Origin of the sequence: Bradyrhizobium sp. KB893862 SZCCT0404, assembly GCF_018130885.1 — a bacterium.
GTDB lineage: Bacteria > Pseudomonadota > Alphaproteobacteria > Rhizobiales > Xanthobacteraceae > Bradyrhizobium > Bradyrhizobium stylosanthis.
Genome location: NZ_JAFCLT010000019.1, coordinates 57,672 through 102,334, shown reverse-complemented (window position 1 = coordinate 102,334; position 44,663 = coordinate 57,672). Strand labels below are relative to the sequence as shown.

Annotated in this window: 44 protein-coding genes (1 of these 44 only partly in view); 19 read left to right on the top strand and 25 right to left on the bottom strand. The window is 65.4% G+C overall.

What is annotated here, in order from left to right; translation table 11 throughout:
• Positions 1–139: 139 nt before the first annotated feature.
• From JQ617_RS39090 to JQ617_RS39060, 7 genes are all read right to left on the bottom strand, one after another.
• Positions 140–835 (bottom strand): branched-chain amino acid ABC transporter ATP-binding protein, encoded by a 696-nt coding sequence (locus tag JQ617_RS39090; protein ID WP_212030993.1) that lies wholly within the window; start codon positions 833–835, stop codon positions 140–142.
• Positions 828–1,559, bottom strand: coding sequence for an ABC transporter ATP-binding protein (locus JQ617_RS39085; RefSeq protein ID WP_212030992.1), 732 nt, complete (start codon positions 1,557–1,559; stop codon positions 828–830). The genes JQ617_RS39090 and JQ617_RS39085 overlap by 8 nt, the downstream gene beginning before the upstream one ends.
• Positions 1,549–2,643 (bottom strand): branched-chain amino acid ABC transporter permease, encoded by a 1,095-nt coding sequence (locus JQ617_RS39080; protein ID WP_212030991.1) that lies wholly within the window; start codon positions 2,641–2,643, stop codon positions 1,549–1,551. Before JQ617_RS39080 ends, JQ617_RS39085 begins: the two co-directional genes overlap by 11 nt.
• Before the next feature lie 6 nt (positions 2,644–2,649).
• Complete coding sequence (locus tag JQ617_RS39075; protein WP_212030990.1) at positions 2,650–3,867, bottom strand: substrate-binding protein; 1,218 nt, start codon at positions 3,865–3,867, stop codon at positions 2,650–2,652.
• Between the two features lie 4 nt (positions 3,868–3,871).
• A complete protein-coding gene (locus tag JQ617_RS39070) occupies positions 3,872–4,729 on the bottom strand; it encodes a branched-chain amino acid ABC transporter permease (RefSeq protein ID WP_063692866.1) in 858 nt (285 codons plus the stop codon).
• Between the two features lie 30 nt (positions 4,730–4,759).
• Positions 4,760–6,274 carry an amidase gene (locus tag JQ617_RS39065; protein ID WP_212030989.1) on the bottom strand — a complete coding sequence of 505 codons (1,515 nt, stop codon included), beginning with the start codon at positions 6,272–6,274 and terminating at the stop codon, positions 4,760–4,762.
• Positions 6,275–6,427: 153 nt separating this feature from the next.
• Positions 6,428–7,612 (bottom strand): substrate-binding domain-containing protein, encoded by a 1,185-nt coding sequence (locus JQ617_RS39060; protein ID WP_212030988.1) that lies wholly within the window; start codon positions 7,610–7,612, stop codon positions 6,428–6,430.
• Between the two features lie 179 nt (positions 7,613–7,791).
• Between JQ617_RS39060 and JQ617_RS39055 the strand changes: the two genes are divergently transcribed.
• Positions 7,792–8,226: a MarR family winged helix-turn-helix transcriptional regulator gene (locus tag JQ617_RS39055; protein WP_063692863.1), complete on the top strand. Its 435-nt coding sequence runs from the start codon at positions 7,792–7,794 to the stop codon at positions 8,224–8,226.
• 179 nt (positions 8,227–8,405) lie between these two features.
• The gene (locus tag JQ617_RS39050) at positions 8,406–9,305 is read left to right on the top strand and encodes an EamA family transporter (protein WP_212030987.1); all 900 of its coding nucleotides are present in this window, start codon (positions 8,406–8,408) and stop codon (positions 9,303–9,305) included.
• Positions 9,306–9,476: 171 nt separating this feature from the next.
• On the opposite strand, the gene JQ617_RS39045 is transcribed toward JQ617_RS39050, so the two are convergent.
• From JQ617_RS39045 to JQ617_RS39025, 5 genes are read right to left on the bottom strand one after another with little or no spacing between them, the layout of a single operon-like run.
• Complete coding sequence (locus JQ617_RS39045) at positions 9,477–9,959, bottom strand: DUF1178 family protein (RefSeq protein WP_063692857.1); 483 nt, start codon at positions 9,957–9,959, stop codon at positions 9,477–9,479.
• Positions 9,956–10,834 carry a carbon-nitrogen hydrolase family protein gene (locus JQ617_RS39040; protein WP_212030986.1) on the bottom strand — a complete coding sequence of 293 codons (879 nt, stop codon included), beginning with the start codon at positions 10,832–10,834 and terminating at the stop codon, positions 9,956–9,958. Before JQ617_RS39040 ends, JQ617_RS39045 begins: the two co-directional genes overlap by 4 nt.
• Positions 10,831–11,106: a glutaredoxin 3 gene (gene grxC / locus JQ617_RS39035; protein ID WP_145669322.1), complete on the bottom strand. Its 276-nt coding sequence runs from the start codon at positions 11,104–11,106 to the stop codon at positions 10,831–10,833. The genes JQ617_RS39040 and grxC overlap by 4 nt, the downstream gene beginning before the upstream one ends.
• 47 nt (positions 11,107–11,153) lie before the next feature.
• Entirely contained in the window at positions 11,154–11,951 is a 798-nt protein-coding gene (locus JQ617_RS39030; protein ID WP_212030985.1) for a ComF family protein, read from the bottom strand.
• A gap of 59 nt (positions 11,952–12,010) precedes the next feature.
• Positions 12,011–12,598, bottom strand: a complete 588-nt coding sequence (locus tag JQ617_RS39025) for a macro domain-containing protein (RefSeq protein ID WP_212030984.1) — start codon at positions 12,596–12,598, stop codon at positions 12,011–12,013.
• A gap of 108 nt (positions 12,599–12,706) precedes the next feature.
• On the opposite strand from JQ617_RS39025, the gene JQ617_RS39020 reads away from it, so the two are divergent.
• The gene (locus tag JQ617_RS39020) at positions 12,707–13,561 is read left to right on the top strand and encodes a methyltransferase domain-containing protein (protein WP_212031002.1); all 855 of its coding nucleotides are present in this window, start codon (positions 12,707–12,709) and stop codon (positions 13,559–13,561) included.
• Between the two features lie 99 nt (positions 13,562–13,660).
• On the opposite strand, the gene JQ617_RS39015 is transcribed toward JQ617_RS39020, so the two are convergent.
• Positions 13,661–14,071 (bottom strand): (deoxy)nucleoside triphosphate pyrophosphohydrolase, encoded by a 411-nt coding sequence (locus JQ617_RS39015; protein WP_212030983.1) that lies wholly within the window; start codon positions 14,069–14,071, stop codon positions 13,661–13,663.
• A 138-nt stretch (positions 14,072–14,209) separates the two neighbouring features.
• On the opposite strand from JQ617_RS39015, the gene JQ617_RS39010 reads away from it, so the two are divergent.
• The gene (locus JQ617_RS39010) at positions 14,210–15,535 is read left to right on the top strand and encodes a TadE/TadG family type IV pilus assembly protein (RefSeq protein WP_212030982.1); all 1,326 of its coding nucleotides are present in this window, start codon (positions 14,210–14,212) and stop codon (positions 15,533–15,535) included.
• Between the two features lie 311 nt (positions 15,536–15,846).
• On the opposite strand, the gene argJ is transcribed toward JQ617_RS39010, so the two are convergent.
• A complete protein-coding gene (gene argJ / locus JQ617_RS39005) occupies positions 15,847–17,088 on the bottom strand; it encodes a bifunctional glutamate N-acetyltransferase/amino-acid acetyltransferase ArgJ (protein ID WP_212030981.1) in 1,242 nt (413 codons plus the stop codon).
• Between the two features lie 130 nt (positions 17,089–17,218).
• Complete coding sequence (locus JQ617_RS39000) at positions 17,219–18,145, bottom strand: peptidylprolyl isomerase (RefSeq protein WP_212030980.1); 927 nt, start codon at positions 18,143–18,145, stop codon at positions 17,219–17,221.
• Positions 18,146–18,498: 353 nt separating this feature from the next.
• Here JQ617_RS39000 and secA point away from each other — a divergent pair, with 353 nt between their 5' ends.
• Entirely contained in the window at positions 18,499–21,339 is a 2,841-nt protein-coding gene (secA, locus tag JQ617_RS38995) for a preprotein translocase subunit SecA (RefSeq protein WP_212030979.1), read from the top strand.
• A 195-nt stretch (positions 21,340–21,534) separates the two neighbouring features.
• Here the strand turns inward: secA and ubiG are convergent, their stop codons facing one another.
• Positions 21,535–22,308 (bottom strand): bifunctional 2-polyprenyl-6-hydroxyphenol methylase/3-demethylubiquinol 3-O-methyltransferase UbiG, encoded by a 774-nt coding sequence (ubiG, locus tag JQ617_RS38990; RefSeq protein WP_212030978.1) that lies wholly within the window; start codon positions 22,306–22,308, stop codon positions 21,535–21,537.
• 14 nt (positions 22,309–22,322) lie between these two features.
• Positions 22,323–22,790, bottom strand: coding sequence for a PH domain-containing protein (locus JQ617_RS38985; protein WP_145669330.1), 468 nt, complete (start codon positions 22,788–22,790; stop codon positions 22,323–22,325).
• A 184-nt stretch (positions 22,791–22,974) separates the two neighbouring features.
• On the opposite strand from JQ617_RS38985, the gene JQ617_RS38980 reads away from it, so the two are divergent.
• From JQ617_RS38980 to prfA, 3 genes are all read left to right on the top strand, one after another.
• Complete coding sequence (locus tag JQ617_RS38980) at positions 22,975–24,231, top strand: aspartate kinase (protein WP_063692838.1); 1,257 nt, start codon at positions 22,975–22,977, stop codon at positions 24,229–24,231.
• A gap of 332 nt (positions 24,232–24,563) precedes the next feature.
• Positions 24,564–26,831 carry a phosphoenolpyruvate--protein phosphotransferase gene (ptsP, locus tag JQ617_RS38975; protein ID WP_063692836.1) on the top strand — a complete coding sequence of 756 codons (2,268 nt, stop codon included), beginning with the start codon at positions 24,564–24,566 and terminating at the stop codon, positions 26,829–26,831.
• 58 nt (positions 26,832–26,889) lie between these two features.
• On the top strand, positions 26,890–27,975 hold the full coding sequence (gene prfA, locus JQ617_RS38970; RefSeq protein WP_212030977.1) for a peptide chain release factor 1: 1,086 nt from the start codon (positions 26,890–26,892) through the stop codon (positions 27,973–27,975).
• Between the two features lie 9 nt (positions 27,976–27,984).
• Here the strand turns inward: prfA and JQ617_RS38965 are convergent, their stop codons facing one another.
• Both JQ617_RS38965 and JQ617_RS38960 read right to left on the bottom strand, forming a co-directional pair.
• Positions 27,985–28,452 carry a MarR family winged helix-turn-helix transcriptional regulator gene (locus JQ617_RS38965; protein ID WP_212030976.1) on the bottom strand — a complete coding sequence of 156 codons (468 nt, stop codon included), beginning with the start codon at positions 28,450–28,452 and terminating at the stop codon, positions 27,985–27,987.
• A gap of 120 nt (positions 28,453–28,572) precedes the next feature.
• Positions 28,573–29,142 carry a hypothetical protein gene (locus tag JQ617_RS38960; RefSeq protein ID WP_249157862.1) on the bottom strand — a complete coding sequence of 190 codons (570 nt, stop codon included), beginning with the start codon at positions 29,140–29,142 and terminating at the stop codon, positions 28,573–28,575.
• A gap of 278 nt (positions 29,143–29,420) precedes the next feature.
• Between JQ617_RS38960 and JQ617_RS38955 the strand changes: the two genes are divergently transcribed.
• The 4 genes from JQ617_RS38955 (at position 29,421) to JQ617_RS38940 (ending at position 34,272) form a co-directional block, all read left to right on the top strand.
• Complete coding sequence (locus JQ617_RS38955; RefSeq protein ID WP_212030974.1) at positions 29,421–30,752, top strand: substrate-binding protein; 1,332 nt, start codon at positions 29,421–29,423, stop codon at positions 30,750–30,752.
• Between the two features lie 99 nt (positions 30,753–30,851).
• Positions 30,852–31,727 (top strand): branched-chain amino acid ABC transporter permease, encoded by an 876-nt coding sequence (locus tag JQ617_RS38950; RefSeq protein WP_212030973.1) that lies wholly within the window; start codon positions 30,852–30,854, stop codon positions 31,725–31,727.
• A gap of 11 nt (positions 31,728–31,738) precedes the next feature.
• The gene (locus tag JQ617_RS38945) at positions 31,739–33,577 is read left to right on the top strand and encodes a branched-chain amino acid ABC transporter ATP-binding protein/permease (RefSeq protein ID WP_212030972.1); all 1,839 of its coding nucleotides are present in this window, start codon (positions 31,739–31,741) and stop codon (positions 33,575–33,577) included.
• A complete protein-coding gene (locus tag JQ617_RS38940; RefSeq protein WP_212030971.1) occupies positions 33,574–34,272 on the top strand; it encodes an ABC transporter ATP-binding protein in 699 nt (232 codons plus the stop codon). Before JQ617_RS38945 ends, JQ617_RS38940 begins: the two co-directional genes overlap by 4 nt.
• A gap of 9 nt (positions 34,273–34,281) precedes the next feature.
• Here JQ617_RS38940 and JQ617_RS38935 read toward each other — a convergent pair whose 3' ends face one another.
• Positions 34,282–34,707, bottom strand: coding sequence for an HIT domain-containing protein (locus JQ617_RS38935; RefSeq protein ID WP_212030970.1), 426 nt, complete (start codon positions 34,705–34,707; stop codon positions 34,282–34,284).
• A gap of 90 nt (positions 34,708–34,797) precedes the next feature.
• On the opposite strand from JQ617_RS38935, the gene prmC reads away from it, so the two are divergent.
• Both prmC and JQ617_RS38925 read left to right on the top strand, forming a co-directional pair.
• The gene (gene prmC, locus JQ617_RS38930) at positions 34,798–35,688 is read left to right on the top strand and encodes a peptide chain release factor N(5)-glutamine methyltransferase (protein WP_212030969.1); all 891 of its coding nucleotides are present in this window, start codon (positions 34,798–34,800) and stop codon (positions 35,686–35,688) included.
• 463 nt (positions 35,689–36,151) lie between these two features.
• Positions 36,152–36,946, top strand: coding sequence for a DUF4167 domain-containing protein (locus JQ617_RS38925; RefSeq protein ID WP_212030968.1), 795 nt, complete (start codon positions 36,152–36,154; stop codon positions 36,944–36,946).
• A 57-nt stretch (positions 36,947–37,003) separates the two neighbouring features.
• Here JQ617_RS38925 and JQ617_RS38920 read toward each other — a convergent pair whose 3' ends face one another.
• The gene (locus JQ617_RS38920; protein ID WP_212030967.1) at positions 37,004–37,750 is read right to left on the bottom strand and encodes a methyltransferase domain-containing protein; all 747 of its coding nucleotides are present in this window, start codon (positions 37,748–37,750) and stop codon (positions 37,004–37,006) included.
• Positions 37,751–37,858: 108 nt separating this feature from the next.
• Here JQ617_RS38920 and gloB point away from each other — a divergent pair, with 108 nt between their 5' ends.
• The 3 genes from gloB to JQ617_RS38905 all read left to right on the top strand — a co-directional run bounded on the left by gloB (position 37,859) and on the right by JQ617_RS38905 (position 39,929).
• Positions 37,859–38,626, top strand: coding sequence for a hydroxyacylglutathione hydrolase (gene gloB, locus JQ617_RS38915; protein ID WP_212030966.1), 768 nt, complete (start codon positions 37,859–37,861; stop codon positions 38,624–38,626).
• A gap of 22 nt (positions 38,627–38,648) precedes the next feature.
• Complete coding sequence (locus JQ617_RS38910; RefSeq protein ID WP_212030965.1) at positions 38,649–39,071, top strand: cupin domain-containing protein; 423 nt, start codon at positions 38,649–38,651, stop codon at positions 39,069–39,071.
• A gap of 177 nt (positions 39,072–39,248) precedes the next feature.
• A complete protein-coding gene (locus tag JQ617_RS38905) occupies positions 39,249–39,929 on the top strand; it encodes a flavin reductase family protein (protein WP_212031001.1) in 681 nt (226 codons plus the stop codon).
• A gap of 7 nt (positions 39,930–39,936) precedes the next feature.
• Here JQ617_RS38905 and JQ617_RS38900 read toward each other — a convergent pair whose 3' ends face one another.
• The 4 genes from JQ617_RS38900 to JQ617_RS38885 form a co-directional block, all read right to left on the bottom strand.
• Positions 39,937–40,209, bottom strand: coding sequence for a hypothetical protein (locus tag JQ617_RS38900; RefSeq protein WP_212030964.1), 273 nt, complete (start codon positions 40,207–40,209; stop codon positions 39,937–39,939).
• Between the two features lie 8 nt (positions 40,210–40,217).
• Positions 40,218–41,087 (bottom strand): aromatic amino acid exporter YddG, encoded by an 870-nt coding sequence (gene yddG / locus JQ617_RS38895; RefSeq protein ID WP_212030963.1) that lies wholly within the window; start codon positions 41,085–41,087, stop codon positions 40,218–40,220.
• Between the two features lie 139 nt (positions 41,088–41,226).
• On the bottom strand, positions 41,227–41,952 hold the full coding sequence (phbB, locus tag JQ617_RS38890; RefSeq protein ID WP_212030962.1) for an acetoacetyl-CoA reductase: 726 nt from the start codon (positions 41,950–41,952) through the stop codon (positions 41,227–41,229).
• 251 nt (positions 41,953–42,203) lie between these two features.
• Positions 42,204–43,382 (bottom strand): acetyl-CoA C-acetyltransferase, encoded by a 1,179-nt coding sequence (locus tag JQ617_RS38885; RefSeq protein WP_212030961.1) that lies wholly within the window; start codon positions 43,380–43,382, stop codon positions 42,204–42,206.
• A 294-nt stretch (positions 43,383–43,676) separates the two neighbouring features.
• Here JQ617_RS38885 and phaR point away from each other — a divergent pair, with 294 nt between their 5' ends.
• Both phaR and JQ617_RS38875 read left to right on the top strand, forming a co-directional pair.
• Complete coding sequence (gene phaR, locus JQ617_RS38880; RefSeq protein WP_212030960.1) at positions 43,677–44,267, top strand: polyhydroxyalkanoate synthesis repressor PhaR; 591 nt, start codon at positions 43,677–43,679, stop codon at positions 44,265–44,267.
• 108 nt (positions 44,268–44,375) lie between these two features.
• A protein-coding gene (locus tag JQ617_RS38875) for a class I SAM-dependent methyltransferase (RefSeq protein ID WP_212030959.1) crosses the window boundary here: on the top strand, positions 44,376–44,663 show its 5' end (the start). It continues 330 nt past the right edge of the window; 288 of the gene's 618 nt are visible here — the first part of the coding sequence; it begins with the start codon at positions 44,376–44,378; its stop codon lies off the right edge, out of view.

Genomic DNA, 44,663 nt, shown 5'->3' with positions numbered 1-44,663 from the left:
TCGCCTTGACCGGCGAGCACGATGCCGCACTCTTGCCCCTGATCGACCTCTTGACGAACATCACGGTAGATGCCCCGCCTTCGCGGGGCATGACAGTTGAGTTCGGAGTGAGAGTACCGCGCCTCGGCCGCACCCCCGCCTACGGCGCCAGGTACCGCATCAGCTCCGGATTGCCGCGCACATCTCCCGCCTGCCCCTGCAGCGCGACGCGGCCGCGATCGAGCACGTAGGCGTAGTCGGCGACACGCAGGGCGAGGTCGAGGTGCTGCTCGACGATGATCACCGCGATGCTCTTCGCGAGCTCGATCAGGCGCTCGGTGATCTCTTCGATGACGCCGATCCAGACGCCTTCGGTCGGCTCGTCCAGCAGCAACAGTTTGGGATCGCCCAGCATGGCGCGGCCGATAGCGAGCATCTTGCGCTCGCCGCCGGAGAGCGTGCCGGCGGGCTGATCGAGACGCTGGCCGAGCTTTGGGAAGATGGCGAGCACGCGATCGACGGCGTTGGCATCCTTGTTGGCGAGCGAGCCGACGGCGAGATTGTCGCGCACCGACAGGCGCGCGAACACCGAATGCTCCTGCGGGACGTAACCGATGCCGGCGCGGACGCGTTCCTGGGTGGCGCGGCGGCTGATGTCGCGGCCGTCGAAGCCGACCTCGCCCTTCCACGCCGGCAGCTCGCCGACGATGGTCTTCATCAGCGTGGTCTTGCCGGCGCCGTTGCGCCCGAGCACGGCGACGCCCCCCCGCCAGGGGATGCCGAGGGTGACGTCGAACAGGACCTGGCTGCGGCCATAGCCGGCGTCGAGATGCTTGATGTCCAAAAATTCAGGCACGGCGCAGATAGATCTCCTGAACGGATGTGTTGGCCTGGATCTCGGACACCGTGCCGGAGGCCAGCACCTTGCCCTGGTCGAGCACGGTGAGGCGGTCGCAGATGTCACGGATGAAATCGAGATCGTGCTCGACGATCACCAGCGAGCAGTGCTTTTTGATCGGCTGCAGCAATTCGCCGGTGACGCGGCGCTCCTCCAGGCTCATGCCGCCGGTCGGCTCGTCGAGCAGCAGCAGCTTCGGCTTGCCCGCCAGCGCCATCGCGATCTCCAGCCATTGCTGCTGGCCGTGCGACAGCGCGGCAGCCGGGTCGAAGGCACGGTCGGCGAGGCGGAATTGCCTCAGCATGGCCATGACCTGGTCGTGCAGCGCACGTCGCGTGCGCGAGAACACCAGGTCGAACAGCGAGGACTGCGCCTGCAGCGCCAGCAGGATGTTGTCGTAGAGCGTCAGCGACGGCAGCACGCTGGTGATCTGGAATTTCAGGCTCATGCCGGCCCGGGCACGCTCGGTCGGCGTGAACGCGGTGATGTCGGTGTTGATGAAGCTCACCCTGCCCTGCGTCGGCACCTCGGCGCCGGCGATGCACTTCATCAGCGTGCTCTTGCCGGAGCCGTTCGGGCCGATCAGGCCGTGAAACTCGTTCTCGCGGACAGCGAGCGCGGCGCCGTCGAGCGCGGTGAGCTTGCCGAAGACCTTCTTGATGCCGGCAGCTTCAAGGAGCATTGCGCTTCTCCTTGACCCTGGCACCGAAGCTTCCGACCCGCTCGCGTTCGCCCAGGACAAAACTGATCAGGCCCAGCGGCCGGAACAGGATCACCAGCAACAGCAGCAATCCCAGAATGATCGGCCAGATGTCGCGATAATTGTCCGACAGCCAGAAGCTGACGCCCTCGACGATCACGGTGCCGATGACGGCGCCGATCAGCGTGCCGGAACCACCAAACAAAACGTAGAGCACCACTTGGGTGGAGACCACGACGCCCACCATGTTGGGCCATACAAAACCTTCGTGGAACGCATAGAGACTGCCGGCGAGGCCCGCGATGGCGCCGCCGATGGCGAAGATGATCGCCTTGAGGTGCTGCGCCTTGTAGCCGAAGAAGGCGATGCGCTGCTCGTTCTCGCGCAGCCCGGCCAGCGCAAGGCCGAACTGCGAGCGCACCAGGAAGCGGCAGAGCAGGTAGACCGCGACGAGGATGCCGAGCACGAGATAGTAGAAGGCAGGCCCTTCCGTGAACTCGTAGCCGCCGAGCGACATCGGCGCGATCGAGGGAATGCCGTTCTGGCCGCCGAGATAATACCAGCCGCGCGCGAGGCGATCGGCGGCGTAGGAGCCGGTGAGCGTGCCGAGAGAGACGAAGATCACGCTGGAGGGATGCCGCCCCAGCAGCAGGAAGCCGCCGAGCAGAAGCGCGAAGGTGAGGCCGATCAGCGTGCCCGCCGGCAGCACCAGGAAGATGTTGGTGATGTCGAGGTCGCGCGCGAGCAGCGCGACGCCGTAGCCGGCCGAGCCGAAGAACAGGGCCTGGCCGAAGCTCATAATGCCGGCATAGCCCCAGACCAGATCGAACGACAGCGCGAACAGCGCGAGGATGATCACGCGCGTCGCGAACACCGTCAGATAATCCTGCAACACCAGCGGCGCGAACAGCGCGGCGATGAGCACCACGCCCTCGACAATCGGCAGGACCTTTCGTCCTGCCTTGACTTGTTCCCTGGCCTGTCCCGCTGCCACGCGTTCAGCCATCGCGTCGTCCGCTTCGTCGCCGGCGATGGCCTCTCTTACCACACTCATCGACTTCGGCATTCTGCCTCAGCATTCCTTGGGATCGACGAGGCCATTGCTTCGCGCGACGATCTCGTAATTCCCACCCTTGGCGACGGCGGTGTACATCTTCATCTTGCAGTGTCGCTTGCCCGGTACCATCTCGGCCGGTCCCCCGGGACCTTCGGCGATCTTGGCATGGTCGAGCGCGGCCGCGACCGACTCGCGGTCGATCTTGCCGGCTTCCTTGACCGCGGCTTCCCACAGCTTCAGGCCACGATAGGTGCCGGTGGCGGCGCTGCCGGCGGCGAACAGGAAGTTGCCCGGAAAGTCCTTCTCGTAGGCCGCCTGGATTTTTGCGTCGAACGAGTTCTCCTTGGTCAGCACCTTGAAATAGTCGAGGCAGCTCGCGAGCCCCTCGATCTCGGCGGCCTGGTTGATGTTGAGCGTGTTCTCGTCATAGTAGACGCAGGCGAGACGGCCGCCGTTCTTGAGGAAGCCGGCTTCATAAAGCTGCTTGAAGAACGGGCCGACACCGGGCGGGATGACCGTGTTGAAAACGACGTCGACCTTGTTGGAGATGATGCGGTTGACGGTCGCGGAGAAGTCGACCTGGTCGAGCGGATAGTATTCCTCGAACACGACCTCGCCACCGTTCGCCTCGATCACCTTGCGCGCATAGACGTTGAGCGTGTGCGGCCAGACGTAGTTGGCGCTCGGCAGCGCGAACTTCTTGCCGCCGTTCTTGATCAGCCAGGGAATGAACTCGTCGCATTGCTGCGCCGGCGTCGGGCCGGTGCAGAACAGATAGGGCGTGCACTCCTTGCCCTCGTAGAGCTGCGGATAGATGTAGAGCGTCTTGCCGCGCGCCACGATCGGATCCTTGATCGCATTGCGCATCGAGGAGGTGATGCCGCCCAGCACCATGTCCACCTTGTCGCGCTGGATCAGCTTGCGCACGTTGCCGACCGCGACCGATTCGTTCGACGCGGTGTCCTCGATGTACAACTCGAGCGGACGGCCGAGCAGGCCGCCGGAATTGTTGATCTCCTTGATCACCATCTTGGCGACATTGGCATCGGCATTGCCGGCATAGGCGATCGGGCCGGTGAGGTCGGTGGCGATGCCGACCTTGATCGGCCCCTCGGCCGCATTCGCCCAGGGTGCCGGGACGACCCAGCTTCCGACGCCGGTTGCGACCGCACCGGACGCGAAGGCCAGATTGGAGAGAAAGCGGCGGCGTGAAAGCTGAGTGCGATCGAACATGTGACTAAACCCCTTTTCCAGCGATGAGGCCCTGCGGGCGGAATTTGATGAAGACAATGGCGAGCACGAAGACGAGGACGTCGGCGACGACAGGCGCCATGACCCAGGGCAAAGCGGCGCTGAGCGTGCCGATGACGCCGGCGCCCGCGACCGGCCCGATGAAGGAGCCGACGCCGCCGACCATGACCGCGACGAAACCCTGGATCAGGAAGCGCAGGCCGAGATCGGCATAGAGGCTGAACACCGGCACGATCAGCGCACCGGCAAGGCCGGCGAGCGCGGAGCCGAAAGCAAAAGTGGCGCCGTACATCAGGGGCGTCGAGATGCCCGAGGCGCGCGCCAGCGCGGGATTTTCCAGCGTGGCGCGCATGCGCAGGCCGAAGCTCGTGCGCGACAGCAGCAGATAGCAGCCCGCCATCACCAGCAGCGTGATGACGATGATGGTGAAGCGCCAGGCCGAGATGTGGATGGTGCCGAAATCGATGGAGCCGCCGATCGGCTCGGGCACGGTGAGATAGAAGCCGCCGATCAGCCCGCGCACGGCCTCGCGAATGATGAGACCGAGCGCGTAGGTGCCGAGCATGGCGACGATCGGCGCGGCATAGAAGCGGCGGATGATCAGCGCCTCCAGCACGAAGCCGAGCGCGCCGACGACGAAGGGCGCCGCGACCATGCCGGCCCAGATCGGCAGGCCCTTGGCGTAGGCGAGATAGGTGATGTAGGCCCCGAGCAGGACGAACTCGCCCTGCGCGAAGTTGAAGATGCCCATCATGCTGGCGATGATCCCGAGCCCCAGCACGATCAGGACGATGATCGCGCCGAAGCTCAGGATCTCGAACGCCGCGACGAACGCGTTAGCCATGCGATAGAGCCGCCTGCATCAATGCCACGTTCACATCTTCTTCCAGTCGCCGATCTGCTCGAACGCATGGGCGGCGCGGTAGATGGTGGATTCCTCGAACATGCGGCCGACCAGCATCAGGCCGACCGGCAGGCCGTCCACCATGCCGCAGGGCAGCGACATCGCGGGATGGTGGGTGATGTCGAACGGCGCGGTGTTGGAGATCATTTCGAGCGCTCGGGCGACGTATTCCTCGCGGCTGGCATTGGGCTCCGGCAGCTTGGTCGCCTTCATCGGCGTGGTCGGCATCAGCAACAGGTCGTAGTCGCCGAACGCCTTGTCGTAGGCCGCAGTCAGCCGGCGGGAGATGTTGAGCGCCTTTCCGTAGAAGCGTGGACCGAAATTGTTGTTGATGTAGGTGCCGAGCATCATGAACAGCTTCGTGGTCTCGGACAGCGAGTCGGCCTGCCGGCGCCAGCCGCGATGAAAATCCATCAGCGAGGTCGAATAGAGATCGCCGCGGCTGAGGCCGTAACCGTCGCCGAACATCATGGTCTGGGTCAGGCCTTCGGTGCCGATGGGGGTCCAGATCGCGCCGCCCAGCAGATGCATCGGGATCGACACCGTCTCGACGCTGGCTCCAAGATCCTTGAAGCGCTTTGCCGCCTCGCGCACGCTTTCGTTCACCGCCGCCTCTGCGGTCGGCTGCTCGAAACCCTCCTTGACGATGCCGATCCTCATGCCGTTGACGCCCTGACCGAGCGCCTTGGTGTATTCCTCGACCTTCGGGGCCTTGATCCGCGGATCGTAGCCGTCGTCGCCGGCGAGCACTTCGAGCAGGAGCGCGTTGTCGGCAACCGTCGCGGTCATCGGGCCGGTGTGGTCGACATAGATCTCGATCGGCATGATCCCGGTATAGGGCACGAGTCCCCAGGTCGGCTTCATGCCGTAGATGCCGCAGAACGAGGACGGCATGCGGATCGAGCCGCCCTGATCGCCGCCGATTGCCATGTCGACCTCGCCGAGCGCGACCACGACGCCCGAGCCCGACGACGAGCCGCCGGCCGAGTACCCCATCTTGTGTGGATTGTGCACCGGCCCGAAGGAGCCGGTATGGCTGCCGCCGGACAGGCAGAAATGCTCGCAATGCACCTTGCCCTTGATCTCGGCGCCGGCATCCAGCATGCGCGTGACGATGGTGGCATCGAAATCGGGCACGTAGCCTTCCAGCGTCGACGAGCCGTTGGTCATGGGCACGCCGGCCAGCATGATGTTGTCTTTCAGCGCGATGGTCTTGCCCTTGAGCTTGCCGCTCGCCGCGCCCTTCACGGTGGACTTGCGATACCAGGCGTTGCGCGGGTTCTCTTCGGCCGAAGGCCGATAGCCCGGCGTGCGCGGATATTTCACTTCGGGCAGCTCGTCCGGCATCGCGCCGACGAGATTGTAGGCCTCGATCGAGCCCTGCATCAGGCCGCGAAACGAGGCGACGTCGTCGTCGGTGAGCGAAAGGCCGCACTGCTCGGCGACACTGCGAAGCTGGGCGGGCGTGGGAAGGACAACTGTCACGGCGCTCTCCTGAAGTTTCTTGAGACAAGCATTGGGCGCGGCCGCCCGTGCACGACGCGCACGATCGGCCTCGCTGAAACATTCAAAACGGAAATATTTTCCTTTTCAAGTATTATTTTGAATCGAGGGCGTGCGCGGATCGTCGCGCGCGCGTCAGATCGGCTTGATCAGCTTGAAGTCGAGACCGTCGGCCACGGCGAGATGCATCGGCATCCGCGCGTGCCCGTTGCGGACGGTGACCTGACCGCGGGCGCCGCTATAGGAAATGTTGCGGCCGGCCGCGAGCATCGGCCCCATCGCGAGCGAGCCGGCCTTGTTCGCGACGGCTTCGAGAAAGCGCATGCCTTCATAGCTGGACTGCCCGACCGAGCCGATCGGCGGAGCATTCGGTCCGAACATCGCGCGATAGCGGCTCTGGAAATCGTCATTGGCGCGCGCCCCGGTGCCGGTGAAATAGCCCGAGGCGCAGTACATGTTCTCGCTGTTGTCGGCGCCGATGCCGAGCAGCACGGTGTCGTCCATCGCGCCGGCCAGCCGCAGCGTAGTGGCGCCGAGGCCCCATTCGCCGAAGGCGCGATTGAAGGTGCTGCTGTCGGTGCCGATCAGCGAGATCAGCACGACGTCGGGCCGCGCGGCGCGGATGCGCGCCAGATGCGGCTCGTGATTGTCCTCGCCGAGCGGAACGAACTCCTCGCCGACGACATGACCGCCGGTTTCCCTGATGTAGTTCTTCACCGCACGGTGCGACTGCCAGGGCCAGACATAGTCGCTTCCGATCAGGTACCAGCGCTTTGCCTTCTTGACGTCGGCCAGCCAGTGGATCGCCGGTCGGCTCTGCCAGCGCGGCGTCTCGCCGATCGCCATCACGCCGGGCGTCCGCTCGCCGCCCTCATAGACCGGCGTGTAGATGTAGGGGATGCGATGACGCCTTGTGACGTCGCGGAGGCCGACACGGACCGCGCTGGTATGGAGGCCCACGATGAGATCGACCTCGTCGAAGGCGATGGCCTGCTCGGCCCGGTTCAGAACCTCGTCGAGCGGCCCGCCCGCGTCGTAGATCGACAGCTCGATCTCGCGGCCGAGGATGCCGCCGCGCTTGTTGATCTCGGCAACGGCAAGCTGGGCGCTGTTGGTGGCGCAGGGGCCCCAGACCCCGGGCGATCCGCTGCAGCAGATGAATCCGCCGACGCGGAGCTTGTTGGTGCCGCGCCGCCTGAACAAGGCGTGGTCGCTCGGCGACAGCGCGCCGTCAGCCGCCGATGACGACAGATTCCTGAACAGCAAGGACGGCGGCAATGCCGGACCGCCGTGAGCCGGGAAATTTACCGTCGCGCGCACGCCAACTCCTGTCTGATGCCAGACTTGAAAGCCCATTGAGCAGGCGGCCGCGGCTTCCGCCCTTTTGTTGGGCAATCATCCTATTTTGAAAATATTGAATATTCAACAATTGAAGTGCATATAGATGCAGCATTGATTGCAAGACATTCACTCATTTGGGTCAAGACGAAGTCTTAGCCGTGGCAAAATCCAACGCTCCAATCACCGAACACCTCGCTTATCTGCTCGCGCAAGCCAACCGGGAGATCAACCGGCAGCTGGAACTCCGGTTGAGCAAGGAGGGCGTTCCGGTCGAGCAATGGCGCATCCTGAAAGTGCTGTCGGACGGCGACGGCCATTCGATGGGCGAGCTTGCGGACGCGGTGCTGCTCAACCATCCGACGCTGACCAAGATGATCGACCGCATGGTCTCGGACACGCTGGTCTATCGCGTGCAGGACCCCAACGACCGCCGCAAGGTTTTGATGTTCATCTCCGACCGCGGCAAGGTGCTGTGCAAGAGGCTCAACTCGCTCGCGGTGGACCAGGAGGAGCACATCCTGGAAAGCTACGGCGACAAGTCGACGAGCGAGCTGAAGCGCCTGCTGGAGAGCCTGATCGACAGCTCGAATTGAGCGGCGGTCCGGCGCGCGCCCTCGCAGATCCTCGTTAGATTTCGCGGCATGTGCCCGCCGTTGCAGGGGTGGCCCCGCAGCTTGTGGTGCGGGCATCGCTCCCATGACATCCCCGCGGTTGACCGCGCGGTCGGCAGCTTGCAGGTTGGACCGACCTTATCCCGCCAGCCTCCCCGCCCATGCTCAGCGTCACCAGCCTCTGGATTCCCTTCACGATCGTTGCCGCGCTCGGACAGGTCGCGCGCAATGCAATGCAGCGCTCCCTGACGAAGCCGCTGGGGACCTGGGGCGCGACCAATATCCGCTTCCTGTTCGGCTTCCCGTTCTCGCTGCTGTTCCTGGGGGTGGTGCTGGTCGCGACCGGCGATCATATCGGCATGCCGCCGTCGGTGTTCTGGCCGTGGCTGCTGCTCGGCGCGCTCAGCCAGATCGTCGCGACCGGCCTGATGCTGCTGGCGATGAACGACCGCTCCTTCGTGGTGACGACGGCGTATCTGAAGACCGAGGCGATCCAGACCGCGATCTTCGGCTTCGTCTTCCTCGGCGATCACCTGACCTGGCTGAAGGTGCTGGCGATCGTGATCGCGACCGTCGGCGTCGTCATCACGGCGCTGCGGCCCGGCGGCCAGAAGAGCTTTGCCGAGCTGAAGCCGACCATCACCGGCCTCGTTGCGGCCGCGGCCTTCGCGCTGTCCGCCGTCGGTTTCCGCGGCGCCATCATCACCGTGCCTGATGTGTCGTTCGTGACGGCGTCGTCGTTCACGCTGGTGCTCGGCCTGTTCGTGCAGACGCTGGTGCTGACGATCTATCTGCTTCTGCGCGCGCCGGACGTGCTGCGGGGCATCCTCGGGATGTGGCGGCCCTCGATGCTGGCGGGCTTCACGGGCGCCTTCGCCTCGCAGTTCTGGTTTCTGGCGTTTGCGCTGACGGCGGCCGCCAATGTCCGCACGCTCGCGCTGATCGAGGTGCTGTTCGCGCAAGGCGTCGCCTACTACTCGTTCAAGCAGCCGATCGCGCCGCGCGAAATTCTTGGCATCGCGCTGATCGTGGTCGGCGTGGCGGTGCTGGTGGGGGCCTGAACTCTAGCCGTCATGCCCGGGCGAAAGCGCGAAGCGCGTCTTCGCGATAGATGTCCCGGGCATCCACGTTCTTCGTGCTGGGAGAAAGGCGTGGATGACCGGGTCATAGGCGAGCGGAAGCGACGCCGTCCTTCGGACGGCTATGCCCGGCCATGACGAAGAAGCGAGCTGTCAGTTCCGGTCTTCCGGCAGGGTCGGCAGCGGCGAGACCTCGATGCCCTCGTCGATCAGCGACTTCGCCTCTTCCGGCGAAGCCTCGCCGTAGATCGGGCGGTGCTCCTTGTCGCCGTAATGCATGGCGCGGGCTTCGTTGGCGAAGCGCTCGCCGACATTGTCGGCGTTCTTGACGATGTGATCGCGCAGCTCCTTGAGCTTGGTGCGGAGCTCGCGCTCCTGCGCCATCAAGAGCGAGGTCGGTCCTGACGGCGCAGCCTCGGGCGCCGGCGTCGAAGCCGGCTCCGGCGGCGGCGTCGCGCGGCCGCGGCCCTTCTTGCCGACGATGCGCGGGGCCATGATCGCCTTGTCGACCTTGGCCGAGCCGCAGATCGGACAGGTCACCAGCTTGCGCTTCACCTGCGACTCATAGGCCGACGAGCTCTGGAACCAGCTTTCGAACTCGTGGCTGCGGTCGCAGTGAAGTGCGTAGCGGATCATGCCGAGCCCCGCACGAGATGCAGATGGTCCGGCCCCGCCTTGGGGTCGGCGACGCCGAAGCGGCGGCCGTGCTGGAGCGAGGGGATGGCGCGGCGCGCGGTCTCCACCTTGGCCGGGTCGATCTTGGCCATGATGATGCCGGGCTCGACATCGCCCTCGGCGAGAATTTCGCCCCAGGGATCGATGATCAGCGAATGACCATAGGTCTCGCGCTTGTTCTCGTGGGTGCCGGCCTGGGCGGCCGCGAAGATGAAGCAGCCGGTCTCGATCGCGCGCGCGCGCAGCAGCACGTGCCAATGCGCTTCGCCGGTCTTGCGGGTGAAGGCGGAGGGCACGGTGATGAAATAGGCCCCGCTCTCGGCCAGCGCGCGGTAGAGCGCGGGGAAGCGCACGTCGTAGCAGATCGTGAGGCCCACCCGGCCCCAGGGCAGGTCGGAGATCACGGCGGTCTCGCCCGGCTGGTAATTGGCGGATTCGCGATAGCTCTCGCCGTCCGGCAGCTCAATGTCGAACATGTGGATCTTGTCGTAGCTCGCGAGCACGTTGCCCTCGGGCCCGATCAGGAAGGAGCGGTTGACCGCCTTCTCCTCGGAGAAGCGCAGCGCCAGCGAGCCGACATGGATGTGGATCTTCAGCTCCGCGGCGAGCGCGCGATACGCCTTCAGAGAGGCGTCGTCCTCTTCGCTCTGCAGATGCTCGAACAGCGCCTTGCGGTTCAGCTGCATCATGTTGCTGACTTCGGGCGTCTGCACGTAGTCGGCGCCGTTGGCGGCGGCCTGGCGGATCAGCCTGGTGGCCAGCGCAAGGCTCGGCTCCGGCAGCAGGCCGGTGCGCATCTGCACCATGGCGGCGGTGAAGGTCCTGTTCTCGCTCATGAGACTGCCTTGACGCTTTCGAGCATGCCGTCGAGCTTGCCCTCGCGATCGAGCGCGTAGAGGTCGTCGCAGCCGCCGATATGGGTTCCGCCGATCCAGATCTGCGGGAAGGTCGAGCCTTCGCCGGCGCGGTCGTACATTTCGTCGCGCCAGGACGGGTCCTTGGCAACGTCGAACTCGGTGAAGGTCGCCTTCTTGCGGGTCAGCAGCGATTTGGCGGCGGAACAATAGCCGCACCCGGGCCTGGTGTAGATCTCGACGGCAGTGGTCATGTCGTCCAACGCTCTCATGTCATGAATTCATTGAATTATATGGGACTTCACCTGACCTCCACAACCCGGGCGAAGACCAGCACGTCGACCTGGGCCGCCTTGGCGCGCAGCAGGGCCCGCGCGCAGGCATCCAGCGTCGCGCCCGAGGTCAGGACGTCGTCGACGAGGACGATGCGGCGGCCCTGGACCTCGGCCTGACGGTCGGGGGATACCTGGAATGCGCCCTGCACATTGGTGGCGCGCTGCGCCCGCGACAGGCCGATCTGCTGCTCGGTGGCGCGCACCCGCCGCAGCACCTCGCCCCGGACCCTGACGCCGCTCTGGCGCTCGATCACGCGCGCCAGTGCGCCGGACTGGTTGTAGCGGCGGCGCCAGGCCCGCCGCCAGTGCAGCGGCACCGGCACCAGCATGTCGGCCCCATTGAGCAGCTCGCCGCCCGCCCGCGCCATCCAGCGGCCCATGGCGGGCGCAAGATCAGTGCGGTCCTGGTATTTCAGCGCATGCACCAGCGTGCGCGCGACATCGTCGTAACGCACCGCCGCCCGTGCGCGCTGGTAGGCCGGCGGGCTTGCGATCGCCTCCATCGACAGCATGTCGGGGCCGGGGTCATAGACAAAGGGAATGCCGAGCCGCGGGCAATAGGGCCGCTCGATGAACGACAGCCGCGCCCAGCACGAAGCGCAAACGCCCTCCCCGTCCACCGGCTCGCGGCACGACACGCACAGCGTCGGCAGCGCGATGTCCAGCGCCAGCCGTGCCGCGCGTGCCAGCACGTGACGGCCGGCCGTCCACGCCGCGCGCAGCGGTGCGGCGATCGAGCGGGTCGGGGCGGCGTCGGCTTCCATGGGGGGAGGCTAGCGGTCCGCGATGGTCCGCTCAAGCGGCCGTGGTCCGAAAGCGGACATCAGGAAAGTAGGTCGTGGTGCTCCCTCAGGATCGCACGAGCGCTCCGCTGCTCTGCGGCCGATGCGAAAATCGAATCATGGGCAAGCCGCATCTGGCGGGCGGCCCGCGCAGCGGGCATTGCACCGACGCCCGTCCCCAGGCCGGGCACGAGCAACGACTGAATGACCTCATCGCCGTCGGCATTATGCGTGAGGACGGCGATCAGAGCTGCCCGGAACGCGAGATACACATTCACGGTCTGATCGATGCGCGCCGGCACCCGCATCGTTGGCGCACTCACCAGAAACGGGAAGCGCGCGTGCGCTGTGGCAAGCACGACCGCCTGGCCGACCGGGAGCTCTCCATAATGGTGCTCTGCCAATAGAGCCTGCAGACTGGTCTGGAGCTCCCAGCCGAAATAGCGCGAATAGAGCAAGTCGATCCCGCCATCCATGTACCCGAAGCTGTTGGCTGGGCTCAGGATCGCGTCGGCCTGCTGCGCAAAAATATCGCCGAGCGAAACTTCGACATTTGCCACGTCTGCAAACGCTTCCCTCCACGCATCGACAACGTCGGCGTTGATGTCGCGAAGATGAATGTTGAGCATGGCCGGGGCCTCGGTGGGATCTCACTATATGATGGCGCGTTTGGCCATTCCACCAGCCTCGCTGTTGTTTGGGTTGCCAGAGTGGCGGTCATCGGCGTAACCAGCGGCATGGCCCAGCCCCCGCAGACCCCGCCTGCCCTGTTCGATCGTGCCTTGCTGCATGCGCGGCAGCGGCGTGCGCAGGGGCAAGATGCCGTGAGCTTCCTGCTTGAACGGGTCGCCGAGGACATGTCCGACCGGCTGGCCGCGGTGATGCGCGAGTTTCACGCGCCGGCCGATCTCTGGACGCCCGGCGATGGGCTCGCCGGCTTGCGCGCGCGGCTTCCTTCCATCTCGCACATCGCACTCGATGGGGCCGGCGCGGAAAAACTGCCCGTCGCACCCGAGAGCCTCGATCTCGTCGTCTCGGCGCTGGCGCTGCAGTTCGTCAACGATTTGCCGGGCGTGTTCGCGCAAATCCGGCGTGCGCTGAAGCCGGACGGCCTGCTGCTGGCCGCGATGATCGGCGGCGACAGCCTGACCGAGCTGCGGCAGGCCTTTGCCGCGGCGGAAGCCGAATGCGAGGGCGGCGTGTCGCCGCGCGTGGCGCCGTTCGCCGATTTGCGCGACATCGGCGCGCTGCTGCAGCGGGCGGGCTTTGCGCTGCCGGTGACCGACGTCGACCGCGTCGTGGTGCGCTATGGCAATGCGTTCGCGCTGATGCAGGATCTCCGCCGCATGGGCGCGTCCAACATGCTGATCGAGCGGCGCCGCACGCCGACGCGACGGGCGACGATGCTGCGCATGGCCGAGATCTATGCCGAGCGCTTTGCCGATGCCGACGGCCGCATCCGCGCGACCTTCGACATCATCTGGCTGTCCGGCTGGGCGCCGCATGCGAGCCAGCAGCAGCCGCTCAAGCCGGGGTCGGCGAAAGCAAGCCTGGCGGAGGCGGTGAAGAAGGCGGGGAAGACGGAATCCTAGCACCGTCATTCCGGGGCGATGCGCAGCATCGAACCCGGAATCTCGAGATTCCGGGTTCGGTCCTACGGACCGCCCCGGAATGACGACGCAAGCGCATCCTCACATCAGCAAATCGATCAGATGCGGGATCAGCGGGATGTCCGCGGGCGGCATCGGGTAGTCGCGCAGCTTGTTGGCGCGGACCCAGGCGAGGATCTGGCCTTCGCGCGGCATCACCTGCCCCTCCCAGCGCCGGCAGATGTAGAGCGGCATCAGGAGGTGAAACGTCTCGTAGCCGTAGCTGGCGAAGGTCAGCGGCGCCAGGCACGGCTCGGCGACGGTGATGCCGAGCTCCTCATGCAGCTCGCGGATCAGGCTCTGCTCCGGCCGCTCGCCCGGCTCGAGCTTGCCGCCGGGAAATTCCCACAGGCCCGCCAGCGTCTTGCCCGGGGGGCGCTGCGCGATCAGGACGCGCTTGTCGGCGTCGACCAGCGCGCAAGCCACCACCAGTGTCAGTTTGAGATCGGCCATGCCTGGAATGTCGCTCGCTGAGGATGGACCGCAACGGTTTGTTAACCCCGTGACGGCCCGCGTTTCGATACCTCCATAAGTCATATTTAATCGAAGGTTCCTAGAGTGGAAACGATTCAACCATTCCGGGCCCGATCCATGCACGCCGCGATTTACGCCACGATGCGCCGCTTTGTCCGCGAGAAGCGCGGCAACGTCGCCGTGATCTTCGCATTGTGCTGCGTCCCCCTGATCACGGTGGTCGGCTGCGCGGTCGATTATTCCCGGGCGACGCAGGTCCGGTCCAAGCTCCAGGCCGCCGCCGATGCGGCCAGCGTCGGCTCGGTCGCCAAGGCATCGCCGGCCTTTATCGCCGCGGGCTCGATGACCGCGGACGGTGCGATCCCGGCCGGCGTCACCGACGCCAAGAACATCTTCAATGCCAACATCGCCAACCTGACCGGCTATACGCTCACGGCAATCACGCCGACCGTGGTCAAGAGCGGTTCGGCCGTGACCTCGACGGTGACGTTCAGCGCCAGCATCAACACCATGTTCCTCGGCGTGATCGGCAGGACCACGCTGAACATGAGCGGGACCTCGACCGCGACGGCGACCATGCCGCTCTACATCGACTTCTACCTGCTGCTGGACAATTCGCCGTCGATGGGCGTCGGTGCGACGCCGACCGACGTGCAGACGATGGTCAACAACACATCGGACAAATGCGCATTTGCCTGTCACGACCTCAAGGACAAGAACAACTATTACGACCTCGCCAAGAAGCTCGGCGTGACCACCCGGATCGACGTGCTCCGTACCGCGACGCAATCGTTGATGGATACGGCGAGCGTGACCGCGACCTATTCAAACCAGTTCAGAATGGCGATCTACGATTTCGGCGGGGCCGCAAGCACGCTCGGCCTGCGCAACCTGTTCTCGTTGTCGGCTTCGCTCTCCAGCGCCAAGTCGGCGGCCGGCAATATCGACCTGATGTCGGTCAACGGTCAGAACGAGAACGGCGATCAGGACACGGCATTCACCGCGATCTTCCCCGCGATGAACAGCGAGATCAGCTCGCCCGGCCCCGGCACGTCGTCCAGCCCGCTGAAATACCTGCTCTTCGTCTCCGACGGGGTCGCCGACGAAAGCAACACCGCGTGCCTGAAGCCGCTTTCGGGCAGCACGCGCTGCCAGTCGCCGCTCAATGCTGCGCTCTGCAAGACGATCCGGGATCGGGGCGTCAAGGTTGCGGTGCTGTACACGACCTATCTCGCGTTGCCCACCAACAGCTGGTACATGAAGTGGGTCGATCCTTTCAACGTAGGCCCCTACGGCCCCTCGCCCAACAGCGAGATCGCGCAGAACATGCAGAGCTGCGCCTCGCCGGGATTGTATTTCGAGGTGAGCCCGACGCAGGGCATCTCGGACGCCATGAACGCGCTGTTCAAGAAGGCGGTGGCGGACGCGCGGATCTCGGGGTGAGCTGAAGCAAGGTACCATCACCGTTACCCTGAGGCGGCCGCTCCTTCAGCGGCCCTCGAAGGGCGACTGCCCGGCTCTTTCCGAGCGGACGCAGGTGGGCCGATTCATCCTTCGAGGCTCCCCGCGCAATGCTTGGCATCGCGCGCCTCGCAACTCAGGATGACGGAGTGAGAATGATTAGCGCGTCATTCCGGGGCGATGCGCCAGCGTCGAACTATGGTGCGCGATTGCGAACCTGAGTATTTCGAGCCGCGCACACTTCTGGATTCCGGGTTCTCGCTTCGCGAGCCCCGGAATGACAGCCGTGGAGCTTACGACCTGTAATCCCCGTTGATCGCGACATACTCCTTGGTGAGGTCACAGGTCATGACGCGGTCGCGGCCCTTGCCGAGGCCGAGCGAGACCTTGATCGCGATCTCCGGCGCCTTCATCGCTTCCGACACCTGCGCCTCGTCATAGGACGGATCGCGCGCGCCGCTCTTGGCGACGCGGATGCCGTTGAAGGAGATCGAGAGCTTGTCGCGGTCGGCCGGCTCGCCGGCCTTGCCGACGGCCATCACCACGCGGCCCCAATTGGCGTCCTCGCCGGCGATCGCGGTCTTCACCAGCGGAGAGTTGGCAATCGACATCGCGATCTTGCGCGCCGAGGCCTTGGTCTTGGCGCCCTCCACGGTGATCTCGACCAGCTTGCGCGCGCCTTCGCCGTCGCGGGCGACCTGCTCGGCGAGGTTGGCGAGCACCTGGTTGAAGGCCTTCACGAAGGCCTTCAGGCGCGGATCGCTGGCCCGGCTGATCTTCGGTGCGCCGTGCGCGGCGGCGGCGCCGGTGGCGAAGGCCAGCAGCGTGTCCGAGGTCGAGGTGTCGCCGTCGATCGTCACCGCGTTGAAGGTGTCCTCGACGCCGGCCTTGAGCAGCGCCTGCAGCGCGGCCGGCGCGATCGGGGCGTCGGTGAAGATGAAGGACAGCATCGTCGCCATGTCGGGCGCGATCATGCCGGCACCCTTGGCCATGCCGTTGATGGTGACCTTGGCCCTGCCGAGCTTGACGGTCGCGGTCGCGACCTTCGGGAAGGTGTCGGTGGTCATGATCGCCTTGGCGGCGGCGAGGTAGTCGCCTGCTTCCGCGGTCTCGGCGAGGCGGCCCAGCACGCCGTCGAACTTGGTCGCGTCCAGCGGCTCGCCGATCACGCCGGTCGAGGCCAGGAAGATCTCGCTCTCGCTGCAGCCGACGGCCTTGGCCGCGATCTTGGCGGTCAGCGCCGTGGAGGCGCGGCCGGTCTTGCCGGTGAAGGCGTTGGCATTGCCGGAATTGACCACCAGCGCGCGCGCCTTGCCGCCCTTCAGTTTTGCACGGCACCATTCGACCGGGGCGGACGGGCACTTCGACTTGGTGAAGACGCCGGCGACTGCGGTGCCCTTGTCCATCACCGCCAGCAGCACGTCGGTGCGGTTCTTGTAGCGGATGCCGGCCTCGGCGGTCGCAAGACGGATGCCCGCGATGACGGGCATGTCGGGAACGTTCTTCGGGGCGAGCGGGGAGACGGTTGAGGACATCGCGGGTGCCTTGATGAGGTCTGGATATGCAGATGGCCGGGACATCCAGTGCGAAGACGTGCTTCGCACTTTCGGCCCGGCCATTGCGATGCTTAGATACTCTTGGCGTCACCGAAGTGACAGCAAATTCTTACTTCTTGGCGGGGGGCGCCATCTTGCTGTCGGAGGGCTTCGCCGCGTCGGCCGGCTTGGCATCCGACTTGGCGTCCGCCGCCGGCTGGTCCAGCCGCTCGACCTTGGCCTCGGCGCGCAGCTTGGCGACATAGTCGGCCTGGGCCTTGCGGGTGACGTAGTTCTCGATCTGGGCCTTGACCTGCTCGAAGTCCGGCGCCTTGCGGCTGCGCTTTTCCTCGACCTTGATGATGTGCCAGCCGAACTGCGACTTCACGGGGTCGGAGATCTTGCCCGGCTCCAGCGCGAAGGCCACGGCCGAGAATTCCGGCACCATCTGCTCCTTGGTGAAGAAGCCGAGATCGCCGCCGTCGGCGGAGCCCGGATCCTTGGACTTCTTCTTGGCGAGCTCGGCGAAATCGGCGCCCTTGTCGAGCTCGGCCTTCACCGCCTTGGCCTCGTCCTCGGTCTCGACCAGGATGTGGCGGGCGCGCACTTCCTGCTCGCCGGTGATCTGCTTGGAGGCCTCCTCGTAGACCTTCTTCATGGCGTCCGGGGTGGTGGCGGCCTTGCCTTCCTGGGCCAGCAGGCTGTCCATCAGCAGGCGGGTACGGGCGAACGCCAGGCGCTTCTTGAACTCCTCGCTGTCGGCGACCTTCTTGTCCTCGGCGGCCTTGCCGACGATCTTCATGTCGATCAGGAACGACAGGACGTTCTCATCCTTGGTCGCGGGGTCCATCTGGGCGAGGCTCGGCCCGAGTTCCTCCTCGGCCAGGGCCACATCGCTCTTCTTGATCTCGACGCCATTGACCTTCGCCAGGACCGGATCGTCGGCGGCCCGGAGCGGCCCGGCAAACGCCAGGGTCAGCGCCAGAGCGAGGCTGCCAGCCAGGGCGGAGGCATGGCGGAAACGCTGGCCGGTGGTTACCGGGAACGAGGTGGTCATGGAAAATCCTTTTGTTGAAGCAGGGGGCTGCTCGAGCGGGGCGGACACTCGCCCAATTCAGGGGGGCTTGGCAACGCGAAAAGTCTGTCAAAATGATGAATTAGCCGCAATGCGCCCGCCGTTGACAAGGCCCTGACCGGGCCATATCTCTGCCCGGTCGCGACCATGGCGATGGCGTTTATTTTGCTGCGTTTTTGGCCGTTGAACCCAGACTTGCCCAATTCCCACCCATATGGCGGACGACCCCCGCAGTCCGGGCTCTGGCGCCATCAGGCGTCACGGTGAGTTGATAGGCAGGGGGGTGACAACTTCTTGGCTGCAACGCGGTTAATTCGCGAACACAGGAACTAGGCATGATCGGCGCGCTCGCCCGCAAGTTTTTCGGCTCCGCCAACGACCGGCGGGTGAAGGGATACCAGTCCCGCGTCAACGCGATCAACGCGCTGGAGGCAGAGGTCTCGAAGCTCTCCGACGAGGCGCTCAAGGCCCGCACCGCCGAGTTCAAGAAACAGCTCGCCGAGGGCAAGACGCTCGACGACCTCCTGGTCCCCGCCTTCGCCACGGTGCGCGAGGCCGCCAAGCGCACGCTTGGCCAGCGCCATTTCGACGTCCAGCTGATCGGCGGCATCGTGCTGCACGAGGGCGACATCGCCGAGATGAAGACCGGCGAAGGCAAGACGCTGGTCGCAACCCTCGCGGTCTACCTCAACGCGCTCGCCGGCAAGGGCGTCCACGTCGTCACCGTCAACGACTACCTCGCCCGCCGCGACTCCGGCTGGATGGGCCAGATCTACGGCTTCCTCGGCCTGACCACCGGCGTGATCGTCCATGGCCTCGACGATGCCGAGCGCAAGGCGGCCTATGCCTGCGACATCACCTACGGCACCAACAACGAATACGGCTTCGACTATCTGCGCGACAACATGAAGTACCGGCTCGAGGACATGGTCCAGCGGCCGCACTTCTACGCCATCGTCGACGAGGTCGACTCGATCCTGATCGACGAAGCGCGCACGCCGCTGATCATCTCCGGCCCGCTCGACGACCGCTCGGACTTCTACAACACCATCGACGGCTTCCTGCCCAAGCTCGACAAGACCGATTACGAGGTCGACGAGAAGCAGCGCACGGTGACGCTCACCGAAGCCGGCATGGAGAAGATCGAGGGGCTGCTGCGCGATGCCGGCCAGCTCAAGGGCGAGTCGCTCTACGACGTCGAGAACGTCTCCGTCGTGCACCACATCAACCAGGCCCTGCGCGCCCACACGCTGTTCACGCGCGACAAGGACTACATCGTCCGCGACGACGAGGTCGTGATCATCGACGAGTTCACCGGCCGCATGATGGCCGGCCGGCGTTATTCGGAAGGCCTGCACCAGGCGCTGGAAGCCAAGGAGCACGTGACGGTTCAGCCCGAGAACCAGACGCTGGCCTCGATCACCTTCCAGAACTATTTCCGCATGTACGAGAAGCTCGCCGGTATGACCGGTACGGCGCTGACGGAAGCGGACGAACTGTTCGACATCTACAAGCTCGAGGTCGTGGAGATCCCGACCAATCTGTCGATCGCGCGCCTCGACGAGGACGACGAGGTCTATCGCACCCAGAACGAGAAATACGCCGCGATCCTCGCCGAGATCGAGCGCGCCAATGCGCGGCTCCAGCCGGTGCTGGTCGGCACCGCCTCGATCGAGAAGTCGGAAGTGATCGCCGAATATCTCAAGAAGCACGGCTACCGGCAGATCGATTTCGGCAACGAGAATTCGATGCAGAAGCTGTACGCCGCGGCCCGCGCCGGCAAGCCGGCAAAGCTGTTCGCGGTGCTGAACGCGCGCTTCCACGAGCAGGAAGCCTATATCGTCGCCGAAGCCGGCGTCCCCGGCGCGATCACGATCGCGACCAACATGGCCGGCCGCGGTACCGACATCAAGCTCGGCGGCTCGCTGGAGATGCGCATCCAGCAGGAGACCGCCGGCATCGAGGACGAGGCCGAGAAGGCGAAGAAGATCGAGCAGATCAAGGCCGACATCGCGCATTTCCGCGACATCGTGCTGAAGGCCGAGGAAGAGGTCGAAATCGAGCCGGCGAAGGGTAGCAAGCCCGCCAAGACCGTGAAGAAGCCCGGCGGCCTCTACATCATGGGCTCCGAGCGCCACGAATCCCGCCGCATCGACAACCAGCTGCGCGGCCGTTCAGGCCGTCAGGGCGACCCCGGCCGCTCGAAGTTCTTCCTGTCGCTGGAAGACGATCTGATGCGCATCTTCGGCTCGGACCGTCTCGACAGCATGCTGCAGCGTCTCGGCCTGCAGGAAGGCGAGGCGATCATCCATCCCTGGATCAACAAGGCGCTCGAGAAGGCGCAGCAGAAGGTCGAGGCGCGCAACTTCGACATCCGCAAGAACCTGCTCAAGTTCGACAACGTCCAGAACGACCAGCGCAAGGTGATCTTCGACCAGCGCGTCGACCTGATGAAGGACGAGAGCGTCGCCGAAACCGTCACCGACATGCGCCACGCCTTCATCGACGACCTCGTCGCCAAGCACGTGCCCGAGCATGCCTATGCCGAGCAGTGGGACGTCGCCGGCCTGAAGGAAGAGCTCAAGCGCGTGCTCGACCTCGACCTGCCGGTCGAGGACTGGGCCAAGGAAGAGGGCATCGCCGACGAGGAGCTGCTCACGCGCATCGAGACCAAGGCCGACGAGCACATGGCGGCCAAGGTCGCGCAATGGGGTCCCGACGTGATGCGTTACGTCGAGAAGACCATCCTGCTGCAGACGCTCGACCATCTCTGGCGCGAGCATCTGATCATGCTCGACCATCTGCGCCAGGTCATCGGCCTGCGCGGTTACGGCCAGCGCGATCCCTTGCAGGAGTACAAGACCGAGGCCTTCAATCTCTTCCAGGAGATGAGCGCGCATCTGCGCGAGGCCGTCACGGCGCAGCTGATGCGCGTCGAGATCGTTCCGCCGGAGCAGGAAGCCCCCGTGCTGCCGCCGATGGAGGCGCACAAGTTCGACCCGAACACCGGCGAGGACGAGATGGCGATCTCCAGCGTCTCGCTGGGGGCGCAGCCCACCGATGCGGCGCTGCGCGATCCCAAGAACCCGGCGAGCTGGGGCAAGATCGGCCGCAACGAGGACTGCCCCTGCGGCTCGGGCAAGAAGTACAAGCACTGCCACGGGCGGTACGCCTAGCGGCTAGCTGATGCCGCCGTGCCCCGCCTCGTGCGCAAGCGCGCACCGGAGCGGGGCGACCGGCAGGTTGCAGGCTTTCCATTTAATCAGAAGCGACCACCACGCCGGACAGGCGCGTTGCTTTGCGTGGTTCTTGGCGCGTTCGCGGGCACGATGGCGCCCGGGATGTGAAGGCTCACACGTTGTGCCGGAGCCTCACACCATCCCTTCGGCGACCACCATGTAGTTCACGTCCATGTCGGACGAGAGAGCCCATCTGTCGGCGAAGGGGCTGTAGACGACGCCGGTCTGCTCGGTAATGACGAGGCGGTTGTCGAGCAGGTATTTGGTCAGCTCGTCGGGGGTGACGAACTTGTTCCACTCGTGGGTGCCGCGCGGCAGCCAGCGCAGCACGTATTCGGCGCCGACGATGGCGAGCGCAAAGCTCTTCCAGTTCCGGTTCAGGGTCGAGACCACCATGAGCCCGTTCGGCTTCAGCATCGAGGCGCAGCGCTTGAGGAAAACGCCGACATCGACGACGTGCTCGACCACTTCCATCGCCAGCACGATGTCGAAGCGCTCGCGCGGGTCGATCTCCTCCACCGTGGTGCAGCGATAGTCGATCGACAGATGGCTCTTGTCGGCATGCAGCTTTGCCGCGGCGATGTTGCTCTGCGAGGGATCGACGCCGATCACCTGCGCCCCCAACCGCGACAGCGGCTCGCACAGCAAGCCCGCGCCGCAGCCGATGTCCAGCACGCGCAGGCCGCCGAGGCAGTTGAGGCTGCGCACGTTGCGCTCGAACTTGCGGCAGGCCGCGTCACGGATGTAGCCGAGCCGCAGCGGGTTGATCCGGTGCAGCGGCGCCATCTTGCCCTTGGGATCCCACCACTCGGCCGAGAGTTTTGAGAATTTCGCGATCTCGGCGGCGTCGACGGTCGAGCCCGGCTGGGCGGTGGCGGAGAGGGAAGTATTTTGCTGCATGCTCATGGTTACGCGCGGTCCTACCGCGTGGTGATCGAACTACGGAAGGCGAGCGGCGAGGCGATGGTGGTGATCTTCTCGATCCCCTCGCCGACCCCGCGAATCGTCACGTCGCCGTAGTTGAGAATACGTCCAAGAATCGACTGGTCGACGTCGACACTCTCGACCTTGTCCAGCGCCATTTCAAAGGTCCGGCGCTTGATGAACCCGGTCTTGTGCACAACCCGCAAGTTGGTGACGTCGGTCTCGGTGGTGAAGCGATGGAACCAGCCCTTGATGGTCCAGAACAGGCCGGCCAGCGCGGCGACGCCGGCGGCGGCCAGGGACAGCATCATCAGCCCATCGACCGTGCTCTGGCGCGCCAGGACGAGAAAGGCCAGGGCCACGATCCAGGCCACAATGGCCGGGAAATAGAAGATCCAGTGCGCATTGGTCGAATACAGCACCCGCTCGCCGGGCTGCAGGATCTCGTCGATATAACGCGCCATGATCTCGGTTAACCCATACCCCAAGCCCGACGTTACGCCCGACCCTCAAGCCCGACCGCACCCTGCCCCCGCAGGAACCCGCTTGCCCCCGGCCCCGCCGCTCTGTATACGCGCGGTCGGTGTCCACAGGCACGTCCGGTGCGGGTCACCATACTGATCCTTATGAGGGAATGCACGCGTCGTCATGAGCCGCCTCGTGATGAAATTCGGCGGCACATCCGTCGCCAACATCGAACGCATCCGCAACGTCGCACGCCATGTGAAGCGTGAGGTCGACGCCGGCCATGAAGTGGCCGTGGTCGTCTCGGCGATGTCGGGCAAAACCAACGAGCTGGTGGCCTGGTGCACCGAGGCCTCGCCGATGCACGACGCGCGCGAATACGACGCCGTCGTCGCCTCGGGCGAGCAGGTGACGTCAGGCCTGCTTGCCATCGTGCTGCAGGGCATGGGCATCCAGGCCCGCTCCTGGCAGGGCTGGCAGATCCCGATCAAGACCAGCGACGCCCATGCCTCGGCCCGGATCGAGGACATCGACGGCAGCGAGATCATCAAGCGCTTCCAGGAGCGCAAGGAGGTCGCCGTCATCGCCGGCTTCCAGGGCATCAACGCCGAGACGGGCCGCATCACCACGCTCGGCCGCGGCGGCTCCGACACCTCGGCCGTGGCCGTCGCCGCAGCCGTCAAGGCCGACCGCTGCGACATCTACACCGACGTCGATGGCGTCTACACCACCGACCCGCGAATCGTGCCGAAGGCCAAGAGGCTCGACAAGATCGCGTTCGAAGACATGCTGGAACTGGCCTCGCAGGGCGCCAAGGTGCTCCAGGTTCGTTCGGTGGAACTCGGCATGGTCCACAACATGCCGATCTTCGTCCGATCGAGCTTCGACAAGCCCGAGGACATCGACCCGCATGCCAACCAACCGCCCGGCACGCTGATCTGCGGCGAGGAGGAGATCATGGAAAACCACGTCGTCACCGGTATCGCCTTCTCGAAGGACGAGGCCCAGATCTCGGTGCGCCAGATCGAGGACAAGCCGGGCGTTGCGGCCTCGATCTTCGGCCCGCTGGCCGAGGCCAACATCAACGTCGACATGATCGTGCAGAACGTCTCCGAGGACGGCAAGACCACCGACCTGACCTTCACGGTCCCGGCCGCCGACTACACCCGCGCCAAGGACACGATTACCGCCGCCAAGGCCAAGATCGGTTATGCACGGCTGGATACCGCCACCGACGTCGCCAAGATCTCGGTGATCGGCAGCGGCATGCGCAGCCATGCCGGCGTCGCCGCCCAGGCGTTCTCGGCCCTCGCGGGGCGGAATATCAACATCCGGGCCATTACAACCTCCGAGATCAAATTCTCGGTTTTGATCGACACGGCTTACACCGAGCTTGCGGTGCGGACCCTGCACACGCTCTACGGCCTCGATCAGGCCTGAAGCGCGACCCTGGTCGCGCTTCACGTGGTTATTTGAGCATGGTCTTTCCGGACCATGCCTAGGCTAATTTTCTCTTAGCGGTCGCAGCAAACGCGAAGGTGTACACACCTTCGCGTTTGGCAGGCGTTTTGCTTGGCAAAACAAGCCCCAGTTCGCTATACGGCGAAGAGGGTGGGCTGCCGCAGACTGTATCCCGGTTCGGGCGGCGCTGATTCGGTGCAAGCGAGAGTTTGCGCCTGCGCCGGACAAACAATTTGGTTGTTTTTCTGGAGTTTTGGTCCAGCCGCCGGCCGATACCGCCGGGCCGGGCAGACGGAGGAGATTGAGGGTTCATGCGGAGCGCGTCGGGAGGTCCCCGCGTCTTGTTGAGACGGCTCCGCGAAACCATGGCGGAGCAGGTCTCGGCCCAGGAGCGGCTGGACAAGATCGTGGTGCTGATCGCCGCCAACATGGTGGCCGAGGTGTGCTCGGTCTACGTGCTGCGCATCGACAACACGCTCGAGCTCTACGCCACCGAAGGCCTCAACCGCGAGGCAGTGCACCATACCGTGCTGAGCGCCCATGAGGGCCTGGTCGGCCTCGTCGCCAGCGAGGCGACGCCGCTCAACCTCAGCGATGCCCAGAGCCACCCGGCCTTCTCGTTCCGTCCCGAGACCGGCGAAGAAATCTATCACTCCTTCCTCGGCGTGCCGATCCTGCGCGCCGGCAATACGCTCGGCGTGCTGGTGGTGCAGAACCGCGCCAAGCGCAATTATGTCGAGGAGGAGCTCGAGGCGCTCCAAACCACCGCGATGGTGCTGGCCGAGCTGATCGCCTCCGGCGAGCTGTCCGCGCTGGCCCAGCCGGGCCAGGAGCCGGCCGCGCGCCATTCGGCGCAGAAGGTCGGCGCCATCCTGTCGGAAGGCATCGCGCTCGGCCATGTCGTGCTGCACGAGCCGCGCGTCGTCATCAAGGACTACATCGCCGAGGACCTGCCGAAGGAAATCAAGCGGCTCGACACCGCGCTCGCCAAGCTGCGCGCCGATCTCGACCGCATGCTGGAGCGCGGCGACGTCGCCGAGGGCGGCGAGCACCGCGAGGTGCTGGAAGCCTACCGCATGTTCGCCAACGACCAGGGCTGGTCGCACAAGCTGCACGAGGCGGTCGCCACCGGCCTCACCGCGGAAGCCGCCGTCGAGCGCGTGCAGTCCGACACCCGCGCCCGCATGCTGCGCTCGACCGACCCATATCTGCGCGACCGGCTGCACGACCTCGAAGATCTCGGCTATCGCCTGATGCGGCAGCTGGTCGGCCAGGACCACGCGCCGTCACGCGAGCAATTGCCCGACAACGCCATCGTCATCGCCCGCGCGATGGGCCCGGCGGCGCTGCTCGACTACGACCGCAAGCGCCTGCGCGGCATCGTGCTGGAGGAAGGCACCGCCAATTCGCACGTCTCGATCGTGGCGCGCGCGCTCGGCATTCCCGCCGTCGGCGAGGTGCCGAACGCACCAGGCATTGCCGATCCCGGCGATGCCATCATCGTCGACGGCACCTCGGGCTCGATCTATGTGCGCCCGTCGCAGGAGATCGAGGCCGCCTTCGCCGAGCGCGTGCGCTTCCGCGCCCGCCGCCAGGCGCAGTATCTGGCGCTGCGCGACCGGCCCTGCATGACCAGGGACGGCCAGAAGGTCGAGCTGATGATCAATGCAGGGTTGGCGATCGACCTGCCGCATATCGAGGACACCGGCAGCGCCGGCATCGGCCTGTTCCGCACCGAGCTGCAGTTCATGGTGGGACAGAGCCTGCCGCGCACCAGCGACCAGCTTGCGCTCTATCGCACCGTGCTGGACGCCGCGGGCGACAAGCCCGTGACCTTCCGCACCCTCGACATCGGCGGCGACAAGGCGCTGCCCTATATGGAAGCCGTGATCGAGGAGAATCCCGCGCTGGGCTGGCGCGCGATCCGGCTCGGTCTCGATCGTCCCGGCCTGCTGCGCGGCCAGATCCGCGCGCTGCTCCGCGCCGGCGGCGGCCGTTCGCTGAAGATCATGTTCCCGATGATCTCGGAGGTCGCCGAATTCGATTCGGCGAAGGCGCTGGTCGAGCGCGAGCTCACCTACCTGCGCCAGCACGGCCACACGCTGCCCGAAAGAATCGACATCGGCACCATGGTCGAGGTGCCCGCCCTGCTCTACCAGCTCGACGAGCTCCTGAAGAAGGTCGACTTCATCTCGGTCGGCTCCAACGATCTGTTCCAGTTCCTGTTCGCGGTCGACCGCGGCAACGCAAAAGTCTCCGAGCGCTTCGACACCATGTCGGCGCCGATCCTGCGCGCGCTGCGCGACATCGCGCGCAAGGCGCAGGGCGCGCAGAAATCGCTCTCGCTCTGCGGCGAGATGGCGTCGAAGCCGATCGGTGCGCTGGCGCTGATCGCGCTCGGCTACCGCTCGCTGTCGCTCTCGGCGACCGCGCTCGGTCCGGTCAAGGCCATGGTGCTCGATCTCGACGCCAGGAAGGCCGAAGCGATGCTTGGCCCGCTGCTGGACGCGCCCGCGGGCAGCGTCTCGATCCGGCAGAAGCTGACGGAATTTGCCGAGGCCGAGGGCCTTGCGTTGTAGCGGGCCTGTCGCCCGCTCCCCGCCGCCCTCGCCTTCTTCCGCCCTTGAGACTGAACCGATGTCGTCACTCCCCGAAGCCAAACTGGACCTCCTGCTCGCCCATCATGCCTCGCTCGAGGCCGAATCGCTGGGGCAGCTCGCCTCCGAGCGCTATGTGCAGATCACGCGCGAGCTTGCCGAGATCACGCCGCTGATCGAGGCGGTGAAGGAATATCGCTCGGCCGTGAAAGAGCTCGCCGATACCGAGGCGTTGATCGCCGATCCCGCGACGGATGCGGAGATGCGCGGCATGGCGGAGGCCGAGCGCGACGAGCTGACGCCGAAGATCGAGGAGCTGGTCCAGAATATCCGCGTCGCCTTGTTGCCCAAGGACGCCATGGACGACCGCAACGTGATGCTGGAAATCCGCGCCGGCACCGGCGGCGACGAGGCCTCGCTGTTCGCCGGCGACCTGTTCCGGATGTACGAGCGCTTCGCGGCCCTGCAGGGCTGGAAGGTCGAGGTGATCTCGGCGAGCGAGGGCACCGTCGGCGGCTACAAGGAAATCATCGCGGAGGTGCAGGGCCGCGGCGCGTTCTCGAAGCTGAAATTCGAATCCGGCGTGCACCGCGTGCAGCGCGTGCCCGACACCGAGACGCAAGGGCGCATCCACACCTCGGCCGCCACTGTCGCGGTGCTGCCCGAGGTCGAGGAGGTCGACGTCGACATCAAGAACGACGACCTCCGGATCGAGACCATGCGCGCCGGCGGCGCCGGCGGCCAGCACGTCAACAAGACGGAATCGGCGATCCGCATCACCCACATCCCGACCGGCATCGTGGTGATGATGCAGGACAGCCGCTCGCAGCACAAGAATCGCGCCTCCGCCATGAACATCCTGCGTTCGCGCATCTACGATGCCGAGCGCCAGCGCGTCGAGGCCGCCCGCTCGGCCGAGCGCAAGGAGAAGGTCGGCTCCGGCGACCGTTCCGAGCGCATCCGCACCTACAATTTTCCGCAAGGCCGCGTCACCGACCACCGTATCAACCTGACGCTCTACAAGCTGCCGCAGGTGATCGCGGGCGAAGCGCTGGGCGAGCTGATCGACGCGCTGACCACCGAGCACCAGGCCGCGCAGCTCGCAGCGCAAGGCGCGGCGGCCTGAGCCCGCGCCTCAGCGTTCTTTGGCCCCGAACGATCGCAGGATCTTGCCCAAGGCGGGTGCGGCGACGCTCAACTCGTCCAGATGGATGCGCGAGAGCGACCGCAGCTTCTGCTCGCCCTTCGCCGTCAGCTTGACCAGGACGCGCCGTGCGTCCTCCGGATCGGCTTGCCGGCCGATCAGCTTCAGCTTCGCCATGCGATCGACCAGCTCGACCGCGGTGTGATGGCGGATCAGGAGGAAGCGCGCGATGTCGCCGACGCTGGCGCCTTCGGGATCGGCCAGGCCCTTGATGGCCAGCAGCGCCTGATGCTGCTGCGCCGTCAGCCCGGCCTTCTGGGCCGCGGCTTCGCTGAAGGCCAGGAAGGTCCGGAGCTGATAGCGGAACTGCGCCAGCGCCGTGTAATCGGCCTCGCGCATTGCACTGCCCTTTGAAGGCGTCGCCGCCGCACGTTCCGTCTTCCGCTTTGATACTGCCATTCCCTGCCCTTGGCGCCGCGCCCGCCGGTGGAGCGAGCGTCGCCGAGACTAGCAAGGAAGACGGGGTGGAACCAACCGACGGGCGCCGCGATGCACACCTATCGCGCCCTCGCCGACCGTCTATTCGAAGTTGGACAAGAGGATCTTCACCAGGATGACCTGAAACGCGATCGGGATGCGCACGCTCTTGCGCCGGATCGAGCGCTGGAGCGCACCGGCGATCTCGGCCGTGGTGAGGCTGCCCGCCGAGGCGTTGGTGATCAGCTCCGCCCACATCTGCGACAGCGAGCCGCCGGATGGGATCACCGGCTTGATGGTGACGCCGCAGCCCTGCGCCCAGTCGACGATCTCCTGCATCGTATGCGGGCCGCAATTGCGCGCGGTCGCAAGACGCTCGGCCGTCAGCGCGCGCAGCAACTCGCGCGAGGGCGACCAATGCCCCTTCGGCGGCTGCTCGCCGGTGAGCTCGACCGCGAGCTCCTTGAGGACGTTCTGGGCGCGCACGGTCAGCTTCTGCATCGGCCTTGGCGCGCGCTTGGCCTGAACGGAGCCGCCGGGCCGCGCGACAAGCCGGTTGCGCGGCTCGGGCCCGCGGGGGGCATCGCCGGACTGCGACGCTCCACGCTGCTCGTCGCTCTCTCCCGCGGGCCGCGCAGCCTGCTGCTGCGGCCAGGCCTGTCGCTTCCGCACGCCCGTCACCGTCGTTTGCCTCGCCGCTTCTCTCGCCGGAACCGCCGGCTTCGTAGTCACAAAGGATAATATATATCGTGATCCGATATGTTTTCACGAGATAATTTTCGCCGTTCGACCAAAGGCGAAATTGACAGAGGACCGTCACAAGCAATGCTTGCAACCCGGAGCAACACGGGGATGTGACGTGCCCGGCGCGAGCAGGCCTTCGGGGCCTGCCGCCCGCCGGACGGGTCGCGTTTGTCTTGAAAACAAGAACGATGTTCGGAGGAAACGATATGACTGACGACCTCATCCGCCGCCGCCTCTCGCGCCGTGGCCTGCTCCAGACCACCGCGGGCCTCATCGGCGGCTCGATGCTGCCGGCAATGCCGGCCTTCGCCGAAGACAAGCCGATCGGCTCCTATCCCTCGGGCGTGTCCGGTTCCACCGCGTTTATCGGAATCTCGGTGCCGCGCACCGGAACCTATGCCGTACAGGGCGAGGACGAGCTCAAGGGCTATCAGCTCGCGATCGAGCACATCAACGAGGGCCATGAGCTGATCAAGAAGATCTCGCCCAAGACCAGCAAGGGCGTGCTCGGCAAGGAGCTGAAGTTCGGCGTCGCGGACTCCGCGGCCAAGCCGAACGAGGCGGTGCAGGCGCAACAGCGCTTCATCAGCGAGAACAAGGCGATCATGATCACCGGCGGAACGTCGAGCGCCGTCGCCGTCGCGCTCAACAAGCTCGCCCAGCGCGAGCATGTGTTGTTCGTCTGCGGCATCTCCGGCTCGAACGACACCACCGGCAAGGATTGCGTGCGTTACGGCGTCCGCCAGAACTTCTTCGGCCAGACCGCGGCCGCGGCGATCGGACCGGTGATGGTCAGGGAGTTCGGCAAGGGCAAGAAGGCGGCCTACCTCACGCCCGACTACACCTACGGCCACACCGTCACCAAGTCGATGCAGGACTTCCTCGCGACCGCCGGCTGGACCACGGTGACCAACCAGGTCGCACCGCTCGGCGCGCCGGACTATTCGTCCTATCTGCTCAACGTCGCGAATTCCGGCGCCGACGTACTGATCAACGTCAATTGGGGCCACGACGCGGTGCTGTCGACCCAGCAGGCCAAGCAGTTCGGCGTGCTCGACAAGATGAAGCTGGTCGTCCCCTACCAGGTGCCGTTCATCGCGCGCGAGACCGGCGGCCTGATGCAGGGCGTCTATGCCGCCACCGACTATTGGTGGACGATCGAAGACAAGTTCCCGCTGGCCAAGATGTTCAACGAGGCCTTCGAGAAGAAGTACGGCTACAAGCCGGAATGGGGCGCCGAGAACGCGTATGTCAGCTTCGCGCACTGGGCCCGCATGTGCGAGCAGGCCGGCAGCTTCAGTCCTCCCGACGTGATCAAGGCCTATGAGAAGGGCGAGACGATCCCCTCCCTCGTCGGCGACGTGCATTACCGCCCCGAGGATCACCAGTGCGTCCGCCCCGTGATCATCGTCAAGGGCAAGCAGCAGAAGGACATGAAGAACAAGGAAGACTGGTACGACGTGGTCGAGATCGTCCCCGGCGATAGCCTGATGCAGAAACCGGACGCATTCGGCTGCCATCTCGGCGACTACACCTGATCCCGCGCTAACCCCTGTGACGCCGCGGGCTGAACTCTGGTCCTGCGGCGTCACCTTTTTTGACGCAGCTGCCCCGCGCGTCGCAACGGCGATCATTGCATGATTAGTTGGCCAAATCTCGTTTCGCAGCTCTTCAACGGGCTCGCACTCGGCGCATTGCTCGCGCTGATCAGCTCCGGCCTGACCATCATCTACGGCACGCTCGGCGTGCTCAACCTCGCGCACGGCGCGATGTTCATGATCGGCGGCTATGCCGGATTCGTCGCGTACCAGTACACGGAATCATTCGTCCTCGCCGTCATCGCGGGATCGCTGTTCGTGATGCTGCTCGGCGTCGCGATGGAGCGCGTCATCATCCGCCATTTCTATCATCGTCCGCACGAGGACCAGTTGCTGGTGACGTTCGGGCTCGGCATCTGCTTCGTCGAACTGGTGCGCCTGATCTTCTCGAGCCAGTCGCAGATCGTGCCGCCGCCGGCGCTGTTCCAGGGCATCACCAATCTCGGCTTCATGTTCTACCCGACCTATCGCCTGGCCGTGGTCGGCATCGTCGCGGTCGCGCTGGGCGCGCTGTTCATCGTGCTCTACCGGACCCGGCTCGGCATGATCGTGCGGGCCGGCATCGAGGATTCGGTGATGGTCGATTCGCTCGGCATCAACGTCTACCGCGTCTTCATGGTGGTGTTCGGCATCGGCGCGATGGCCGCGGGCTTTGCCGGCATCATCAACGCGCCGGTGGTGTCGCTGACACCGGGGATCGGCGACGACATCCTGGTCCAGACCTTCGTGGTGGTGGTGATCGGCGGCGTCGGCTCGTTCCCCGGCGCGATCCTCGGCGGCCTGATCGCCGGCGAGATCATCAGCGTCACCTCCATGTTCAACCCCGGCTATGCCTATGTGATGCTGTTTGCGGCAATGACGCTCGTGCTCGTGGTGCGACCGCATGGCCTGCTCGGCGTCCAGGGCCGCGAGTAAGCGATTTCCCGATGCTCAAGCAACGCCCGTTCCTGATCGAGACCCTGACCGCGATCGGCTTGATCGCAGCGCCCTTCGTGCTGCCTCATCTCGGCTTCGCCCCCAACACCGTGAACCGGATCCTGGTCTGGGGCCTGTTCGGCCTCGGCTTCGACATCCTGTTCGGCTTCACCGGCCTGCTGTCGTTCGGCCAGTCCGCGTTCTATGGCACCGGCGGCTTCGTCGCGGCGTATCTTCTGACTCGCGCGGGCTTCGGCAACGTGCTGGGCGCGCTGATCATCGGCATGATCGCGGCGGCCGCGACCGGCTACCTGATCGGCCTGATCGCGCTGCGCCGCACCGGCATCTACTTCGCGATGATCACCGTGGCGATCGCAGAGGTGTTCTTCTTCGTCGAGTTCAATCCGCTGTCGGATTTCACCGGCGGCGAGAACGGCCTGCCGGGCGTACCGACGCCGAGCTTCAATCTCGGCTTCACCACCCTGCATTTCACCAATGGCTGGTCGCTCTATCAGTTCATCGCGCTGTGCTATTTCGTCGGCGTCGCCATCGCGCTCCGGATCGTGCGGTCGCCGGTCGGCGCCATCTTCAGCGCCATCCGTGACAATCCGCTACGCGCCACCGCCGTCGGCCACAACATCCACGGCTACAAGCTGACGGCCTTCGTGATCGCCGCGGCTTATGCCGGTTTCGCCGGCGGCCTGCTCGGCGTGCTCCAGGCCTTCATGCCGCCCGACGCGTTCACTTTCGACACCTCCGGCCAGCTCGTGATGCAGACCGCCATTGGCGGCCGCGGAACGCTGTTCGGCCCGCTGGTCGGCGCGACCGTCTGGCTCTTCCTCCAGGATTTCCTCCAGTCGGCGCTGGGCCTCGGCGCCGCCTGGAAGCTGGTGCTCGGCGTGGTGTTCGTGCTGCTGGTCTGCTTCCTGCGCGGCGGCATCGTCGGCGGCCTTGCCGACCTCTATCGCCTCGCCTCCGGCAAGCGTCAGCGGACGGATGCCGACACGGAGCAGGATGCCGAAGCGACGCCGCAGCTCCCGCCCGCCCCGTTGCAGGCCAAGGACGTCGCGCATCCCGCCTATTCCGGACCGATCCTGCAAGCCACCGGCCTCACCAAGCGTTATGGCGGCCTCGTCGCCAACAGCGACATCGATTTCAGCGTCAACCAGGGCGAGCTGCGCGGCATCATCGGTCCCAACGGCGCCGGCAAATCGACCTTCTTCAAGATGCTGACCTGCGAGATCGCGCCGACCTCCGGCCGGATCGTGTTCGAGGGACGCGACATCACGGGATTGAAGGTCACAGAGGTTTGCCAGCTCGGCCTCACCAAGAGCTACCAGGTCAACCAGCTCTTCACCGGCCTTACCGTGCGGCAAAACTTGACGATCGCGGCGCTGGCGGAACTCCGCGGAAAATTCCGGCTCGACCTGTTCAGGAAGCTCTCTAGTGTGGCTGGCCTGACCGAGCAGGTGGAGCATACGCTCGCGCTGGTCAATTTGACCCGCCGCGCCGACACACAGGTCGCCGAGCTTGCCTATGGCGAGAAGCGCCGCCTGGAGATCGGGCTTGCGCTCGCGACCTCGCCGCGCCTGCTGCTGCTCGACGAGCCGCTGGCCGGCATGAGTCCGCGCGAGCGCGTCGAGACCGTCAAGCTGCTCAAGTCGATCGCGCGCGGGCGCACCATGATCATCATCGACCACGACATGGATTCGCTGTTCGAGCTGGTCGAGCGCGTGACGGTGCTGCAGGAGGGCAAGGTGCTGCTGGACGGCACGCCGGAGGAAATCAGGACCAACGCCGCGGTGCAGGAGGCCTATCTCGGCGGCGTGCATGGGGAGATCGCCGCATGAGCCTGATCGAGGTCAACAGCCTGAACAGCTACTATGGCGATTCCCACATCCTGTTCGACGTCTCGATGCATGTCGAGCGTCACGAGGTGGTGGCGCTGCTCGGCCGCAACGGCGCCGGCAAGAGCACCACGCTCAAGAGCCTGATGGGCGTCGTGACGCCGCGCAGCGGCAGCGTGAAGTTCGACGGCACCGACGTCGCCGGGCGCAGGAGCCACAAGATCGCGCAGGCCGGCATGCAGCTCGTGCACGAGGAGCGCCGCATCTTCGGCAGCCTGTCGGTGGAGGAGAACATCGTCCTCGCCGGGATCACCGCGCCGAAGCGCTGGCCGCTCGGGCGCATCTACGAGATGTTTCCGCGGCTGAAGGAACGGCGCAACAATCGCGGCACCGAACTCTCGGGCGGCGAGCAGCAGATGCTCGCGATCGCGCGGGCGCTGGTGCGCGATCCCAAGATCGTGCTGCTCGACGAGCCGTTCGAGGGCCTTGCGCCCGTGATCGTCCACGATCTCGTCAAGGCCTGCCGCGAGCTGGCGGCCGCCGGCCAGACCATCGTGCTGGTCGAGCAGAATCTGGCGGCAACGCTGGCGCTGGCGACGCGCATCTACATCATCAACAACGGGCACATCGTGCACGAAGGTCCGGCACAGGAGCTCAAGGCCCAGCCGGAGCTGCTGCAGCGCTATCTCGGCGTCTAGTCGGCGCCGCTAGCTGCCGAGCGCCGCGATCATCCGCCTGGCGTGATCGGCGAGCACGGCCATGTCTTCCTTGCGCGTCTGCGCCGGCAAGAGCTCGATGCCGGCGCGGACCGGCATGACGTGCATGTGCAGGTGAAGAACCACCTGCCCGCTGGCAGGCTCGCTGAATTGCTGGAGGATGATACCTTCCGCGTCGAAGGCCTTCATCGCGGCGACCGCGATCCGCTTGGCGGTCAGCGCAACAGCGGCGAGCTCGCCCTCCGCGATGTCGAGGATCCCTCGCGCCGGCGCCCTCGGAATCACCAGCGTATGTCCCGGCGAGCGCGGCATGATGTCGAGGAAAGCCAGGCTGCGGTCGTCCCTGAAGACCTCGAAACAGGGAATTTCGCCGCGCAGGATCTTTGCGAAGACGTTCTGATCGTCATACGGCGCCATGGATCCCTCCCTCGCTGCAGGGGACGATGAGACGCGCTCCTTGCCGTTGACGCAAGCAAGTCCGCCGATCTATCCACGATGCCAGGCAGGATGGTTCCATTGACGACAGCTTCCGATTCCGGACCCAGCATCGAGAGCGCAAGGCGCAGCCTTTCGGCGCGGCTGCAGGCGGCCGGCATCGAGGAGGCCGGGCTCGATGCGCGTCTGCTTGTCGGCGCCGCGCTGGAGCTCGACCTGACGGGCCTGGTCACCCAGGCCGCGCGACGGCTCACGGCAGAGGAGACCGCGCGGCTCGAAGCCTATGCGCAGCGCCGGATCGCGGGCGAGCCGGTCGCGCGCATCCTCGGGACGCGCGAATTCTGGGGCCTGCCGCTTCGCCTCTCGGACGCGACACTGGTCCCGCGTCCCGACACCGAGACCGTGGTCGAGCGCGCGCTCGAGCTGTTTCGCGAACGGAAGATCCAGCAGCCCCGCATCGCCGACATCGGCACCGGCTCCGGCGCGATCCTGCTCGCGCTGCTGCACGAGATTCCCGATGCCTTCGGTGTCGGCACCGATCTCAGCCTCACCGCACTCGGCACCGCGCGCGGCAATGCCGCTTCTCTGGGCCTCGGCAACCGGTCCGGCTTCGTCGCCTGCTCCTATCTGGCGGCGCTCTCGGGCCCGTTCGACCTGATCGTGTCGAATCCGCCCTATATCCCCTCGGCCGAAATTCCGAAATTGAGCATCGAGGTGCGCGAGCACGATCCGCATCTGGCGCTCGACGGCGGCAATGACGGGTATGATGCCTACCGCGCCCTGATCCCGCAGGCGGCCGAGCGCCTCGTTCCCGGCGGCGCGCTGATCGTCGAGGCGGGACAGGGCCAGGCCAGAAATATTGAAACCTTGATGGCTGCTGCCGCGTTGGTAGTGGACAGGCCACCCAAGGCCGATTTGGCGGGCATCCCGAGGGCCGTGTCGGCCCGAAAAATGCCCCCATAAAAGCCGGATTGGCTTGTAAAAAGCTCTTGGAATATCCCTTGGGAACGACTACGTTCCGGTCAACACATCGGTGCCGGCCCCGTAGACCTACGGGCGAAAGCCGGGCTCTCGGACGAGAGCTTTACTGATTTAAAGGTTCCAAGCCGCAGGTCCTGTTGAGCGCGATGGCCCAGTGAGCTGCGCTGCTCTCCGACCGCAAAGTGAACGAAAGCCTGATATTGCGCTTGAACACTTACGCAAGAAAGCTGGGCTTGTTTCGGCAGGCGAAATGAATGGGTTCGCTGGCAATCAATGCTGGCGGGTGGGGAACGCGTCTTTGTTGAACGCGACGGTCGACGAACATTGGCAGGGTTCAACCCGCTCTCACGCGCGGTGCGTGCGAGCACTGTGAACCGTTGTCATCAGGTCAGTCTCAGCAATCAGTAATGCGTGCAACCTTTAGGGCTGGAATTAAAGGCAGGACATGAGAAACGGTCAGAACAAGCAGCGGATGCGCAACCGCAACAACAATAACAACAACAATAACCGGCGCGGCCAGAACCCGATGACCCGGGTCTACGAGTCCAACGGTCCCGATATCAAGATCCGCGGCACGGCTTCGCATATCGCCGAAAAGTATCTGCAGCTCGCGCGCGATGCGCGCTCCTCCGGCGACCCCGTTGCGGCCGAGAACTACTACCAGCATGCCGAGCACTATTTCCGCCTGATCGCGGCGGCCCAGGAGCAGTTCCGCCAGAACCAGCAGCCGCGCGGCGACGAGCCGATCAGCAACACCAGCGGCGACGACAGCGAGGACGACGGCGAGAATTTCTCGGCATTCGGCCAAGAGCCGGGCTTCGTTCCGCAGCCGCCGCAGCAACAGCAGCCCTTCATGCGCGACCGCGACGGCCAGCGCGATCATCACCAGCGTGATCACCAGCCGCGCGACAATCAGCAGCCCTATCAGCGCGACAATCAGCAGCCGCGCGAGCATCGCGAACGCGATCACCGCGCTCAGCCGCAATATCAGCCGCAACCGCAACCCGCGAACCAGCCGCAGCCCGTCATCGCCGAGGCCGGCGGCGTCGATCGCCTGCCCTCCTTCATCACCGGCGCGCAGCCGCAAGTGAATGTCGGCACGAATGGCGCCCAAGGCAATTTCGAGGGCGGCGGTGGCGGCGAGCGCTTTCCGCGCCGGCGGCGCCGGCCGCATGGCCCGCGCCCCGAACGCGAGGCCGCTCCGGCGGCGTCCGGCGACGATCTCGCGCCGAGCGAGTAAGCCTCTTTTCGATTTTCCGAGCTGTATCGTCCCGGCCTCGCGCCGGGACGATTCGTTTCAGCTGCGTGTCGCCGTCGTCGAGGACGGCACCAGCACGGGCTTGGCCAGCGAGGGAATCAGCCGCGCCCGCTCGCGCTTGGCGGGGATCGCGCGATAGACCTGCTTGGTGGCCTCGACGATATGGACGCCGGCAAACGGCAGCGACAGCGCCGCGCCGGCACGCTCCCACATCTGCGCCGATTTCAGCACCCAGCCGCCGGCATAAGGCGGCATGAACAGCGCCTCGCCCCAGGCGGTCGGCGTGAACCAGGTCTGGCGCAACAGGTCGGTGATCTGTGAGCGCGAATAGGGCCGGCCATGACCGAACGGCGTGCTGTCGGTGCGGGTCCATACGCCGCGCCTGTTCGGAATCACCGCCATGACGCGGCCGGAGGCGGACAGCACCCGCCACACCTCGCGCAGCAGCGCGGCCGGATCGTCCGACATCTCCAGCGCGTGGACCAGCAGGATGCGGTCGACCGCGGCGTCCGGAAGCGGCAGCGAGAACTCGTCCACCAGCGAGGCCAGCGCCGGCCGCCCCGTCGGCCATTTCAGCACGCCCTGGGCCGCCGGCATGAAGGCGATGCAGCGCTCGGCATCCTCGCGGAACAACCCCAGATAGGGCGTGGGATAGCCGATGCCGAGCACGCGCTGGCCCTCGGCACCCGGCCAGCGTTCCCGGATGCCGCGGTTGATCATCTGCCGCGCCACGATGCCGAGGCGGCGGGAATAGAACTCGCGGAGGTCGACGACGTCGATGGTCATGACGGCAATGTAACATGCGCGAGGGCACGCCTGCGCGCGGAATATTGCATTGCCTGCGCAACGTTAACGCCATATTTGTCTGGCGGGGCTGAGCCCGATGGAGATGACATGGCCGCCGAAATTCGTACTTTCAGCTGTTTAAACGATAATTTCGGTTATCTGATCCACGATGTGGAAACCAAGGCGACGGCGTCGGTCGACGCGCCGGAGGCCGGTCCCATCCTGAAGGCGCTGGAGCGCGAGGGCTGGCAGCTCACCGACATCCTGATCACCCATCATCACGGCGATCATGTCGGCGGCGTCGCCGAGCTCAAGCAGAAATACAATTGCCGCGTCGTCGCGCCGCACGACAAGTCGGCGAAGATCGCCAATGTCGATTTGCGCGTCGCCAATGCCGACGTGGTCAGGATCGGCAATCTGCTGGCACGCGTCGTGGAGACGCCCGGCCATACGCTCGACCACATCTCCTACGTATTCGACAATGAGAAGGCCGTGTTCGCCGCCGACACGCTGTTCTCGATCGGCTGCGGCCGCGTGTTCGAGGGTACCTATCCGATGATGTGGGATTCGCTGCTGAAGCTGCGCGCCCTGCCCGACGACTTCAATCTCTATTGCGGTCACGAATATACCGCGTCCAACGTCAAATTCGCCATCACCATCGACCCCGACAATGCCGCGCTGCAGGCGCGCGCGGCGGAGGTGACGAGGCTGCGGGCGGAGAACAAGCCGACCATTCCCGTGCTGCTTGGCGACGAGAAGCGGGCGAACGTGTTCCTGCGCGCCGATGAGCCCTCGATTGCAGCCAGGCTGCACATGAAGGGCGCGGATGCCGCCGCGGTATTCGGCGAACTCCGCGAGCGCAAAAACAAATCCTGAAGAAAAATCCTGACGAGGATCGATGCCGACCGCCGCCGAGATCATCGCACGCCTCGAACTCCGCCCGCATCCCGAAGGCGGGCACTATCGCGAGACGTTTCGCGACCAGACCACTGATACCAACGGGCGCTCGCGTTCGACGCTGATCTATTTCCTGCTCGCGCGCGGCGAACGCTCGCACTGGCATCGCATCGATGCGGTCGAGAGCTGGCACTATTACGCCGGCAGTCCCCTGACGCTGCGCATCGCCCATGAGGGCTGCTCGCAGCACGAGGTGCGGCTCGGCACCGACCTGATCGGCGGCGAGCGGCCGCAGGCCATCGTGCCGGCGAATGCCTGGCAGATGGCGGAGAGCACCGGCGACTGGACGCTGGTCGGCTGCACGGTGGCGCCGGCGTTCGAGTTCGCGAAGTTCGAGCTCGCACCGAACGGCTGGGAGCCCTAAGGCGTGATGAGATTTGGATGAGTCGTCATCGCGCTTTAGGTTGTTGCTTGCGCATGATCTTTTCGGAAAACCGCTTCGCACTTTTCCGGATCATGCTCTAGATCCGCAATCCGGAATCGGGTGGGTCCGATCTGCTTCCCGCTCTAGGACAACGCTCCCAATCAAGAGGAGCGCATGATGCACGGAACATTCAACCCCGCGGTCCAGATCGACCCCGCCATCCTGTATTTCGGAACGCCCGTCGTCCTGATCGGATCGACCAATGAGGACGGCTCGCACAATCTCGCGCCGATGTCGTCGGCGTGGTGGGTGGGATGGCGCTGCATGCTCGGGCTCGCCCGCAATTCCAAGACCACCGAGAACATGATTCGCACCGGCGAATGCGTGCTCAATCTGCCGTCGGCCGACCTCGTCGCGGCGGTCGATCGCCTCGCCCGCACGACGGGATCAGATCCGGTGCCACCCGGAAAACTTTATCGCGGCTACCGGCACGAGAAGGACAAGTTCGGCCTCAGCGGCCTCACGGCACTGCCGGGCGAGACGGTCAACGCTCCGCGCGCGGCCGAGTGCGCGGTGCAGATGGAAGCGAAGGTCGCCCATGTGCATGAGATGGCACAGGACGATAAGGTCTGGCGCGGCAATCTCGCTGCGATCGAGGTCCGCATCACTCGCGTGCATGCGCACCCTCACATCATGATGGAGGGCGCACCCAACCGGATCGATCCCGACAAATGGCGTCCGCTGATTCTCAGCTTCCAGGAATTCTACGGCCTGACGCCGCAGCGCCTGCAGCGCTCCGAGCTCGGACAGATTCCCGAAGCGATGTACCGGCCGCCGGGCTGGCAGCCGGCGCTCTAGCCGCGGCTCAATCCTGGTCGGCCGGGATGGACTTCCGCAGGGGTATGCGACGCACGATCCTCGTCGGAAGCGCATCATAGGCCGGCCGGTACCCGCCGGCCCTGTATTCCTCCTCCGTCAGCTGGACGTAGGATTGTCCATCGGTGACCGTGACTGTCTGGGGCCGGCCATTCACACGCTCGTTCCGATGCGTGCCCTTGAACGTCTCGGGATTCGCGCCGGCTTGCGCGACGACGCCCGGACCCGCGACCATCACGGTCAAGATCAGCGCCATGGCCAATGAGCGAATCATCGCTTCCGCAGCACCATGTCCTTCGCCGCGATCAGGCCGCCGCCGGCGATCAGGATCGCGGCGATGGCGATGTTGGCGCTGGCTTTGGCAAAGCCCGCGGCGATGAGGAAGCCGGTCGACAGCAGCGGCGTCGCATAGGAGGCGGCGCCGAGCACGCGGATGTCGCCGCGCTTCATGCCGATGTCCCAGGCGTAGAAGGCGGCGCCGACGGGCCCGATGCCGAGCGCGATCACGGAGAGCCATTGCAACATGGTCTCCGGCCACACGGTGGTTTCCAGCAGACCGTGCATCAGCGCCGCGAGCGCCGAGGTGGCGAGGCAGAAGCCCGCGACCGCATCGGTCGGCACCGCCTTGAGCCGGCGCGACAGCACCGAATAGGCCGCCCACACGAAGGCGGCGATGAAGGCCGCGATCAGTCCCGGCACGGCGCCGGGCTCAAAGCCGCTGGTGTTGCCGGCGAACAGCAGCACCGTGCCGATGAGGCCGAGCACGGCACCGATGATGTGATGCATGGCGAGCCGCTCGCCCGGCAGGAAGGACGAGAACAGCACGATCAAGAGCGGCCACATGTAGTTCAGAAGGCCTGCTTCGGCCGGCGGCGCGAAGCGCAGCGCGAGGAAGTACAGCGCGTGATAGCCGAACAGGCCGCCGACGCCGACGAGCCAGACGACAAGCGGCTGGCGCAGGCTCTTGGCGGCGTCGCCGCGGCCGATCCAGGTGAGCAGGCCGACGAGACCGCCGATCGCGAACGTCATCGCCGCGAGCTGGAACGCCGGGATCTTTCCGGTCGCAACCGTCATCACTGAGAGCAGCGACCACATCAGGATTGCGGTCAATCCGATCAGCGTCGCGGTGCGGGGAGTCATCGGCCAATGTCCGTCATGGCCGGGCTCGTCCCGGCCATCCACGTTCTTCCGTGGCGACGGTTGTTTTAAGGCCGTGGATGCCCGGGACAAGCCCGGGCATGACGACTTTACCGATATCGGCGCACCTGATGCCTGCGCATCACACCATGTACTGGCCGCCGTTGACCGTCAGCGTCGAGCCGGTGATGGCGCCGGCCTCATCCGCGGCGAGGAACACGACCGCGCGCGCGATCTCCTCGGGCTCGCCGAGACGGCCGATCGGGATGAGCGGCAGGATGGCCTTTTCCAGCACGTCCTTTGGCACCGCCTGCACCATCTCGGTGTTGATGTAGCCCGGGCAGATCGCGTTCACGGTGACCCCGCCCTTGGCGTTCTCCAGCGCCAGGGCCTTGGTGAAGCCGATCTCGCCGGCCTTCGCCGCGGAATAGTTCACCTGGCCGAACTGTCCCTTCTGGCCGTTGATCGAGGAGATGTTGATGATGCGGCCGAACTTGCGCCCGCGCATGCCCTCGATGACCTGGCGCGACATGTTGAACAGCGAGCCGAGATTGGTGCCGATCACGGCATTCCATTGCTCGAGGCTCATCTTGTGGAAGGCACCGTCCTTGGTGATGCCGGCATTGTTGACGAGCACGTCGACCGGGCCGACCTCGGCCTCGACCTTCTTCACGCCTTCGGCGCAGGCGTCGAAATTGCTGACGTCCCATTTGAAGACGGCGATGCCGGTCTCGGCCTTGAACTTCTCCGCCGCCGCATCGTTGCCGGCATAGCTTGCCGCGACCTTGTAGCCGGCCGCCTTCAGCGCCTTGCTGATCGCAGCTCCGATGCCCCGCGTACCACCCGTCACCAGTGCAACACGTGCCATATCGTATTCCTTCCCTTGGACTCTTCCTTGGACTCTTCGGACGTTTCTGAGTGATCGTTTTTAGTCGTGGATTATGCGGGACGTTTGACGGACATCAAGAACAAAACGCCCGGCGTGAGCCGGGCGTTTGTCTTTAATCGAGCGTTGCGCGCTTGCGAAGAATATTTGATTTGCAACCGCCGCCTTTTTAGTCGCGTGCAACGCACTCAATCAGGTGTGCGGCGCACGCGTCAGCTTCATGTCAGCGACCTTCAGTCGCGCGCCAGACACATCGCGATACCCATGCCGCCGCCGATGCACAGCGTGGCCAGGCCCTTCTTCGCATCGCGCTTCTGCATCTCGTGCAGCAGCGTCACCAGCACACGCGCGCCGGAGGCGCCGACCGGATGGCCGATCGCGATCGCACCGCCGTTGACGTTGACCTTCGAGGTATCCCAGCCGAGGTCCTTGTTGACGGCGCAGGCCTGCGCCGCGAAGGCCTCGTTGGCCTCGATCAGATCGAGATCGCCGACGTTCCAGCCGGCCTTCTTCAACGCGGCACGCGAGGCCGGGATCGGGCCCGAGCCCATGATCTTCGGATCGACGCCGGCCTGTGCCCAGGACACGATGCGCGCGAGCGGCTTCTTGCCTTCCTTGGCCGCCTGCTTGGCGGTCATCAGCACCACGGCGGCTGCGCCGTCATTGATGCCCGAGGCAGAGCCGGCGGTGACCGTGCCATCCTTCTCGAAGGCGGGACGGAGCTTGGCCATCGCGTCGAGGGTCGCACCATGACGCGGATATTCGTCGGCGCTGACAACGACGTCACCCTTGCGGGTCTTGATGGTGACGGGCACGATCTCGTCGTTGAACTTGCCGGCCTTCTGCGCGGCCTCGGCCTTCTGCTGCGAGGCGACCGCGAACTCGTCCTGCTGGGCGCGGGTGATCTGCCACTGCCGCGCAACGTTCTCGGCGGTGTTGCCCATGTGGTAGCCGTTGAAGGCATCCCACAGGCCGTCCTTGATCATGGTGTCGACGAATTCGAGCGCGCCCATCTTGACGCCGCCGCGCAGGTACTGGGCGTGCGGGGCCATGCTCATGGATTCCTGGCCGCCGGCGACCACGATCTCGGAATCGCCGTTGAGCAGCGCCTGGTAGCCGAGTGCGACCGTGCGCAGACCCGAGCCGCAAAGCTGGTTGACGCCCCAGGCCGGGCTCTCCACCGGAATGCCGGCGGCGATCGAGGCCTGGCGGGCCGGGTTCTGACCCTGGGCGGCGGTCAGGATCTGACCCATGATGACTTCCGAGACCCGGCCGGGCTCGATGCCACCGCGCTCCAGCGCAGCCTTGATGGCGACGGCGCCGAGGTCATGGGCGGGGAGGGTCGCGAACGCTCCGTTGAAGCTTCCGACCGGGGTGCGGGCGGCGCTGACGATGACGACATCGTCTGACATGGGCATCTCCTGGGGCTTGAGGTTCTGAAGAAAGGGGCAGGCGGGCACTTCAAATGGCCCGTCAGTCTCGTTCGGCATCCTGTTAACGTCATTGAACCATGTCAATGCCGCAGCGCATTCAAAATAGTGTTCTTGGCGCTTTCGCAAGCACGTTTTTGCTGTGCAATTAACCGTGGCGCACAAAACGGTAGCGTGAGCCCTTTGAAAATGCTTATTTTGTTGCGTTGCGTACTCTTCCCGCCCTGCGGCATAGCCCGCCGGGTTCCCGTTCTCAGCGTTTGCAAGTGAGAGCCCATGGCGAAATCAGACCAACCCACCACGATCAAGAAATACGCGAACCGCCGGCTCTATAACACCGGAACGAGTACATACGTGACGCTGGAAGACCTCGCCGCCATGGTCAAGGATGGCGAAGACTTCCTGGTCTACGACGCCAAGACAGGCGACGACATCACCCGCTCCGTGCTGGCCCAGATCATCTTCGAGCAGGAGAACAAGGCCGGCCAGAACCTGCTCCCGACCACCTTCCTGCGCCAGCTGATCCGCTTCTACGGCGACAGCATGCAGATGGTGGTGCCGAAGTATCTGGAGCAGTCGATCGCGACGCTGACCCAGGAGCAGGAGAAGTTCCGCAAGCAGATCGCCAACACGCTGTCCGGCACGCCCTTCGCGCCGCTGGAGGAGCAGGTCCGCCGCAACATGGAGCTGTTCCAGCAGACCTTCTCGATGTTCAAGCCGTTCGCCGCGCCCCGCCCGACGGCAGGCGCCGAGCCGGAGCCCGACGCCAGCGCCGAGGCCCCGAAGGACAGCAACATCGACGACCTGCGGCAGCAGATGAAGGACATGCAGGAGCGCCTCGAGCGCATGTCGAAGAAGGAGGAGTAATCCTCCGTTCGCGCCGGCGCGTCCGCACCTGCGGGCGCGCGAATTGCCACTTGATCCCGGTGGCGCGCCGCCCGCGCGCTGCCGTTTCCGGCCGGAGCCGGAGCCGCCATGTCCGACCGCACCACGCATTGGCAGAACGTCTACGCCACGAAAGGCGAGGCCGAGGTCAGCTGGTTTCAGGACAGTCCGACCATCTCGCTCGACCTGATCCGCGCAGCCGCGCCCGATCATAGCGCTGCCATCATCGATATCGGCGGCGGCGCCTCGCGGCTGGTCGATACGCTGCTGCAGGACGGCTACCGCGATGTCGCGGTGCTGGATCTCTCCGCCAACGCGCTCGAGGCGGCAAGGAAACGAATCGGCCCGGCCGCTTCAAAGGTCGACTGGATCGTCGCC

Bases quoted from the DNA above. Each gene is read 5' to 3' on its own strand.
- JQ617_RS38935 (WP_212030970.1), bottom strand. From the start codon at position 34,707: ATGGCGCCGTATGACGATCAGAACGTCTTCGCAAAGATCCTGCGCGGC.
- JQ617_RS38920 (WP_212030967.1), bottom strand. From the start codon at position 37,750: ATGACCATCGACGTCGTCGACCTCCGCGAGTTCTATTCCCGCCGCCTC.
- JQ617_RS38950 (WP_212030973.1), top strand. From the start codon at position 30,852: ATGATTAGTTGGCCAAATCTCGTTTCGCAGCTCTTCAACGGGCTCGCA.
- prmC (WP_212030969.1), top strand. From the start codon at position 34,798: ATGGTTCCATTGACGACAGCTTCCGATTCCGGACCCAGCATCGAGAGC.
- JQ617_RS38910 (WP_212030965.1), top strand. From the start codon at position 38,649: ATGCCGACCGCCGCCGAGATCATCGCACGCCTCGAACTCCGCCCGCAT.
- JQ617_RS39080 (WP_212030991.1), bottom strand. From the start codon at position 2,643: ATGCCGAAGTCGATGAGTGTGGTAAGAGAGGCCATCGCCGGCGACGAA.
- JQ617_RS39050 (WP_212030987.1), top strand. From the start codon at position 8,406: ATGCTCAGCGTCACCAGCCTCTGGATTCCCTTCACGATCGTTGCCGCG.
- JQ617_RS39010 (WP_212030982.1), top strand. From the start codon at position 14,210: ATGCACGCCGCGATTTACGCCACGATGCGCCGCTTTGTCCGCGAGAAG.
- JQ617_RS39030 (WP_212030985.1), bottom strand. From the start codon at position 11,951: ATGGAAGCCGACGCCGCCCCGACCCGCTCGATCGCCGCACCGCTGCGC.
- phaR (WP_212030960.1), top strand. From the start codon at position 43,677: ATGGCGAAATCAGACCAACCCACCACGATCAAGAAATACGCGAACCGC.
- JQ617_RS38945 (WP_212030972.1), top strand. From the start codon at position 31,739: ATGCTCAAGCAACGCCCGTTCCTGATCGAGACCCTGACCGCGATCGGC.
- grxC (WP_145669322.1), bottom strand. From the start codon at position 11,106: ATGACCACTGCCGTCGAGATCTACACCAGGCCCGGGTGCGGCTATTGT.
- JQ617_RS39015 (WP_212030983.1), bottom strand. From the start codon at position 14,071: ATGGCCGATCTCAAACTGACACTGGTGGTGGCTTGCGCGCTGGTCGAC.
- prfA (WP_212030977.1), top strand. From the start codon at position 26,890: ATGTCGTCACTCCCCGAAGCCAAACTGGACCTCCTGCTCGCCCATCAT.
- JQ617_RS38925 (WP_212030968.1), top strand. From the start codon at position 36,152: ATGAGAAACGGTCAGAACAAGCAGCGGATGCGCAACCGCAACAACAAT.
- JQ617_RS38885 (WP_212030961.1), bottom strand. From the start codon at position 43,382: ATGTCAGACGATGTCGTCATCGTCAGCGCCGCCCGCACCCCGGTCGGA.
- JQ617_RS39040 (WP_212030986.1), bottom strand. From the start codon at position 10,834: ATGAGCGAGAACAGGACCTTCACCGCCGCCATGGTGCAGATGCGCACC.
- JQ617_RS38955 (WP_212030974.1), top strand. From the start codon at position 29,421: ATGACTGACGACCTCATCCGCCGCCGCCTCTCGCGCCGTGGCCTGCTC.
- JQ617_RS39000 (WP_212030980.1), bottom strand. From the start codon at position 18,145: ATGACCACCTCGTTCCCGGTAACCACCGGCCAGCGTTTCCGCCATGCC.
- JQ617_RS39075 (WP_212030990.1), bottom strand. From the start codon at position 3,867: ATGTTCGATCGCACTCAGCTTTCACGCCGCCGCTTTCTCTCCAATCTG.
- JQ617_RS38980 (WP_063692838.1), top strand. From the start codon at position 22,975: ATGAGCCGCCTCGTGATGAAATTCGGCGGCACATCCGTCGCCAACATC.
- JQ617_RS39045 (WP_063692857.1), bottom strand. From the start codon at position 9,959: ATGATCCGCTACGCACTTCACTGCGACCGCAGCCACGAGTTCGAAAGC.
- ptsP (WP_063692836.1), top strand. From the start codon at position 24,564: ATGCGGAGCGCGTCGGGAGGTCCCCGCGTCTTGTTGAGACGGCTCCGC.
- JQ617_RS39070 (WP_063692866.1), bottom strand. From the start codon at position 4,729: ATGGCTAACGCGTTCGTCGCGGCGTTCGAGATCCTGAGCTTCGGCGCG.
- JQ617_RS38940 (WP_212030971.1), top strand. From the start codon at position 33,574: ATGAGCCTGATCGAGGTCAACAGCCTGAACAGCTACTATGGCGATTCC.
- yddG (WP_212030963.1), bottom strand. From the start codon at position 41,087: ATGACTCCCCGCACCGCGACGCTGATCGGATTGACCGCAATCCTGATG.
- secA (WP_212030979.1), top strand. From the start codon at position 18,499: ATGATCGGCGCGCTCGCCCGCAAGTTTTTCGGCTCCGCCAACGACCGG.
- JQ617_RS38965 (WP_212030976.1), bottom strand. From the start codon at position 28,452: ATGGCAGTATCAAAGCGGAAGACGGAACGTGCGGCGGCGACGCCTTCA.
- JQ617_RS38985 (WP_145669330.1), bottom strand. From the start codon at position 22,790: ATGGCGCGTTATATCGACGAGATCCTGCAGCCCGGCGAGCGGGTGCTG.
- JQ617_RS39020 (WP_212031002.1), top strand. From the start codon at position 12,707: ATGGCCCAGCCCCCGCAGACCCCGCCTGCCCTGTTCGATCGTGCCTTG.
- JQ617_RS38905 (WP_212031001.1), top strand. From the start codon at position 39,249: ATGCACGGAACATTCAACCCCGCGGTCCAGATCGACCCCGCCATCCTG.
- JQ617_RS39025 (WP_212030984.1), bottom strand. From the start codon at position 12,598: ATGCTCAACATTCATCTTCGCGACATCAACGCCGACGTTGTCGATGCG.
- JQ617_RS39085 (WP_212030992.1), bottom strand. From the start codon at position 1,559: ATGCTCCTTGAAGCTGCCGGCATCAAGAAGGTCTTCGGCAAGCTCACC.
- argJ (WP_212030981.1), bottom strand. From the start codon at position 17,088: ATGTCCTCAACCGTCTCCCCGCTCGCCCCGAAGAACGTTCCCGACATG.
- ubiG (WP_212030978.1), bottom strand. From the start codon at position 22,308: ATGAGCATGCAGCAAAATACTTCCCTCTCCGCCACCGCCCAGCCGGGC.
- phbB (WP_212030962.1), bottom strand. From the start codon at position 41,952: ATGGCACGTGTTGCACTGGTGACGGGTGGTACGCGGGGCATCGGAGCT.
- gloB (WP_212030966.1), top strand. From the start codon at position 37,859: ATGGCCGCCGAAATTCGTACTTTCAGCTGTTTAAACGATAATTTCGGT.